Below are 54,903 nucleotides of genomic sequence, written 5' to 3'. Positions count from 1 at the left end.
ACTAAACTCTAAAAACGCAAAACCGTGGTCTACCCTATTTCTCCAAAAATAAACCATATTTTTAAAGAGCAACCTCACTGAACTCTAAAAAACGCAAAACGTGGTCTGACCCCTATTTCCCTCAGATAAATGCGCGCCTTTTCCACTTTTTTAGGCTCAGCACGCTTTTATGCCTAATCCGATAGGGTGTAAGAAACATCTCCCGAGTCGCGCCAAACTCCATTCGCAAAGCTTATCGGCCGCTGTGGATAACATACCAACACCCCTTCGACGAACTGACGAAACGACAAGTCAAGTCGCGTTATCCAACGCATATTGTCGATTTCCAACAATCGCCAGTTGTCTCCACTGTCGAAACCGAAAGCAGTCCCGGTGCTATCCCAGCCGAACAGCCACACCTCGCCCTTAGCACCCGATTCATAGGGTCCGTCTTTATAAAACCCATCATCACCAAAGTACTCTACCGCGGGACATAATGTGTGCCTGCGGAAATAGGGGTCAGACCACTATTTTCCAAACCGTGGTCTGACCCCTATTTCTCCACCATTTCTAAACGCATAATTATTGTTTAGTCTCTGGCAGTGGTTTTAATGGCGCGGACACATCCTGTGCGCTCTTAAAACTACGACTGCCAGAATGTCAGACAGACGCCATATTCATCGAGAAGATCGTCAGCAATTTCAAACTGAAATACCTTCTCTGGAAAGGCATCGGATAACGCGCGCTTCCAATATCTAGTGATCTGTTCAGCAAATAAATGACAAAGACGATAATCTTCTTCCGACAGGCCCACTTTAAATACGGGTCGGCCCGGTGCATCCTCCCACTTTGAAAAGAACTGATTTATTGAAAAAATATTTCTGTATCGTTCAACGTCTCTACGCGATGTACTTTGTTCCAACATACTAGATTCGGTCTCAACCAGCCCGTTCAAATGAAATTTTTGCGGATCGTATTGCTGAGCGTTAGGCAGCCAGAAAATGTGACCACTGACCTCAATAAAATCAGGAGAGAGCAAACCTAGAACAGAAATTGCCTGTTCTAATGAAACCAAGTGCCCTACATATGAAAAAAACTCCCCGGAGCCAATATCTGAAACAAACAGATTCAACGACTCTTTAGAAATATTACCCTGATAAACTTTCATCATTTCAACCCTAAGCTATCAAGAACCGACTGAGGAACATTTCCCTCAAAAGCTTTTGTATCACTTCCCTTCTTGGGGAAATATGTTCCATTCGGAGCTTGGTTCCAGTCGACCACCTTAATCCGAGAGCTAGACACATCATATAGCGCACGCCCCTCAGGACCTTAGACAACAACATGCCCATTTCCAAGATTCGCATAAGAATCGGGAGTTTTCCCTTGCAACGGATACTGAACACCACCACGCGTTCCCTTGACCGTCACATTCGTTTCCCTGAGTCCCTTGGTATAATCTAAATCAATAGTATTACCGGCAGAGTCCGTAATGAACCTGGGTGTATTTGGAGCGTTAGTAGTTGCTTTTGGACCGAGTAGTGAATATTAATCAATCGACTCGATCTGGAAAACCAAAGTAGAAAAGTCGACTAACTCAGTGCCGCCACTACACTCCAATTTTGTTATGCAACCCTCCTCACTTATTACAATTCCTGCGTTCCCAACCCAAGCCTGCACAATATCGTTCACACGCCATACATTCCAGACCTTTAGTTCGCAAGCTTTTTTAGACACCACTGTAAAAAAAACTGACTCCGGGCTAGTATCAGACCATAAAATTATTTCAGAGTGACGCTGGTTATTTACTTCTAGCTCGCCCTTTACCACTTTTAAACGCAGTCCAGACACCAGCTGTTTAGATGATTTCAACCTTCGAGCCAAGAATTTGCTTCGGCCTGCCCTAATCTCTTTTTGAAAAATCGGGTGCGCAAGCCCTTCAGCAACTTTAATCGGAGCCCCTCGAGTCTGCTGAAAAATTGAAGACAGTGTTTCCGTCATTTATCAATATCCTGGCTTTCGGTAAGGATCGACAGCGGCGTGATCTTGCGGCCAACGAGGAACAAAGTCGTTCCCTCATCCCGAGCAGGAATGGGTTCGTGACTTAACTCCATAGACTCAACTCCACCTTTATCCGCATTATATCGCTGCGGTGCGAGCCCTTTACTCATTCGATCAAGGTTCTCTGATCCATATGTACTCGCAGCATCGGGAGCAGATGCCTCGTTTTTCCAAAACCTAGCCCGGACAGCAGACCAAGAAGGATCCTTACCTTTAGCCGTTTGATTATAAACATCATCACCAACCTTCCATCCATTCTTCACGGGCGGACTGTCGATCTGGGCAGGTGCTTTTGCACCTTATCTCTGTGGTCTGACACTTAAAAGTAGAACCATATCAACGCTTAGCTTTAGCCGACAGATAAGAGCTCAACACATCAGACAAGCCTACCCGCTCAATATAATCAACAATATATACAGCAGAGCTCTCGTCAGCCTCACATATCGGCTCAGACATTTGCTCTTGTAGTCCTGCAGTTTTATAGGCCCTATTAGCAAAAAAACCGACCACCAACAAAATCAAAATCAAACTATTTTGCTCTACACTTTCAGATGCGAAATTTCCTTCTGCCAACGGTCCGCCCTGCATCTCATCGGAGTCTAGGTAATATGCTAACTCATCAGCACTGAGCCCTCGATCAGACAACCATTGCCAACATCTATCAACTGCCTCTTGACACTTTTCTTGCGTACCACTCGCCGAGTCAAGATTACGTAGCGCATAATCAAGCAACAAAAGAAAAATTGAGGCTTTCTTTATCCACCTCATACTGTCAATGAGATTAAGAGCTTCTTTATTGTCCATTAACTATTTTCCCACCTTTAACTAGGACTGTTAGACGATTTGGCATTGCTGCGCCTCCCTCAGCGGTAACTCTTAGCAGGAGGGTAGGATAGCGCTCGCTGAATTGTTTAACCACCCCATTCAGGTCACTATTACCAGTTAAGCCTGCGCTACACTTATTGCAGATACCACTTGCATTAGAAATTTTCACATCCACAACGCGACCATCTAACTGGACAGACGTTAATCCTTGCCTGTCAATTTTATTAGCCACGTTATTAAATAGATCTTCTTCCGCATGCCGAGTAAATAACGGATTATTATAAGGTGACTTGATCGCTCTTGCCTCTCCGTATAGTTCATCTAGGCTTGGCAGCCCAGAATTGCGACGCAGTACTGGTGAAAGGCCTTCGACAACCTCAGATTCAAACCCAGGAATATCTGTTCTAGCGACACCTATTCTGTTCCCATCTGGCAAATTATATTTTGCTCTAATTAAAGCCAAGTCATCTGCAGTAGCAAGTTCAAAAAACTTCGCTGTATCTTTTGCATCAAGAGCGCACCTTTTGCATCAAGTGAACTGCTATTCAGCCACATCAACATCTACGAAAAACGTGGTCTGTCCCCTATCGCTTATCAGGGTCGTTCCCGATTGTTCTATTTGTGCTTTAGCTGAAGAAATTTCTATAGGCTGTCTCAACCCTTACAGAAATGTCATCAGGCGTGAAAGCCAGATTCTCCAATGCAGCCACTTCAATAGATAACAAGGGATTCGCAACTGCAAGTGACTTCAACCCGCACTGTTGGCGAACCTTAAAAATTGCGAAAACCTCCAAAGGCAGCAAATCAAAAGGTGGGTTTTTGAACTCCGGGTCCCAAGCCCCGCCCTTATCTTCGGAGTTAGCTAAGTGATATTGGCATACCTCGTCCAGTACACCGGCAAGCCTTTGCTCATCTGCCCAACTGTCTATCACTTTCTTGTAAATGCCGAGATCCATAGACTCAATCAGGGCAGGTGCATTCCCACCCGAATAGACAGAATAGAGCCACAGCATGAAAGGTTCGAATCGACGCTCTTTGAGATAGCCGGGATCAACAGCTCCATCAACTGTTAACATCCCAACAAGCACATCGGCGACCGACTCCGCTAGATCATGCCTATCCGCAGCAATGAAACCTGCAAGTAAGCAACCTGCATTGCTCAACTGATTGGTCAGATTCGGGGCGTTTCTAATGCCTTGAAGAAAGCTCGTATTAGAAAAGGTCTTAGCTCTGAGCATTAGCACCCAATAGCGGTAAATCATCGCGCGGGATACTTCCTCCCAGCCAGAAATATCACCGGCACAAATAGAAACCTCTCCCTGTATACCGTGACAAACTGCAAGTATCCCCAATGAATCAGATACATTGCCCAACCCCTCCAAGGAGTCACAGGCAAGATCCTCTTCAAGGTACTCAAGCTCTTGAGCCAGCATCCCATCCGACTGAGACAGCCAGTGCCGATGCTGCTCTAGGATTTCTTCTATTTTTTTCATTCTGGTACGCCCCATCAGTCAATTACGCGCCCAAGGTGAGACCCGCAATACTTCACCCTGTAGGTCAACGCCGATCAAATTACCACTCAAATTTTCAGGGGCACGCCTGAACTCCCGAAGCATCTGCCTAGCCTGCTGCTGCTCTGCCACGCTGATGATCTTGTAACGACCTTGTCGACTAGCTGCCTGACCCAGAACATCCTCGGTTTGGATGATTTGGTGTTCGCTGAAGGAGAACGCGGGCCGTCCGACGATTTGCGCCTCCGCTTTGAGGCCGTCAGCCATATGCCCGAAGCCAAGAAATCAGTGATCAAGGCACTGCTCGACGGGATGGTTCTTAAGTACCTGGCATCAAAAATCATGGAGGCGGATAACAGCAGCCGACCACCCAGTGCGTAATCAGAAAAAAGGGCCGATCTGAAAGAGTAAACCGGCCCCCCATACTTCGCTGCTGCGTATAGCAAAAGCTATACGCCATACGTCAGTGTTTATTGAGGGGAAATAGGGGTCAGACCACTATTCTTCTATTTAAAAGAGCAACTCCACTAAACTCTAAAAACGCAAAACCGTGGTCTACCCTATTTCTCCAAAAATAAACCATATTTTTAAAGAGCAACTTCACTGAACTCAAAAAAACGCAAAACGTTGTCTGACCCCTATTTCCCTAACAACATAAATATCACCTTTTCCAGGAATGGTGCGAGGAGAAGGTAGTACAAAATAGGGGTCACAAAATAGGGTCAGGCCACTATTCTTAGTCAGCTTAGCCGCACATCAACAAGCCAACCGAATAAAATAATAACAAAAAATAAATAATATTTCTAAAGGGTAATTCTGCTGAACTTTAAAAACACAAAACCGTGGTCTGACCCCTATTCCCCAAGTGTATAGCAGCACCTAGAAGACAGAAACCGGATAACTAATTGATACATATAGAAAATACCCACCTCGCGAGAGATGCGTGTTGTGTATTGAGATTTTGCTCCTGTTAAGGAGCGAAAATTCATGCTGAAAAAGGGCGTATTGAGCAGGTAGACCGTAGGTCGTCAGGTTGGTAGACAAAAAGGAGACAAAAGGACTACAAAAAGGGTACAGCTTGAGTACAAGAAGACTACAGGATGAGTGCAGGAAGGCGGCAAAAAGGGTGCAAATAGGGTGCAAAACACCGGCGCAAGGCCGGTGTCGATAGTGCCTGATCAAGTTGGGTATATTGGAAACTACATCTGTCGAATATCAGATAAAAAATCATAAAATTCTTTTTCTGTCATCTCAAACTCTGGCCCCTCGACCATTGCCATTAGTGACAACAACGCAATGTCTAAATCTTTTGTGAGAGAAAGGTTTGGATCTTGGTAAATATCAAGTGCCTCTTTTGATATTTTAAAAATATCAAATCCATCAGCAACTACTCTTCCAAGTCTGTCAGCCACTATGTCTTCCATGCTCATTGCTGCCCCCAACTCTTTAGCTCTGCTCCGGTCGGAGGGTAGTGCTGAGCATCAACCGGCTGCCCATTAATACTTTTCGGGTGGACACGGATTACTTCTCCTGCATGGTCATAGCTTTCCATCCATTGCCTCGTACTGCCCGTTTTAGGATCAAACTCCGTGGCGAAAGAAGCACCCCGAGTAGGTCCTTCTGTCCTTGCAGGAACCTCTTGTGTGTAGTAACGAATACGGCCATCAGGCAGTGTTCTAGTGACCGCTGCTGTCTCTTGAGCTTTTTGTAGTCCTGATAGTTTCGCTCTCAATGCAGCTTGGGCATTTGCACTTGTGGCTTCAGTAGCTACAACTTCTCCCGTTGTAGCAGTAGCTTTTGAACCACCCAACTCTACTCGAGCAGCAACCTTAGCCGTAACCTTCTCCGCCAGCAAGGCGCCACCCTTCACCAGCCCACCGCCAGCTGAAAGGACCGCAGCCATATCGCTGATCAGCCTTCCAGTTTCAACCCCGGCGTTAAAGGAGCCACTGGGCCCGGCTTCTTCATACTGCGCTTGCAGTCGGTCTATGCGATCAATATACGGCTGCTTGACCGCGTCCCAAACACCACCGCTCTCCACTACAGCTTTGAGCGCCGCATAGGTCTCCTTGAGGCTGCCTGCAGTGTGCACGATACCGTCAACAGTGTCGTTCAGCCCCAGAACAGCACCAGCGGCAGCACCGACTGTAAAACTCGCATCCTGCGCGATGTCGATCGCTGTCCACTTCGTAGCTGTGCCTGTACTGCAGACCAACGTCGGACACTCCCTCATTTCCTTGTCTCTCTGAGCCTTCTGCGCCTTGCTCAGATAGTTGTTCTGGACGGCATTAGTGCCCGCTTGCGCGCCGGTCACTGCCCCACTCAGGTCACCGCCCGCAATCCCCCCAGCCAGCCCAGCGGCCAAACCGGACAGCGCAACCACCGTCTCTCTCTGCTCCTGCGTCAGATCCGCCGTTTTAGTGTTTGGGTACAGTTGATGGGCGATCAATTCGCCCGTCGCTGCCCCGGCACCGCCTGCCAGCGCCGAGTTGCCTTGGGCCTGTGCCACCACGGCACCCAATACCGCATGCGCCATGGTATTCAGCGCATCGTTGTCCCCGGTGGTTTTCTTGATCACTTGTGCCAAGTAAGGAGACGACGCCCCCGCGATAGCGGAGCCAATATCGCCCCCAACCAGCCCTTGCAATGCCGCTGTTACGGCCTGAGCTACGCGTGGGTAGTCACCGCCCACGCCGTAGTCAGCCATGACTTTTTTGTACGCATCGCTGGCAGCGATTTGTTCCGGCGTCGGCTGATCATTGCCTTTCCCGGCCAGTTCTTTGCGACCCGCCTCTTTGGCGTTGAGCTCGCCTTGTGTGTGCACAATATCGACGGTTTGAGCACCAATATCCGCAATCAACTGCACCTGCCGCAGCCGTTTCTGCTCTTTCTCCTTATCGAAGATGGGGCTGATGGCGCCGTTGGCGTGTTCAACATCGTGGCTCAGCGTTGCCACGTCCTGCTGCTGTTTGGCAGGATCGCGGATGTTGAGGGTGCCGTTGGAAATGGCCGAGGACGTAGTGCCGCTGTCGCTGTCGCCGTGGTTGAATCCGATCAAGCTGCCGCTGGGCATGTTGCTGATGAACGCGTTGGTGCCATCGCTGCCACTGCTGACGCTGGCGCTCTGCAACTGGCTTGTGTAGTCAGCCTTGTTCTTTAAAACGCTCCAGCCCAGGGTGCCGGTGTTGAGGCGGTTTTTGTCCGGCGTGGCCGTGCTGCCGATCACGCTGCCATCGAGTTGGGTATGGTTGCCCACATCGATCTGGTAGCCGCCCTTGCCGCCGAACAGGCCGGTCTGCTCCTGCACGCTCTGGTATTTGGAGTCGATCTTGCTTTTGCTGATGCTCAGGTTGGCGCTGGCGCCGCTGCCGATGATGGCGAAACTGACGCCCCCACTGACATCCGTTTGCTTGGACTTGTAGTTATCGGTGTCCTGCAGGCTTTGCAGCGTGAGGTCGCGACCCACGGTAGCGGTGATTTTGTCTGCGCTGACTTGCGCGCCTTTGAGGGCGGTGTCTCGTCCGCTGATCAGGCTGACCTGTTTGCCCGCGTCCAGCGTTGTCTCCGTCCAGGTGGTGCCGGTGCCCTTCTCGTTGCCGGTGCCCTTGTTCGCATTGGCGAAGATACTCAGGCCACTTTCTCCGGAACCCACGCCCAGACTGATGCCAATCGCTCCACCGCTGCTGCTGTTTTTCCCATCGAGCTTTTGATTGTTGGCCGCAGCCTCCAGGCGAATATCACGCTCCGCAGCCAGCGTCATTTCATTGCTGGCCTGGAGCTTGCTGCCTTGAACGCGGATATCACCGGCGTCTCCCGGCGTGCCATTCCCCTGCGCCACGATGGTGAGGTTATTGCCCGCCGTCAGGTTGCTGCCCTGGCTGAGGGTTTGTTCCTGCGTCTGTCTGGAGTCGGACTTCTGCGACCCCAGGGAGATGCTGATACCTACAAACTGCCCAGCGTTGGCGCCGGTCATGCCGCCATCCTGCTGCGCCGCTTGCCACGCCTGCACCCCCGTCAAACCCGCCTTCACACCTTGCAGCGCCGAGAGGCGGCCGTCGTCCTCGCTTTTGGCTTGCTTGGCAGTTCGGTAAGCGGAGTCCACCGCGCTACCCACGGTGCCGGAGAGTGCCAGGGTCAAACCACTGGTTTTGCTTTTGGCCGTCTGTTCGCTGCGGTTGTTGTTTTCGGACGCCAGGATGCTGACATTTTGCCCAACCAGGCTGATGTCTTTACCGGCAACCACGTCAGAGCCTTTGATGGTGAGGTCTTTGCCCGCCCGGATATCCACGCTGCCCAGCACGCTGCCGATGTTGCTGGCCCGGGTGGTTTCGGTGCTGCTGGTGAGGGTGTTTTTATTGCTGCTTGAACCCAACGTAACGCCGATGCCGCCGCTGCTCATCAAGCCCGATTTTTTGGTCGAGGACGAATGGCTTTGTTCAAAGGTTTCCGTTGCCCCATCAATCACCACATTACGCCCGGCAATCAGGCTGGTGGCGTTCGTGGACACCACGTCACTGGCGCTCGTGCCGATGTCGCGACCGGCACGCACGACCACCGTGTCGGCGCTGATGGAGGAACCCTGTTGGGTAATCTGGTTACTGCTGTCGATGCGCGTTTTCTGGCTGCTGGACAGCAACCCTTTGCTGGTTTTGGTCTTGCGGTAATAGCTGTAGTCGCTGTCTTGGGCGGCCTTCAGCGTCAGATCATTGCCCGCATAGAGGTAGGCTTCCTTGCCCGCGCTCGCGCGACTGGCGCTGACGGCGAGGTCGTTGCCTGCACTCAGGGAGAGGTTTTCGCCGGCCACCAATGAGGTGCCTACCTGCTGAACGTGATCCTCTTTGCTGGTGACCTTCTTGGAATTGAACGCCGAATGCTGTTCATTCGCCGCCGAAGCCAGGTTCACATTGCCCTTGGCCACCAACGCCAGATCACGCGTGGCATTCAACTGGCTGCCGATGGCGCTGATGTCCCGTGCCGCCACAATCTGGAAGTCCCGCCCGGCTTCTACCACCGTGCCGTACTGGGTCACGTTGCTGCTGCGTGAGTAGGTGCTGACGCTATTGGCGTTACGTTGTTCGGCAGTGACGAGGTTCACGTCACGCCCGGCCTGGATACGGGTGTCGGTACCGCTCTTGAGTACACCGCCGGTGCTGTTGATGTCGCGACCGGCTTGCAGGGTCAGGCTGTTGGCGGCTTCGATGCGCGCGGCGTTGTCGACGAAGTCGGTGCGTTCGGTGCGATAGCCGCTGCTGCTCTGGTGGCTGGTGACGGTGCGTTCGTTGAGCACATCGCCATTTACCGCAGCGGCGCTGACGTCGCGCCCGCTGATGATGCCGCCGGCGCGGTTGGTGAGGCTGTTGCCGGCCAGCAGGTCGAGACGGTTGCCCGCTGCGATCAGGCCGCTGTTGACCATGTTGCGCCCGGCGCTGGCGACCAGGTTATTGGTGGCGCGCAGGGTGCCGACGTTGGTCAGGTCTGTGCCGCTGACCAGGCTCAGGTCGCTGCCGGTGATCAACGCGCCATTGGGCGCCAGGCGGTTGTTGGCCTGGGCCAGGTAGAGCACCGGCACCAGCACTTGCTGGCCGGCGACGGTGGCGTTTTCCATCCACACGATGTCGTGGGTCAGGGCCGCGACTTGTTCGGCGGTGAGGCTTACACCGACCGACAAATTGAGCGCCTGACGGCTGCCGATGGCGTTGTCCATCAGGTACTTGAACATCGCCGTGTCGCTGGTTTGGCCGTCGATGAAGCGCTGGCCGGTGCGGGCAATGACCGCTTGCTGAATCAGGCGCTGTTCATAGAGGCCATCACCCAGGCGTTTTTGCGCCTGGTCGGGGTCGTAGCCGAGCTTGGACAGCATGTAATCGGAACTGAGGAACTGGCCGAGATTGGTCAGCTGCGGGTTGGTTTCGATCAGGTATTTCTGTGGGTTGGAGACGAACTGGCTGTCCGGCAGGCCTTGCACGCGGTTGATGGTGACACCGTCGGCCGAGGTGCCTGCGGCGGGTACCACCGGCCCGGAAGCCGGGGCTCGGTCTACGCTGCCGCCGCCCAGGCTCCAGCCTTGCGGGCCGGTACTGGCCGGCGCACTGGCGCTTTGGCCGCTGAGGCGGAACAGGCCGCCCTGGCCGCTGGGCAAGGTAAAGCCGGGCAAGCTCAGCGGGTTGATCTGCTGCTGGGCCAGGTCCGGAGGCAATTGCGCGTTGAGGGTGACGCGGGTCGAGTAACCGTTGGCGGCACTGGCGCCGGTCGCGCCGGTGGTGGTTTTTGCACCCGCCCCGATGTAGGTGTAACCCGGGCGCACCACGCTGTTGTCGATACCGGCCTGCGCCTTGACGTCCACCGCGCCGGCAGCCTGAATCACGGCAGCATAACGCTGATCATCGCTGGCGATTTTGGTGACCTTGCCGAACTGCGTGCGCTCGATCTCCATCATGCCGATGAAGTTGGCCACCGTGGCCTCAAGGCCGCCGAGGTCATTGGGGTTGTAACCGGCGCTTTTGTACCAGTATTTGTTGGTAAGTGCGGCGGCTGCATCGAACCAGCGTCCAGGGTGCTTGGTGCGCTCTGACGTGAAAAGACGATAGGTCTCGGTCTCGCCGGTTTCGATGCCGGTGTTGACCAGGTTGTTCAGGCGCGCCGTGAAGTTACCGCCGGCCGCGATCGAGCTGCTGCTGTTGAGCAGGTCGCCGCCCGCCAGGGTCATGTTGCCGCCGGCGGTGATACTCGAACCGGCACTGGCGGCGGTCACTTCCAGTTTGTCGCGGGTCAGCAACTCCCACACGTAGTTGCGCGGGGTGCCGCCTGCTTTGCAGTCACCGGCGTTGACGTACTTGATGCACGCGCCCTCGGTGGCCGAGGCGGTGTAGACACCCGCGTCGTTGACGGTCAGTACCGCACGTTCGTTTTTGATCGTGGCGGCGGTGAGGGTCAGGTCACCATCACTCTGCATGCTCGATGAGCTGTTGATAATGCTGTCGGCCAGACCGCCCTTGCCGTCGCGATCGACACTCAGGTTGCCCATGCTGTAGAGGTCGCCGTAGCTGTTGTTCAGTGACGCCACGCGCAGGCTCATGTCGGCGCCGCTAAAGATCAGGCCGTGGTCGTTGAGCAATGCGCCGGTGTTGACCGTGAGCGTTTGCCCGCTGCCGAGCGTGGCGTAGTTGTTGAGCGTGCCCGCGTTGATCAGCAGGTCGGTGGCCGAGGTCAGGCGGCCGCGGTTGTTCAGGGTGCCGCTGAGGGTGGCGCGGGTCATGCCACCGCCGGCGATGCTGGCGGTGTCACTCAAGTTGGCCTGGGCGGCGCTCAGGTTCAGTTTGCCCAGGCTGCTGATGCGCCCGCTGCTGTTCAGCGCGCCGCTCAGGCTCAGGTCAAGGTCGCCGTCGCTGGCGATAAGGCCATTGGTGGACCAGTTGCCACCGCTGCCGATAAAGCGCCGGGCGCCGAGCAATTGACCGGTCGCGGTCTGTTCGAGGCTGTTGACGTTGACGGTCAGTTGCCCGGCCTGGATCACGCTGCTGTTGGTCCAGGTGTCCTGGGCGATGGTCAGGTCGCCACGGGTGACCAGGCTGCCGCCTACATCATTGAGATTGCGCGGCGCGATGCCGAAGGTGCCGGTGCCCACATGCAGCACATTGCCGCCTAGGTTCTGCAGGCGGTCGGCGTCCAGGCTCAGGTTGGTGTTGGCTGTTTCCAGCACGCCGTCGCGGTTGTCGAACAGCCCGCCAATGGCGAACTCGGTGGTGCCGCTGTTGCCCAGTGCGCGCAGGCGGCCGGTCTGGTTGTCCAGGCTGGCGGCGCGGACCTTGAGGGTGGATTCGCTTTCGATGATGCCCAGGCGGTTATTCAACGCGCCGCTGAGGTCCAGGTCGATCTGGCGGGCGGCAATCTGGCCATCGTTGTCGCCGCTGTTATCGAAATCGTGGCCGACCACGCGCATCAGGCCTTTGGCATAGAGCCCGCCGTTGCGGTTGTCGAAGTTGCCGGTGGTGACCAGGCCGTCGCCGGCCTGGGCGGAAATACGTCCGCCGTAGTTGTCTACGCCACCGGCCTGCAGGTCCAGGGTCTGGCCCTGCATCACGCCGCCCTGACGATTGTTGGTGAGGTCATAGCCGTTGCGCAGCACACCGACCACTCGGGTCTGCAGCAAGGCCTGGAGGCTGGCGAGGGTGCCGCCCCGGTTGTCGAGGCTGGCTGCGCCGGCAGTGAGGTTGCCGGCCTGGGCGATCAGTTTGCCGCTCTGGTTATCGACCGCATCGACCACATCGAGGGTCAGGCCGCCCTGGCTTTGCACCGCGCCTCTGGCGTTGTCGAGACGGTTGGCGCTGAGCGTGAGGTCAGCGTTCTGGCTGTAGATCAAGCCGTCGTTGCCGTTCTGTACCAGACCGCTGGCGGTGATGCTCAGGCGCTCGTTGGCCGCCAGCGTGCCGCGATTGCGGTTATCCAGGCCGCCGGTCAGCAGCGTCAACAGGCCTTGGCTGGCGAGTTGCCCACCCTGGTTGTCGATCTGCGCGGCACGGCTGATCAGCAACGGGCCAGCGCTGGCCAACTTGCCGTTGGTGTTGGTCAGGGTCGCCAGCAGGTCCAGACGGGTGGCAGCGCCGCCGCTGATGGTGCCGGCAGTGTTGTCCAGGTTCTGCGCGGTCAGGTTCAAGGCCGTGCCGCTGTCGATGGCGCCGCCGTTGGCATTGTTCAGCAGCCCGGTGACGTTGAGGGTTTGCTCGGCAGCGCTGGAAAGCGCGCCTTTGTCGCTGTTATCCAGCTCGGCGGCGCTGACCGTCAGCGCTTTCTGGCTGACCAGCGCACCCGCGCCGCTGTTGAGCAGGCGGCCGGTGAGCGTGGCATTGAGGTCGCCGTAGCGGCTCGAGAGGGTGCCGCCGTTGCGGTTGTCCAGGCTTGCGGCAGTGGCGTTCAGGCCTTGCCAGCCGGACATCAGCCCGTTCTGGTTGATCAGCGTCTCGGCGTTGAGCACCAGCAGGTTATTGCTGATCAGCTTGCCCGCGCTGTTATCGAGGGTGCGACCACTGAGGGTCAGGGTCTGCGCGCTGGAGAGTTCGCCGCCCTGGTTGCTGAGGTCACGCAGGTGATTGATGCTCAGGTTGCCGGCGGTGGTGATCAGGCCACCGGTGTTGTTCAGGTCGCCGGTGGCACTGCCGAAGTCCACGGCAATCGCGCTGCCCAGCAAGGAGCCGCCCTGGTTATCCAGGCTCGCGGTATTGATGCTCAGAAGGTTGGCCGCGTTGATCAGGCCCTGGGCCTGGTTGGTCAATGGGCCGCTCACGTTGAGCAGGGTGTCGCCACGGCTGGTGAGGGTGCCGCCGCTGTTGTCCAGGCTGGCAGCGCTTGCGTCAACCGCAGCGGCGGCAATCATGCCCTTGACGTTGGCCAGGGCCTGGCCGATGCGCAGGGTCAGGGCGGCGTTGCTCAGCAGTTTGCCGCTGCTGTTATCGAGGTTGTCGGCGGTGAGTGTGAAGGCCTGGCTGCTGGAAATCTCGCCGCCCTGGTTATTAACGTCCTTGAGGTTGTTGAGCATCAAGAGCGGGCCGTTGATCAGCCCGCCCTGGTTGTTGAATTGGCCGCGATTGAGTTCAAGGGTCAGGCCGGTGGCGCTGGTCACCTGACCACCTTGCTGATTGTTCAGGTCGCGAGTGTCGATGCGCAGCGCATTACGCGCGCTGAGGGTGCCCTGCTGGCTGTTGTCGACGGCTGCGCTGGTCAAGGTCAGGGTGCCGTCCGTCACCAGGCGGCCGCCCTGGTTGTCCACCGCGTCACGGGCGGCGATGCTCAGCGGGCCGGCGCTGGAGAGCGCGCCACCACGGTTGACCAGGGTGCCCGTGGTCACGGTGAGCAGCCCTTCGCTGCTGATCAGGCCTTGGTTGCGGTTGAGCAATTGATCGACGTTCAGGTTCAGGCCAGTGCCAGCCACTACCAGGCCGCCATCGCTGTTATCCAATTGCGTGCCGTTCACCGCCACGCCCGCACGGCTGGACAGCTCGCCGTTGCGGTTGTCGATGTTGGCGACGTCGACCTGCACGCCGCCGGTGCTGGCGACCAGGCCTTTCTGACGGTTGTCGAGGCGATTACCGGTGAGGTGAAGAACGCCCTGGCTGGTGACGCGCCCGTTCTGGTTGTCGAGCGTGCCGGCGCTGAGGCTCAACGCCTTGCCCGCCGTGACCAGGCCCGCGACGTTGTCCAGGGTGGTCACCGTCAGGTTGGCAGTGTCCAGGCTGGAGATTTCGCCGCCGGTATTTTGCACCGTGCCCAGCGTGGCAGTCAGCGGCCCGTTACTGGCGATCAATCCGCCCTGGCCGTTCTGCAGCGCGCCGGCGTCGATAGCCAGCGCGGTGTTGCTGAGGACTCGTCCGTTGTTGCGGTTATCGAGGGCAGCCGCCGTGACGCGAGTGCCTTGCCGGGCGCTGAGGGTGCCGCCCTGGTTGTTCAAGGCTTGGGTATCGACGCTCAAGCTGCGGCTGGCGATCACGCTGGCGCCATTGTTGTTGACGGCCTGGCCGCGCAGGCTGACATCACCTGTGGAGTTGCGGGTGTTATCGGCGTTGACGCCGGCTTCGATGATGTCTGCGTTGGTCAGCGTGCCGCCGCTGGACAGTGCAATGCGGTCGCGTGCGGCCAGGCTTTTGCGACTGTTGAGATCGCCCTGGGTTTGCACCTCCAGCGCGGTACCGGCATACATCGGTCCCTGGGCGTCAAGGCTGGCAGCTTTGACATTGATCGCGCCGCTGGCAGCGGTCTGCGCCATGCTCAGGCGCCCGTTGGCATCGAGCTGGATATCCCCACCACTGGCGGCCAGGGTGCCGTCGAGCTTCACGCCCACGCCGGCTTCGGTGCCTACCAGTTTGATCGCGCCGGCATACATGCCACCCAGGGCCGACGAGTCGATCGCCAGCTCGGGCTTGGCGCTGCCGTCGTCGGCGCGAGCGGTGGTTTTCAGGCTTTGTGCATCGACGTCGTTGCGCCCGGCGATCACGTTGAGTTCGCGGGCGTTGATTTGTGCGTTGATCTTGGCCGAGCGGGTGATGATGTCGAAGCGGTCGACGTTGCTGGCGTTCAGGCCTTCGCCGTCGATGGTCACGGCGCCGCCCTCGACCTGGTAGCTTTTCAGCTGGCCGGTCGGGTCGATGATGGGCTTGCCGGTGGTGAGGGTGACGTTGGGGGTGTTGATGAAACCGCAACCGGCGCAGGTCACGCCGTACGGGTTGGCGACGATAACTTTGGCCGACTGCCCCGCCACTTCGGTGTAGCCGCGCAACTGGCTGGCGCTGCCGCCGTTGACTTCGTTGAGGATGACGCTGGCCGCACCGCCCTTGAGGTTGGGGTTGCCGACGATGATCCCGCCCAGTTGGGTGTTTTGCAGCGCGCCGTTGGCGTTGTTGAGGATCACGCCGTTGGGGCCGACGTTGTACTGCTGGAACTGGTTATGGGACAAGCCTGCGCCGTTGGGCGTGGCGATGTTCACCACCGGCACGCCATTGCCCGCCGCGCCCACCGTGGTACCCGGCGCACTGACCACGATGCCCTCGGCCTGGGCCAGCAGCGGTTGCCAGAACAGCGCGTTGGCGAGGATCAACGCCAGCCCGCGCTTGGGCAGGCCGAAGAAGGCGTTTCTCGGCTTCAGGGCGGCAGAGGGTTGGCGGGCCAGGAAGGCAAATTGTCGAACGTCCATTTTCAGTTTCTCGCTGCGGCGCAACGTTGAATTACAGGAACAAATCCAGGCGGAAGTAGATCGGCGCTTCGCGCTCGGTGACGACGCCGGGTCTTTCCAGCGAGTGGGCAAAGGTCACGCTGGTGCTGACGTTCTTGCCTCGGGCGAATAGCTCCAGGGAGTTGCTGGACACGCGGCCATGAACGTTGTCGTTGTAGCGATCGTTGCGGATCACGCCCTGGTCGTAGCCGACGCTGGCGCCGTACTCGAAGAAGGCCGGACGCATCCAGTCGAGGGTCACCGGGCGTGCCCAGCGCACTTCGTTGCGCCAGTAGCCGCCGCTGTCGCCGGTCAGCAACTGATCCTTGAAACCGCGTACCGAAGCCGAGCCGCCGAGGCTCATGCGCTGGGGCGAGAACAGCGGGTCTTCACTGCGTTGGCCGGTGGCCAGGCTGCTGAAGCTGAACGACTCGCCCCACAGGCTGAACGGTTGCAGGTAGCTGACGGTGGCGGTGTATTTGCGGTAGCGCGAGTTCGGCTGGCGGCGGCCGAAGGCGTCGCGCTCGTCCTGCGACTGGGCGTCGAGCAGGCCGATACCGCTTTGCATGCCCAGGTCCAGGTTGACGAAGGCCGTGCCGATACGCCGCCCGTGGTTGACGCCCAGTTGCAGTTCGCTGAGGCGGTTGCTGCTGGGCGCGGTGCGCACGTCGAGGATGTAGTTGTTGGTGCGCAGGTGCGCCAGGCCGACGTTGACCGAGGTCTTGCTCACGTCATCACGGTGGATCACTCGCTCGGCGCGCAGTTGGTGGTTCTGGTTGTCGCCGTCCTGCTTGTATTTGAAGTCGTCGGTCACGCCGAAGGTGCGGTAGTCGCTCTCGCTGTAGGTGTAGCTGAAGTTCCACCAGCCCCACGGCACGTTGTAATAGAGCATGGTGTTTTTCGAGGTTTTCTGGTGGTCGCTGATGGCGTCGTGGCCGCCGCGCAGAATCAACTGGTCGCCCAGGCCCAGCGGGCTGTCCCATTCAAGGCCGGCGCCCCATTGCTGTTCGCCGGTGCTTTTCTGGCCGTCGTTATTGCGCGACAGGCTGGCGCGCCAGGGCTTTTGCGCGGTGTTCTTGACCACCACGTCGCTGCCGCCTACCTGGCTGCCGGGGGTCAGTTCCATCTGCGCTTGTTTGGACGGCAGGCGGTTGAGCTGGTCCACCAGTTGCTCGATTTCACGCAGGTTCAGCGCTTCGCCGACCTTGCCGGGAAACGCCATGGCCAGTTCGCGTTCGGTCACGGTACTGCCTTCGGCGCTGCGCAAGGCTTCGAGCTTGCCTTCCACCACCAGCACTTGCAGGTGGCCGGTGGAGAGGTCCTGCTGCGGCAGGTAGGCGCGGCTGGTGACGCGGCCCTTGCCGAGGTAGTAGTCGGTGATGGCCTTGAGCAGGTCGTTGAGCTGGGACACGCCCAGGCATTGGCCGACGTAGGGCTTGAGCAGGCGCTCGCGCTCGGAGGCCGGCAGGCTGTCGGCGCCTTTGAGCTCGATGTCCTTGATCGGGAAGCAACGGGTGTCGGCGGGGGTGGCCGGGGCTTCAGGCTTGGCTGCTTTGCCGGGCAGGTCCTGGAGTTCCTGCAGACGCCGCTGTTGCTCTTCGAGCAGGCGGTTCTGCCGATCGCGGATCAGGTCCTGGTCCCCGGGCGTGGGGGCAGCGAATGCAGTGTTCAGGCTCAGGCAAGCGAGCAGGAAAGTGCATAGAAGAAACCGAGTCCGTGGCATTGGCAGAGGCATGTTCGATCCGTCGAAAATCAAAGGCCGGCAAGCTAACATCGAACGTTCAGCAGACCAAGACGCGGGGGCTGTCGGGTGTTCGAGCGTGCTTGCGGTCAACCTAATGATTAGTAACAAAAAATAATTATCGAACAGTTTCCGGCCTGACCACTGACACGTTTAATCCGACCGGCGGCAACTGTTTCGAGCGTGATTCGACTAACAAACCGCGATCGCCATTATTTAGCCATCAGGTGTTATCGAGTTAGGGTTAGTACCGGGGAGGGGAGGAAAGTTCGCGGCGGTTTTGTGATTTGGATCCCATTTATCGGAAATCCAATCAGTTTTTTTGAACCCGTGCGCATTCACAGCACTGGAGATCTGAATGTGAGAGGGGGCAAGCCCCCGATAGCGGTGAATCAGTCAGCCAATGTTTAGCTGACACACTGCTATCGGGGGCAAGCCCCCTCCCACATTGGGTAGTGCAGCACTGAAGATATCAGCCAAGGCCTTTGTCTTTTTCCGGGCCGGGCACCAGGGCCAGGCCAGGGCGTTCGACATCGCGGGACACGTGGGATTTCACTTCCCCCACGCCGCCCTCTTCGTCGTTGTGAATCACCAGCACGCCGGGGCGGCGCAGTTGTTCCAGGTCGCCCTCGCCCAGCTTGAAGCTTTCACTCAAGTGCTGGTCGCTCAGGGCATTCGCCTCGGCGCGACGCTGGGCGAATTTGCGCCCTTTGCGTTGCTGGTAGCGTGCCCAGGCAATCAGGATCACGGCGTTGAACAGCGCGATCCACAGGTAGGTTTGCAAGGTGTTGAGCGCGGCGAAGATCGGCGCTTCCAGGCGCGGGCCGCCGTGGGTTTCGAGCATGGCGTTCATGCCCCGGGCCAGCAGCCAGACCAGGCCGGCCCAGGCCAGCAGGGTAAGCACCACATCGATAATCCACATCACCAGGTTCTGGCGGGTTCTGACCAGTTTCATCGTCACGCCTCCTCTTGGGCAGGTTTGATACCACGGTCCGGGCTGACCCAGCGGGCGCGTTTCTGGTGCTGGTTGAACAACACCTTGGGAAAGCTGACCAGGGTGGTGAACAGGCTCACCAGCCAGAACACCATCGGGTACCACACGGTCCAGAACAGGGTTTTCCACAGGTCTTTTTCGTAGCGCCGGTCAATCAGGATGCTCACCGCGAACTGCAGCAGGCACACCATCGCCAGCACCAGTCCGGTAAACGCCGGCGGCACCAGGGAGTCGACGGTAATCGCCTGCGGCAACACCATGAATTTGCCCAGGCCCCAGAACACCACCGAGAGCAGGAAGGTGAAGGCCCAGCCGGTGGACAGGCAGTATTCGAACAGCAGCGGCCACAGGTAGCGATGGCGCCATTGCCAGATGCCACGGATATTCTTGAACAGCACTTCAGCGCCGCCCTGGGCCCAGCGCAGGCGCTGTTTCCACAGGCCGCCGACGGTTTCGGGCATGAGAATCCAGCACAGCGCACGCGGCTCGTAGAAGATCGCCCAGTGATCGAGTTGCAGCTTCCAGCTGACATCGATGTCTTCGGTGATCATGTCGGTGCTCCAGTAGTCGATGCGGTCCAGCGCCTTCTTACGGAACGCCACCACCACACCCGACACCGTGAAGATGCGCCCGAACACGCGCTGGGTTCGCTTGATCAGGCCGATGATCGAGGAAAACTCGCCCACTTGTACCCGGCCGATCAGGGTCGAGCGTGTGCGCACACGCGGGTTGCCGGTGACGGCGCCGAGGCGCGGGTTGTCGAGCATCGGCGCGACCATATAGGCCGCCGCGTTTTTGTCGAGCAACGCATCGCCGTCGATGCACACCAGGTATTCGCTGCGCGCCGCCACCGCGCCCATGCGCAGGGCCACGGCCTTGCCCTGGTTCTGCGCCAGGTGCAGCACGCGCAGGCGTGGGTGTTGCAGCGCCAGCGCGTCGAGTACTGCGGCGGTGTTGTCGCTGGAGCCATCGTTGACCGCGATCACTTCGATGTTCGTGTACACCTGGGCCAGGGCGGCCGCCATGGTGTCGGCGACGTTATCGCCTTCGTTGTAGCAAGGGATGATGATCGAGATCAGCGGGTTGCCGGCCAGGGTCGGCGCCGGCGTGTCTTCCTGCCACGGCCAGTGGCGTTCCCAGTGCAGCCAGAAGTACAGGCCGCCGGCGATCCACAGCGCGGACATGAACAGCGGGTAGAAAAACACGAAGTCCATCAGGAACTGCCCGGTGACCAGGAAGATCAGGCCCAGGGGCACGCCCAATACCAGTGCCAGCACGAATATAGCCAGGATTCTGTCGAACATGATCAAGGGTTCCACTGGTTGGAAAGGGCCGGACGTATCGTCTTCAAGTCCGGGGAGTTTTCCAGGAAGTTGTCCGGGTAATAGCCAAAGCTCTTGACCCCCTGGCGTTTGAGCACGCCCATCCATTGCGCCAGTTGCTCTGCGCTGATATCCGGTGCGGCTTTGGTGCGCCAATCTTTGGCTTGCAGCTCGAAAACGGTTTTTTCCATAGCGCCGGGGCGTGCCTTGACCGTGGCCACCAGTTTTTCCAGCCAGGCGTTGGAGTCTTTCAGCGATTGGCCTTCCATCAGCGGCATGGCCATCGGCGCGGTCCAGTCGTAGGCCTGCAGGAAGTCATCGAGGTTCTGCGCGAACCAGGCTTCGCTGGCCGGGTTGAGCATCGGTTCGGCGAAGATATTACGCGCGGTCAAGATCTGCGGGCCGCGTATGGCGCGGAACTTACCGGTCAACTCGTGGGTGAAGTCGATCAGGTAGCGGCTCTTGAAGCGGGTCCAACGCTGCATCACGGCGGGGTCGGCGCGCAGCGCGGCGATGTTGTCCGGCAGGCCCTGGGCGGCGTACGCCTTGAGGGCTGCGGGGCTGGCGTCTTCAAAGTCGCTGAGCACCGCGTCATCGTGATACAGCACGCCATCGATGCCGCTGTTGCTGGTGCGTGCGAGGTCTTCGTAAATTTCGCCGATGACCTGCCGCACTTTCGGGTCAAAGGGCGACAGGCGCTGATATTGATCGGGATCGGGCGCCACCTTGCCGGTCTGCGGGTCCCAGCGGGTAACGCGCGGCAACTTGGAGTCGAGGGCGAAACTGAGCACCGGCATCCACGCAAACACACTGGCATGGGCACGGGTATGCAGCTGCCAGGAGACGCGGTTGAACAGGTCGGCACGCATCGGCAAGTGGCGGTTGGGGAAGTACAGCGAATGCACCAGGCCGTCGCCTTTGGGGTCGGCGTAGGCTTGCAGGAATACCGTGACAGCTCCCATGTCCACCACGCGCTGAACCAATACATCCAGATTGCGCGCCTGTTGGGCCGGGTCGGGGTCGTAGACGTGATCCAGGTCCACATGCAGTACGCGCAACGGCGCCTTGGCCTGCACCGAAACCATGCTGCTGGCGAAGTGTTCGCCGTCCGGATCGGAAGCTACCAGAAAGCGCGGGCTGTTCATCAGCTTGTTCGAGTCATCCAGACCGTCGTCCAGGGTCAGCGCCATCTCATAGCCGTGCTCTCCCACCACGGCCAGGGTAGTGCCGTCGGCCGCACCATATGGCCATACCCACACACGAGGTGCCTTGCCGGTGACGGTTTTGATCTTGTTGGAGATCCCCACCACATCAGCGCGCATCCGCGCCTTGAACTGGGCTTCGGTTTCATAGCGCTGGGTCGCCGGGTCAAAGCGACGCGTGGTGGCGGCCGGCTCGAGATTGCCTTGAGGGTTGGCGAGTATGCCTTTGTGATTGGCGTCGGTATGGGCGGCGATTTCCACCAGTCCCGACTGGGACACTTCACGAATCTGCTGCCAGGTCAGGAAGTCTCCCCGCGGACGCGGCGTACCGGCAAAGTCCACCGGCTGGTTCAGCGGGGTGTCGATCCAACTGCCGACCGGCGCCAGCACAGCCGGCCAATTGTAAGCCCGCAGAATCGGCATCACGCGGGTGTAGAAGCTTGCGTAGCCGTCGTCGAAGCTGAGCATCACGGCTTTGGGTGGCAGTGTCGGCCCACCTCGGCGTGCGGCGAGGACCTGGTTCACGCTGACCGCCTGGTAACCGTTCTCGCGCAGCCACGCCAACTGCTCGACCAAACGTTCGGTACGCACTGCCACCACCGCCTGGTCGGGATCGTTGTCCGAGACATCGTGGTAGGCAATGCCCAGGAAGTGGTTCTTCGGCCACGGCGCTTCGCTGGCCAGGGTCGGCCGCTCGGCAGGTGGGACGAATGGCGCGGGTTGCTGGGCACAGGCGGCAGCCAGCATTACACCCAGAACCAAAAAACAACGGCTGAGGAAGGTCATGGTCAGGCTCTTTTAGAAACGGTAAGTGAGGTCGAGGAGCAGGCGCAGGTCGCGCTCGCGCTCTGCGTCATAAGGTCGGCTGACCAGACTCAGGTTGGCGCCGGCTTCCAGTACGTCATTCCAGCGAAAGCGCTGGCCATAGCCGATCAAACCGACACCGCCAGTGGAGTAATCCTTCTGGCTGTAGGTACCCGCACCCAGCTGGAACTGCTGACTCCACTGGGTTTCGTAGCGGTGATAGAGCACATGGTTGACGGTAACGGTGGGCAACACGCTGAAGTCGGACTTGGGGTTGAAGTAGATCGTGTCTTCCTTGCTGTTGCGGCTGGCGCCGACTTCCAGGCCCAGCTCCACTTGTACTTTCGGCGAGCTGTAGATGCCTTCGCGGCCGGTGAGCATGGCCTCGACGCGGTCGTTACCGTCGCTGAAGTGGGAGGGGCTGACGGCCAGTTTCCACTCGCGGCTTTCGTTGGCGCGCCAGCGGATAAAGCCGCTGCCGCCGTTGGCGGTGACGCCTTCATTCAACGCCCGCAGCGGCGTGGTGCTCAGGAGATAGCCAAGGCTGGCGCCGTACTGCCAATGATCGTTGATATCACGGGCAATCGACACGCTTGCGCCTTGTTTTGCGCCATCGCCATAAGAATGGTTGGACACTTCGGCTTCGATGGTCATGTCGCGGGTACGCCGCTCCACGCCCACGCGCTGCCAGCGGTGATGGCCGGTGCCTTCGGCAAAATCGGCAGTGCCGTAGCCAACCCCGGCGAACAGGCGCCAGTCTTCGTCGATGGGCGGGGTGTAGACCACGGTTTCCAAGCCCCAGTCACGGCTGCCCGAAACCGCACCGGCCTCCTGGTTATCGCCGCCGCCGAAGCTTTTACCGGTGTAGGCTTCCACGCGGACTTCGGCCATGTCGTGCACGTCGCGCAGGCGTTTGAGGCGCTGTACCTGGCGGTTGTCCGGGGCACGCGCGACGACGTCATCGGTGAGCAGATCAAGTTGCCGCCATTCCTGCAGGTCCAGCGCGGTAAAGCCCTGGGACATTTCCACACCGATGTCACGGGGGCTCTGGTTTTCAGTCTCCTTGAGGGACTCTTCAGCGCGTCTTGGCCAGTCCCGGGCGCGGTACATCTCGGCCTGCGCCAAACGCACGCCGATACTCCCAGGTGCTTTGCTGCCCAGGGCTTCCAAGGTGGCTTCGCTGGCGTTCAGGTCGGCGCCATAAGTACCGGCCTGGGCCGCCAGTTGCTGGGCGTCCATCCATTCATCGTTGGGGTTGCCGATGGGCAAGCCCTTGAGTTCCACCCGAGGTTTCTCGGTGTTTGCCAGTTGAGTGGCAACGGCGCGCGCCTCCTCCACCTGGTCGTTTTCCAACAAGGCGTAGAACAAGGCGGTGCTGTCTTTTACATGATCGCCGACGTCGGCGTCCGCCGCGTCAAGTGCCTGGCGGTACAGCGGCGCGGCCTTTTCCGGTTGGCGCAGGTCCAGATAAGACGCTGCCACCCAGCGCACGGCGTAGGTCGGCAACTGTACACGTTGGGCCGTGAGGGCTTCGTATTCGCGGATCACTTCTGCGGTGCGCGCACGGGCCTTGAGCGCGCCCAGGCGGTCAATGCGCCAGCGCACTACGTCATCGTGGGCAGTGGCGTCGGGGGTCCAGCGGCTGATCAGTTTGTCGTAATCCTGCAGGGCCCGATCGGCGATGACGTAGCGCTCTTTTTCGGTGCGCGTGGCGAATTCGGCCATGCGTACACGCTCGGCGGCCAGGTCGCCTTCCAGGCGGCGCTGGGTGACCGCGTCCACCAGGCCCGGACGCCTGGCCGACAGGCGCAGCGCGGCTTCCGGCAGGCGGGCTTTTTGCAGCGCGACGATGTATTCACGCGCCACGTCGGGCTTGTCGCCGGCACGGATAAAGGCCTGGTCGAACTCGAACAGCGCGTCATAGTTCTGGCCGGCGCGGGTCAGCGCGTAGCCCAGGGCCATGCGGCGGTTGGGGTCATTCGGTTGCGCCGCCACCAGCGCGCGCAAGCGTTGCACCGCCTCATTGGCCTTGCCGCCATCGGCCTGGGTGAGCGCCAGGCCCAGTTGCAGGTCGATATTCTTCGGTTCGCGCAGCAACGCCTGGCGATAGACCGCTTCGGCCTGGGCCCACTGCTTTTGATTGCGATAGGTGCGCGCCACCGTGGCCAGTGACTGGGTGGTCAGGTTGCGATGCTTGCCCTGTGCCTCGTACACCTTCAACACTTCGGCGTCTTGCCCGGCCCAGCCGGCAATCACCAGGTGATCGCTGACCTGGCCTGGGGTCTGGCGCTCGGCGGACAGCTGGCGCAGCTGGGTCAGTGCCGGCGTGAAGTGACCGTTGCGGGCCTGGATGATCAGGGCGTCATAGGCGGGATCGGCCACGGCATAGGCGGGCATCAGCAATTGGCTGCACAGGGCTGCTGCGATGAGCAGCCGCAACCGGCCTGAAGCGCTGAGTGGAGGGATTGGCAACATGTCGTCGGCTTCCTTACAAGGAAAGCTGCAACGATGGGTGATCCTGAGCGATGTGCATCAGGGTGTCGGCGTCTCGGGACCCGACCTAGCTTTCCTGGGGGGAACTATCCCTTAGCCAGGCAGGGGCAAGGGCAATTCGGAACAATTGTTCAGAATTGGCTGACACAGACTCTTTGCCAGGCACAAAACAACTGTGGGAGGGGGCTTGCCCCCGATGGCAGAGTGTCAGTCAGTACATTTTTGACTGACCCACCGCCATCGGGGGCAAGCCCCCTCCCACATTTTCAACTGCATTTCAGGGGTACTGCACGCCGCTCATGGCACCGGCTTTGGACATCACGAAGCTGAGGCCACACCGCTGTCCGGCTGACAGGGACTTTGCCAGGCACAAAACAAAATGTGGGAGGGGGCTTGCCCCCGATTACGGCGGGCCAGCCACAGATAAGTTGACTGACCCACCGCTATCGGGAGCAAGCCCCCTCCCACATTTTCAACTGTATTTCAGGGTTATTGCGCGCCGCCCATTGCGCCGGCTTTGGACATTACGAAGCTGATGAACTGCTCGACGGTCATCTTCTGGCCATTGAAGGTCACTTCGTTGTTGGCGTAGTGCAGCTTGGACACCACGTCGGTGCCCACCAGGGTTGCCAGTTGAGTGCCCACGGCCACACCGCTGACCATCTCGGCCGCCATTTGCGATTGCTGTTCGATGGCTTTCGGGTCGGTTACGCCGCCAACCTGGGCTTGCAGCGCGGCCACGTCGCTGATCATCGGCTTGGACAGGGTGAGGTTGGTGTCCAGCAGCGAAATCATCTGCTTGCCCAGCTCAACCGGTGGCAGTTCCATGGAGGCCGGCTTGGCCAGGTCCAGTACAAGGTTGAACTTGCTCTCGCCATGGGTGGTTTTCAGCGACAGGTTTTCCACGGCCAGTTGCGGCTTGGCGGCCAGCACCTGGTTGACGTTGGCTTCGGCCAGGGTCTGTTCGGCTTCGGTCAGTTGCAGCTCGGGCGCAGGTTGGCCGGCAGCGGCGGCGGCTTGCACCGGCTGCATCTTGTCCTGGTAGAGCTTGGTCAGCACCAGCATTGCCGGGATGTCGACGTTTTTCATGCTGACGGCCATGGCGGCCGAGCCCACAGGCTTACCCTGGTAACCGATCTCGTCGACCTTGTAGTCGACGCGGCCGGCCAGGTTGTTGTCCTTGGTCTCGCTGGAATCTTTCTGCTCGAAGCCCTTGAGGGTCAGCACAGACTTCTGCGGGCCGAAGGTGACCTTGGTGTCGGTCAGTTCGATGGTGTTCTGGCCGGTGTAGAAACCGAACGTGGATTTGGCCAGGTTGCTGGCAACGGTGAGGCCGGCCAGTTCGGCTTCGAACGCGTCGCCATTGGCATCGACGGCCGCGACCTTGAGGCTGTTCATGTAGCCGTCGGCCTTGACCTTCTGGCCTTCGGCGCTGCTGTCGAAGTCCAGGTTGGCGCCGGAGAAGCTCACCGAGGACTTGTCGTCCTTGAATTCCAGGGGCAGCAGTTCGACGTTGCCGTTGACCGAACGGCTGTAACCGATATTGGCCACGCCTTTGAGCGGCGACACGTCTTTGGCGGCAGCGAACCATTGTTCGGTGGTGGCGTTCTTTTCCAGTTCGTAGTGACTGGTGGCCATTACTGGCAACCATTTCAGGGTGACCAGACGCGAGAACGGCAGCGGGCCGTGTTCGATATGGTCGACGAACAGCAGCTCGGGGTTCGGGTTTTGCTCACCGAACACACTGCCCTGGCCTTTGAGGCGGTAATGGGCGGTGCTGCTGAACACGCCACGGTCCAGGGAGACCAGCTCCAGGGACACGGTACCGTCCACGCCGGCCATGGAGGTCTGCAGTTCCTTGTTGGCGTTCTGGATCGCGGTTTGCAGAACCGGCTCCAGTTGTTTACCGGTGTACCAGGCGCCGCCTGCACTGACGACGCCAACGGCGACAACGAAACCCAAAAGAACGACTGCTGGCTTATTCATGAAGTGACCTGATCAAATCCTGTGAGAAGTGGGCTGTCTTCCTTGAACCCCGGAGGGGTCCTTGTAGGAGCGAGCTTGCTCGCGAAGAACTCATAGGCACCGCGCTTATTCAGAATGCACGCGTTATCGTTGACGTTTTTCGCGAGCAAGCTCGCTCCTACAGTAGTGGCCCGTGTGGCCGAAAGGCTGGGGAAGATTAGCACTGGCGGGCGCAAACGGCCCAGCCTTTCAGAGGGATCAGTTCATCAGGAGTTCAGGAGTACTCCAGCTCTATTTCATCCAACTGGTGGTCGAAACTCTTCAGGCGCGCCGTCCAGGTGTAGACCAACACCTCAAACTCACGGTGTATCACCGCGTTGCCGGGGGTGTCGGTCTTGGGGTCGCAGAAGTCCAGCTGGTAGCGCTCACGGGCCATTTGCGTGGCGACATCGGACAATTCCCGCGCGTTATTCAGCCAGTGCCTGCCGTCAGCGACCTGCCGATCCAGCGCGACACATTGCGTCTTCAGCACGTCGAGGCTTTTTTCCAGGGGCGTGCCGGTGAGGTCGCCCATGACTTCCTGGAACGTGCGACCGGGTTGCCAGTAGCTGCCCCAGAAATAGCGGTCGAACACGGTTTCGACACGGCGCAGGGCCACCTTGGTGTCCCAGATTGCGACGCGGGTCTTGCCTTGCTCCAGCAACTTGCGCTTCACGCGTTGGTTTTGATAGGAGGCCCAGGCCACCACGCCGATGGACAGGGTGCCGATCACCAGGCAGGCACTGTCGAGAAAGACCATGGCCTTGTCGAGTTGGTGGGCGAGCATGACCCCGTAGAAATACGCGGCCGATAACAGCACCAGTGCGAAGAGTACGCACCAGAAAGCGGGAGCATAAGGGTTTTTCATTATTGGAATCCCCATGAGCAAACGCGAGCAGTGTCGAGTGAGGCTTCACGACGCCTCACCTGACAAAGCATAGCTATCACCTCACGGTTTGCCGGGTTTTACCCCTTGCGTTCGTCCGCTTTCCCAACCGCCGCCCAGGGCCAGGAACAGGTCGATCTGGCTCATCGCAACCTGGGTGTTGGCCGCCGCCAATTGCGCGCGCATGGCGGTGTAGGTGCGCGTGGCTTGCAGGTCGGCAAGAAACGACTCGCGCCCGGCCTGGAAGAAGCGGTGGGTCTGGTCCGCCGCCTCGTGGGCCGAGCGCTCGGCATCGGCCAGCGCTTCACGGCGCTGCAGCATGGCGGTGTACTGCGCCAGGCCGGTCTGGGTTTCGCGGATAGCGTTGAGTACCACCCCGTCGAAATGCGCCAGGGCGCCCTGGGTCGCGGCTTCGGCTTCGTGAATGCGCGCGCGGGCACCGTTGGTCGGCACCGTCCAGCTGATCATCGGGCCAAAGCCCCAGCGATTGGTCGCAGGCTGGCCGAGGTTGTCGAGCAGGCCCACCGTGCCTACCGTGGCACCAATGGCGATGTCCGGGTACAAGGCGCCGGTGGCCACGCCGATGCGCGCGGTCGCAGCGGCCAGCTGGCGTTCGGCCTGGCGCACATCCGGGCGACGCTTGAGCAACGCCGCACCGTCGCCCACCGGCAACAGCTGAGCGATGTGCGGCAACTCGGCGCAACTGGCCGTGCCGGCCGGCAATTGATCGAGGGGCTTGGCCAGCAGCATCGACAGACGGAACAACCCGGCCTGACGCGCCGCTTCGTAGCGCGGCATGTCGGCGCGCAGGGATTTGTATTGGGTTTGCGAGCGCGTGACCTGGGTTTCATCGCCACGGCCGGCGTCGCGCAGGCGTTGGGTCAGCTGGGTGCTTTGGGCTTGCAGGTCGAGGGACTCGTTGGCGATGGCCAGTTCTTCGTTGGCGGCGCAGACCTGGGTATAGGAGCGCACCACATCGGCCACCAGGGTAATGCGCGCGATATCGGCGGCCGCCTGGGCCGCATCCGCGCTGGCCTGGGCGCTTTCGATGCCGCGTTGCAAGGTGCCGAACAGATCGAATTGGTACGAGGTGGTGATGCCCACGCTGCCGATGTTGCCCACCGGGACTTTGTCTGCCAGCAGGAAGGCTTCGCCGGACTCCTGCAACCGCTGCGCTTCGGCCTTGGCCCCGGCACTCCAGCCGCCGGCGGATTCGGCCTGCTGGGTCTGGTAGCGCGCGCGTTGCAAGTTGGCGGCGGCCACGCGCAGGTCGGTGTTGGAGGCCATGGCCTGGCGCACCAGTTCATCCAGGCGCGGGTCTTTGTACAGCTTCCACCAGTCGGTCGGCACGGGCGCCGACACCACGTTATTGCCCTCCCCCGCGATGGCCCCTTGCAAGTCGTCACGGTTGACGGCAGCCGTGTCCGGCAATTGGTAGTCCGGGCCTACCGCCTGGCAGGCCGACAGCAACACCCCCAGGGCAGCGGTGGCCAGCAGTTGCTTCATGGCGGGTCTCCGGCGTTGGCCTTGTCATCGATGATCGACACGGTCGCCGTACGCCCGGCGATCATGCGGAAGTCCGCCGGCACGTCATCGAAGGCAATGCGTACCGGAATCCGCTGGGCCAGGCGCACCCAGCTGAACGCCGGGTTGACGTTGGGCAGCAGGTTGGAACCGCTGCTGCGGTCGCGGTCCTCGATACCGGCGACGATGCTCTGCACATGCCCATGCAGGCGGGCGTTGTCGCCGATCACGCGGATATCCACGCCCATGCCGACGCGAATGCCGTCCAGTTTGGTTTCTTCGAAATAGCCGTCGATATGGAAGGAGTTGCTGTCCACCACCGACAGCACCGGCCGCCCGGCGGTGACGAATTCCTGGGCACGCGGCGCGCGGTCGTTGACGTAGCCGTCCACCGGGCTGCGGATCACCGAGCGGTCGAGATTGAGCTGGGCGGAATCCACCGTCACTTGTGCCTCGGCCAGGGCCGATTGGGCACGGGCCACGCGGGACTGGCTTTCTTCCAGTTGCTCGCTGGGCACCAGGTTGCCCAGGCCACGGTTACGCTTGTACTCGCGCTGGGCCTGGGCCAGGGTTTCCTGGCGGTCGGCCACGGCGGCCTGGGCCTGGCGCAGGGCCAGCTTGAAACGATCCTGGTCGACAGCAAACAGCATCTGGCCTTTGGTCACCAGCTGGTTGTCGTGCACATCGACGCGCTGGATCAGCCCGGACACGTCCGGGGCGATCTGCACGATGTCGGCGCGGATGTGGCCGTCACGGGTCCAGGGCGCAAACATGTAGTACATGACCATGCGCCACACCACGACGACCGCGAAGCTCACGATCAACAGCGTCAGGACGACACGGCCGATAGTCAAAAAAGGTTTTTTCATGTCATCAGATATCGACTGAGTGAGTCCACCGCGCCCAGCAACAGCGCGTACAGCCCCACATTGAACAATGCCCGGTGCCAGACCAGGCGATAGAAGTGCATGCGCGTCAACAGCCCGTGCACCACCAGAAACAACACATAGGTAATGCCCATCAGCACCAGCAGCGTGGGCAGGAAGACGCCGCTGATATCCAGGTCACCGATCATAAAGGCGCTCCATCAGGTAACGGCGCTTCGATTTCCGTGCCGCCGATGAACTCCACGCCGGGCAACAGCGCCAGGCGCAGGCCGGCCAGGGCATGCAGCAGGTGCAGGCGCGTGTCATCGGCGTCTTGCAGGCCCTGGCCGTTGAGGGCGCGGCGCGTGCGGTCCAGGGTCATCAGCAGACCGCTGGGCGCGGGCAAGCGTTCACCGGCCTTGAGGCAGGCCTTGAAATAACCGCCCACGCCTTCCACCACCTGGTTGAGCAACACGCGCGGCACGCCAAGGATACGCGGCGAATACGCGAGCAGATCGAGCAGGTTCAGCGCCACGCGCAGGTCGCGCAGGGCGGTGCCAGTGTCCTGGCCAGTGAGGGCCAGGCGCGGCAGGTGCTGCATGAGGCGATCAAGCATCTGTGCGGCCATGTGCCGGTGTTCGGCCAGGGTGGCCGGCTCGGTGAGGCTGACGATGTCGCGCCAGCTGAAACGGGTCAGGCGCTTGGCCGCCAGTTCGGCACCGAAGGGCCGGGCGATCAGGGTCCATACAAAGGCAAACAGCAGGCCCACGGGCCCGGCCAGATTGACGTTGGCGAAGTTGAGAAAATCCGCGTCGTAGGCGCCCTGGATGCTGATGAACGACGAGGTGTTGACCAGCGTCAGCAACATGCCCAGGTAGAACCGTGGCTGCACGGTCAGGGTGCCGATGCAGATGAACGGCACGGCGAACGCCAGCACCAGCATCGGGAAATCGTGCAGGTTGGGCAGCACCAGGAACAAGTACAGGCTGGCGAACAGCACCGACATGGCGGTCCAGAAAAAGAACCGGTAGATCTGCGGCGCGGGGTCGTCCATCGAGGCGAAAAAGCTGCACGCCACCGCCGCCAGGATCACCGCACTGCCGCCGTCGGTCCAGCCCAGCAAAATCCACAACACCGAGGCGACGATGATCGCGGTGACGGTGGAAAACGCCGAGTAGAACATCAGGCCACGATCAAGGAACGGCGTGAGCCGGCCCAGGCGCCAGTGGCGGTAGACGGCGCGCCAGGTGTCCTGGCTTTCGCATTCAATGGCGGCTTGCAGGCTGCGGCAGTCCTGCCACAGATCGACCCACTCGCCCAGGCGGTACAGGGCGTTGGAGAACAGCAGCGTGTGGCGCTCGTCCAGCGCTTCTCCCTGGGGTTGCGCGGCGTCGATCTTGTCACGCAGCACGCGCCAGCGTTCCAGGGGGGCGGCTTCGGTGGTGCTTTGCAGCCAGGCGTTGGCCTCCTCCAGCAACGGCGTGAGCTGATCGAGAAATTGCGGCGCGCGATGTTCGATGGCGTACACCGCATCGTCCAGGGCATCGATCACCGGCAGCAGGTGAATCATGCGCCCGCGCAATTCCTTGGTGTTGCGCACCGTCTGCGGCCGCGCGCCTTCGTGGGGCAATTGGCCGATCATCAACTCGAGGGTGTTGAAGGTGGCGACCATGCCACCGCGCAGGCCGCTGATGGCTTCAGGCTCCACATCGCGGGTGAGAAAGCGCTGGCTGTAGACCTGGGCGTCGGTAAACCACTTGGCCACCGAGCCATCGAACACCGGCATCAGGCGACGCGGCCAGAACATGGCACCCACCACGGCAGCCACGGCAATGCCGAGGAAGATTTCCTCGGTACGCGCCTCGGCCACATCCCACACCGCCAGCGGGTTGTCCACCACTGGCAGGGCAATCAGCGGCAAGGTGTAGCCGGCCAGCATCAGGGCGTAGCTGTTGGCGGTGCGCAGATGCAGGGAAAGGAACAGCAAGGTGCCCGTCCACAGGGCGATCACCACCACCAGAATGTAGGGTGACTGCACGAACATCGGCACAAAGAACACCGCCGCCGCCGCGCCCATCAAGGTGCCGATAGCGCGGTACAACGCTTTGGAACTGGTGGGGCCGACAAACGGGCTGGAGACGATATACACCGTGGCCATGGCCCAATACGGACGCGGCATTTGCATGAGCATGGCGATGTACAGCGCGATCATCGACGCGGCGAAGGTACGCACCCCGTAGAACCAGTCGCGAGCAGGCGGAAAACCGGTAAAGAATCCGTTCAAGGCGCTACCGCCTCGGCCGCCTCGAAGGCGCGCAGCACGCGCAGCGCGGCTTCCAGATCGGTGGCGGCGATGTCCACCAGGACTTCCTTGCGCAGGCGCACCAGTTGCGCTTCCACCGCCTGCACCAGCTCACGGCCGCGCGCGGTGAGGCTCAAGGCCTTGGCGCGACGGTCATGGATGTCTTCGGTGCGGCACACATAGCCGTCATTGCAGAGACGGTCGAGCAGGCGCACCAGCGACGGGCTTTCCATACCCGAAGCCTGGGCCACTTTGACCTGATGCACACCGTCGCCCAGGCGGCCGATCATCAACAGCGGCACGGCGCAGGCTTCGGAGATGCCATAGCTCACCAGCGTGGCCTGGCAGATTTTGCGCCAGTTACGGGCGCCCACCACCATGCTGCTGCTGAGGTTCATTTGGAGTTGTTCGAGGGATTGGGACACTGGATAGTTCGCATACAGTTAGTTTGCTAACTATTAATATGGTGGAGGGATGAGTTGTCGTCAAGTTTTGAAACAATTTCTCGATGGGTGGAGCGATTCAGCGGCGGCACTGCAGGGCGAATGTGGGAGGGGGCTTGCCCGATGGCGATGGGTCAGCCACTGATGCATTTACTGACACACCCTCATCGGGAGCAAGCCCCCTCCCACATTTGGATCAGCGTCGGATGCCCGGGCTATTTTTCAGCCTGACCATCCAGGCGACGCTGGATCTCGCCCAGCATGTCCAGGCCATCGCGCAGTGAGACCAATGCGGCAGTGACCAAGTGATGGAGGTTTGGGTTGTCGCTTGATGAGGCGAGGGTCGCCAACAGCTCAGTACCGATACGCACGCGACTGCGAGCTGTTTCGTGGAGCAAATGCGAGGGGGCAAAGGTGTTGAAAGCCAGGACGGGAACGCTGGTGGGGTTGGTTTGAAGCGGCTTGTATTGGTCCATCGATAAACCTCACAGATAAGGATTTGAACCACCTTCTCCCGTCGCCAAACGAATAAGGGTGGCAGCTGTACGCAGGTTGGCGAACCGGTTATCTGTGAAACCCGGCAGATCCGAAGATCTCCCGCGCACAGCCGCCATAGAACCCAATGCCTTCATCCAAGGAAAAACGCACGGGGTAGGAACGCTGTAACGCGTCACAGAATTTCGGATCGCCAAATCCGATCGCCGATGTGCGGCGACGGGGCGAACTATAGGGGGATGGTTGAGGCTGTGCAACCAACATATTGATCTCTACCGTCAGTCGTCTCAGCTTTTTCCAAACGCCATTCGGTAATGATGATGTATATACTTTGTGCATACCATTCCGGAGGAATCGCTGATGTCCAAATTAGCCGTTTTTACAATGAAGCTTGAACCAGAGCTTCGCGACCAGTTCATGGCTGAATGCGAAGCCTCTCATCGTCCTGCATCGCAAATCGTCCGCGAAATGATGCGTGAATTCGTTCAGGCCCAGCAGCACTCGCGAGAGTACGATGAGTTTTTGCAACGCAAAGTTGATGCTTCTCGTGCATCCATTCGCGCAGGCCGAGAGGTTTCCAATGAAGATTTGGAAGCTGAATTCGCAGCCAGGCGCGCTCAAGTAGATAGTCAGGGATGAGGGTCGCGTGGACGCCCGAGGCAGGGCAGGATCGTAGAGATATCTGGGATTTTCTGTTTGAGAAAAACCCACAAGCCGCAGCCGACATGGACCGGCGCTTCAGCATGGCAGCACTTGGATTAGCACATAACCCCGAAATTGGCCCAATAGGCCGGATTGCGGGAACACGCGAAATCATTCCGCACCCGAGCTACCGCCTTGTTTATCAAGTTGAGCCCGACGTAGTGAGGATTGTGGCTCTGGTGCATACAGCTCGCCACTGGCCACCAGAAAGTTACATCCCACATTGATGCCTCAGATGGGCGAGGGCTGATTGCCACATTCCTCAATCACCCGCCCCACCTCCTCCTCAATAAACCCAAACACCTCCTCCGCCACGCTGTACTGAAACTGCTTGCGCCGATGCTTGGAAAGCTTGCCCTCGTTATCCAGGCACATCATCACCAGCTTCGACAAATCACTGCCACGCACGTCGTAGCGTTGATTCACTGCCTTGATCACACGGTCGTAGCGGTCGAGGAATTCGGTTTCTTCGCGCAGTTCGACTTCCAGTGCGCGGCGGGCCATTTGCAGGGTGAATTCGACGCAGCGGGTGGCGTCCCAGTAGCGGTAGATCGAGGGGTGACCGATGAAGTCGAACGCCATGTGGTCGGCGTCCAACCAAGTAACGTTCCAGAATTCCCGCGTCGGCTGGGAGAAGGTCTTGAGTGCCTCCAGATAGGCTTGCTCTTCGTGCTTCATGGCGACGGAGACCGGTAGCAACAAGCCATTTCCCAGTGCGCCATAGTGGCAAAGCGTCTGGTGGATCAGGAAGCGAGACAGGCGGCCATTACCGTCCATGAACGGGTGCAGGAACACGAAGCCGAAAGCGGTGACCGCCGCCGCAACCAAAGGATCGACGTCTCGCACGGGCTGGTTGGCGAAGGCCATCAGCTCTTCCATCAATTCCTGGCAAAGCGCGGGGGCTGGCGGTACGTAGCTCACACCGGCTGCGCCGCGCAGCCCGTTGTGCAGGTGGTTCTGTTCGTGGCGAAACGCGACGGCTTTGTCGAAGGGGTTGGAGACGGTGCTGTTTTGCAGCTCGACCAAGTAGTCCTCGGTGAGCAAACGGCCTTCGTGAGCCTGGCGCAGGAGTTGAACGAAGCGACGGGATTTTTCTTCGCTGGGTTGTTCTTTTTCGATGGCAAATGAATCGCGGGTTTCGTGCAGGTACGCCCACTGGATGGCGCGGTCCATCATTTCGGGTGGGAGGGTGGCCATGAAGGATTTGGCGCGGCCCAGTATGTCGAGACTCAATAAGGCGTCAATTTCAGACGTACGCTCGACTGTCGCGCAATAGGCCAATGAGCCCAAACCGTTGAAGTCGATACGCCAGCGGGAATTGCGTGTAGACGGCCCCGTTACGTAGCGTTGCGGATCAAACAGGGGAGAAACTCGGCTGTTGATAGGCTTGCTGTAATCGAGCCGTTGCAGCGTCAGGCCTTCCCACAAATAGCAGGCCTTGCGGATGAATACGCCGTTAGGTGCTTTATCCAGCTCTTGCAGCAATTGATCTGCGCTGACCGAGTCAAGTGCCTGAGCGAGAATTGCGAGATTTATACCTTCGTGCTTGAGGGCAAAAAGAATATGGTCGAGCACCGAATCGGCTGCAGGCGCAACCGTTTGGGGAACAGCAAGGCAATCGCCAATCAACGAGATGCGAGTAACGGGCTTGACCATCGCTGAACGAGCAGGCGCAATGGCTTTCAACCCGAGGAGTTGGTGAAGATGGGCATAGCCGACCAAAGACATCGCGCAACCTCATAAAAAGTTCACTTGCGCGATTAAAGCCTAGATTTTTTCAAGCCTCATCACTTTTTTTCAAGTTTTGGCCTTTCTGCTCAGTTTTTTACACCCCTCGCCCACCCCGCAACATCACATTCAATTCATCCACCACCACCGCCCAATCCGCATCCTCCAGTATCTCCTCACGCAAAAACGCCTTCTGACCCTCGCTCCAGAAAAACGCATCCGCCAGTTTCAGCTCAGGCTTGAGCGGTGAATGCACGGCGACGAATTTCTCGATGCTGACCGGGTCATCTGCCAGGCCAAGCTGTTTGAACAAGGCCGGCAGGTTGTGCACTGGCGATTCCATGTGGGTTCCTCATAGGCGTGTTCAAGACAGTCTAGCGGCAACCCTCGGGTTGTGGCGCCGGCACATTGCACAGCACGAACAGACGCGCTCGTGCACCGCCGCCGTCCTGACGGCTGAGTTCGCGCCAGCCTTCGGGCAACGGGGCAAAGTCCTCGGGTGCTTCGTTGCTGCTGATCAGCCACACGCGACGGGTGGTGGCCGGCAATGCGGATAGACGTTCGAGGTAGATGCGTCCGCCATCCTGATCCACCAGCGTACCGAAACCGTAGGCATTCGGTCGCGTCGGGGTGCCGTCGGGTTTGGGCGGTGTGTAGAGTTGAAGTTGAGCGTCGGTCTGGTCGTAATACACGTAGCTGAGGTACCACATCATGTCGCTGAGGACGATACGGTCATCCTCCTGGTAATTGCGATTGACGAACTCTACCGGCACATTGAATTGATCCTGCTCATCCACCTCGAAGTTGTTCTTCAGGCCCAGCAATTCCATGCCGACAAACAGCACTAACAGCGCTGCGCCCAACCATGACAGGCGTGACGGCAAGCGGTCGATGGCAAGCGCAAGGGTGATTGGCAAACCCAGGGCATACACCGTGAGGTAGCGCTCGATAAAGACCGGCGAGATAAACGACACGCCGTACACCAACAGCAATGGCAGCAAGAAAAACAATGCAGGCAAATGGGCCCCGGGGTTGCGCCACGCTGTCACCAGGACCACCGCGACCAACAACAGCGGAAAGATCCAGAACAGCGGCGCCCAGAAATCGACGCCTTCATCCTGCAACACGAACTGCCAGATCATCGAGGGCAGGGACAGCAGGTTGACCGGCTCTTCCCAACCAATGTCCCCGCCTACCTTGAGCTGTTCGACGTGCTGCACCAGATCCAGAAGGTTCGGCAGCCAGGGCAGGTACAACAGGACAATCGTGGCGTTGGCCACCCACCACGCCGGGCGCGTGATCAGACGCTGGCCTGGCGGCTGCAGCCCCAGGTACGCCCAGTGCACCAGCACACACAACGCGGTGAAGTAATGGGTGTAGAAACCGGCGCTCATCAACAGCACATAAGCGGCCAGGTAACGTGTGCGCGCGGGTTGGCGCATCCAGTAGACCAGCGCCAGCGTAGCCCCCAACAGCCATACGCCGAGCAGCGAATACATGCGCACTTCCTGGCTGTAGCGCACCGCCGTCGGCAGCAGTGCCAGCAGGATGCCGGCCAGCAGTGCGGCGCGACGGGTGGACAGTTGCCGCGTCAGCCAGATCCCCAGGCCCACCACGACGGCACCGGGGATGGCGCTCATGCTCCTGATCGACCAGATGCTGTCGCCAAACACTTCGATCCAGCCGCGCAGCAGCACAAAATACAGCGGCGGATGCACATCGTGGCCGGCGTGAAACCACAGGTCGGTCACCGCATATTCGCTGAGCAAGAGGCTCGAGCCTTCGTCACCCCAGATCGCCGCCGACGTCAGGTGGTAGAACCGCAGGGCCATGGCCAGCGCCAGGATCGGCACCCACCAGAGGCGGCTGAGCCAGCCGGCGCCCTCCCGGGTCAGGCGATTGAACGCAGGCAAGGCCGGGACTTTTTCATTTTGCTCTACCGCAGACCGACGCATATCGACTCCGTTACGACTGCCCTCTACAGGACAAACACTGCGCATGCGCAAACACCGCCACTTTAGGCCAAAAGCCTAGGGCCCGTTGCTGGAATCAGACAAATCAACAATTTGCGTAGGCCTTCACCGAAGCACTCGTAGGATCAGGCTATGATTGCCCTCCTCCACGGACTCAGGATCAAGGAAACGTTATGCGCATCGGTTTGCTGTCACCTCTGGCTCTGGCCCTGCTGGCCGGTATTCCCCTGGCGGCCCAGGCCAGTTCCGACGACTCGTGCTACCCCGACTGGCGGGTCTCGCGTGACAGTCTCGAACCCTGCAGCAACCAACCCTTTCTCAGCCCGGGCAACGATAGCCGGGTCAACCTGCGCCTGTTGCTGGCCGACAAAAAAGCCGCACCGCTGACGCCCAATGCCTTGGGCGAAGACGATTTGGCCCAAGGCTTCGGCCCGGTGCCGTTTCCGGTGTATCGCCTGGTGCCGATTCCAGCCGCGAGCGATGAGCCGGATAATCAGGCGGACGATTCACGCACTGCCGAGCTCGACACCCTGCTCCAGCCGCTGGGCGTCAAGCGCGAGGAATACAAGACCGCCGGCGAAGCCTTCCTCAACGGTGAAGGCAGCCGTTGCCGCAGCAACGATGACGACAGCGCCACGGCGTTTATCAGCCAGGTGATCAAAGCCGATATGCCGCCGGCTGAGCGCGACGTATTGGTCAAAGCACGTTTGCAGCTGCTGACAACCTGTGACTGGGACGGCCAGGTGGTGGACGCGCAGTTGACGCCCTCGGCCAACGCCCAACGGTTTCGCACTTATTTGCAGGCCGCCGCTGACTTCTACAGTGGCCGCTTCGGTGACGCCGAGCGCGGTTTCGCCGCCGCCGCGAGCAGCGATGCGCCCTGGCTGAAGGAAACTGCGCTGTACATGACCGCGCGCACCTCGCTGAACCAGGCCCAGGCCCAAGCCTTCGACGAATACGGCATGCCGCAGCGCGAGCATGTGGACAAGCCCGCGTTGAACGACGCCGAACAAGGCTTTCTCGCTTACCTGAAAACTTATCCACAAGGCGATTACGTTGCTTCCGCCCGTGGCCTGCTGCGCCGTGTGCACTGGCTGGCAAACGACGATGCCCGGCTTGCCGAAGACTTCACCTGGCAACTGACCGAGGCCACCGACGCCCAGCGCAATGTGAGCGTGGACGAATTGGTCGAAGAAGCCGACCTCAAGTTACTGATGGCCGGCAACACGTCGACGAACAGCCCGATGCTGCAAGTGGTCAGCGACCTGATGGCGATGCGTGCCCACACCCCGCCCCTGTTGAGCCGCGCAGACCTCGACAAGCAAAAGAGCACCTTCGTCAACGAGCCGGCGTTGTTCGACTACCTGCAAGCGGCGTATGCGCTGTATGTCGAGCATCAACCCGACACTGCCCTCAAGCATCTGCCGGCGGACGTGCCGTCAACCCTGGACTATTTCGCCTTCAGCCAGCAAACCCTGCGCGCCCTGGCCCTGGAAGCCAAACAAGACTGGGCAGGTGCGCAAGCCCTGTGGCTGCAATTGCTGCCGCTGGCCACGCAACCGCTGCAACGCGACCAGCTGGAGCTGGCCCTGGCGATGAACTACGAGCGCAGCGGCCAACTGGCCAAGGTATTTGCCGCCGACTCGCCGATCAGCGCCAAACAGGTGCGCTACATCCTGCTGCGCAACGTCGCCGGCCCCGACCTGTTGCGCCAGCAGATCGCCAACGCCAGCGACCCGACGGAACGCCAGAGCGCGCAATTCGTGCTGCTCTACAAAGACCTGCTGCACAACCAGTTCGCGACCTTTGCCGACGACCTCAAGCAAGCCTCGTTGTCCGAAGACAAGCTCGGCACCAGCCTGGGCTACACCTACACCAGCGGCCAGACCTTGAAGCTGTTCCAGTGGAACGGTGATAAGGCCGAATCCGGCTACGCCTGCCCAGGCATCGCGCAAACCGCCGCGACCCTGCAGCAGGATGCAAAAAACCCGCACGCCCTGAACTGTTTCGGTGAGTTCATCCTGCGCAACGGCCTGGACGGCATGCCGCTGGAACACCCCCGCGCCGCCGGCAGCCTGGGCAGCACCGCCTCGGACTTCAAGGGTGAGACCTTCTCGCGCCTGGACGGCTACAAGCAGGTGATCGCCAACGCCAAGGCACCGAAAACCGACAAGGCCTACGCACTGTTTCGCGCCATCAACTGCTACGCGCCGGCCGGCTACAACAGTTGCGGCGGTGAAGACGTGGCGCCGGCCGTGCGCAAAGGCTGGTTCCGCCAGCTCAAGAGCGGTTACGCCGACACGCAGTGGGGCAAATCGCTGCAGTACTACTGGTGAAGTCGCTGTGGCTGGGCGTGCTGTTGCTGGCGAGCCCGGCCTTCGGCGCCGTCGACGCCCGTGACTACGACGCCTTCTGGTTGTGGAGCGGCGTCACGCCCCAGCCGGTGATCAAGCAGGCCAAAACCCTGTACATCCTCCAGGGCCAGATCAACTCCACGCGCCGCGCACCGCAACGTGGCGTGCAACTGATCGCCCAGGGCATGAGCGTGCCGCGCATCACCCAGGGCACTATCTGGGTGGTCTACCGCGCCCACACCTTGCACTGGCCGGAGCCGGTCTACACCCAACTGCTCGGCCAGGTGCAACGCTGGCGTGACGCGGGCAACCCGGTGATCGGCATTCAGATCGACTTCGACGCCCGCACCCAGTACCTGCACGAATACGCCGCCTTCCTGCGCGATCTGCGCCAGCGTTTGCCGGCCGACCTGCGCTTGAGCATCACCGGCCTGATGGACTGGAGCAGCAACGCCGACCCGGCCGCCATCGCCCAGCTCAAGGGCGTGGTGGATGAAGTGGTGGTGCAGACGTATCAGGGACGCCACAGCATCCCCGACTACGCGGCCTATCTGCCACGGATGAACCGGATGGGCGTGCCGTTCAAGGTCGGCTTGATTCAGGGTGGAGAGTGGGAGGCGCCGGGGTATTTGCAGGAAAGTGAGTGGTTTCGGGGGTATGTGGTGTTTTTGCAGAATCGTTGAGTGTTCCGGCTCGATAAAACCAGTGTTGAGCCGGATTGATGGCATAGCTACCCGAAGATGATATAAGTTACTCTAACGCCATTAATGGGTGATATATCATGCAAAGCACTGGCAGACCCAACCCTCACAAAGGGTACCTCTCAGAAAGAAGCGACGAGCTGATAAAAGGTATCGGAAACGGTATCGAAATAGCCCGCCTTCGTCGTCGCCTGAAAATTTCCACAATATGCAGTCGTGCGGGCATCACAAGGCAGACGTATCAGCGGCTGAGACAGGGCGAGGCAGGCGTATCCCTCGGTGTGCTGATGAATGTGCTTAGCGCGATGGACCTGGAGGAAGGTATGGCGAGCATCGCGTCGCCGGAACTCGACCAGGTTGGGATGACCATGAGCCTCGCCCGTGAGCCTGAGCGAGTTCGCACTGAAGGAGACCCTGATGTCCTGGAAGCCGATTGGTAATGCCTTTGTTTTTTCAGCTCACTCAGTCGGTGATCCCGTCCCTGTGGGCGAAGTGGCCATGCACGCCAGTGGGTTCGTTTTTCGCTACGCCAATAGTTGGCTCGCGCGGCCCGACGCATTCGCGATTGACCCGCTGAACGTGCCCCTGACCCGTAATCAGTATTCCTCGACGCGCATGTTCGGGGTGCTTGACGACGCAACGCCGGACAATTGGGGGCGGCGTGTTCTGCTGGCGACCCACAAACAGCATCCACAAAACGAAGTTGAATGGCTGCTTGCCTCGCGGGGTGCGGGAGTGGGTTGCCTGCTGTTCAGTGCTTCAAGAAATCTGTTGCCGACCCTGCACCAGCCACCGCAATTCGAAGATCTTGAGAAAATCATGGTAGGCCTTGATCGAGTCGAGAAGGGTGATGTGGACCTGCCCGTGGAAATCGCACGGCTATTTGAGTTTGGCAGCTCCATGGGCGGCGCCAGGCCAAAGGTCACGGTGACTCATGAAGGCAAGGAATGGATTGCCAAACTCGGCCGTAGCGATGATGTTTTCGATCAGCCACGTGCGGAATTTGCCAGCCTTCAAATGGCGGATGCGGCGGGGCTGCCCGCAGCCGGGCACAAGTTGGTAGAGGTCGCCGGCAAACCGGTTTTGATGGTCGAGCGTTTTGACCGGCATGAAGGCGCTGGTCGCGAACACTATGTCAGCTGCAATTCTTTGGTAAGTACCGAGAAGCCGAGAATGCGAGTTGACGCGGTTGACGGTGCCGCTTCCTATTCCAGAATCGCCGACGTTTTGAAGAAGGTCAGCGACGATGCAACGTTGGACATGCGTGAGCTTTACAGGCGTATGGCGTTCAATGTGCTCATCGGCAATAGCGACGACCACCTGAAACAAACCGGACTGCTGTTGACCAGCGCTTCGGGCTATTCCCTCGCACCGGTATTCGACATATTGCCGCACCCCACGCAGCTAGGCTTGCAGGCGCTCATCATCGGGAATGAGGGCAGGGTATCGTCGGTCAGCAATTTGCTCAGTACGCCCGAGCGTTTTGGGTTGGGAATGGATGAAGCAAGATCCATCGTCACTGACGTCTATGCGGTCGTACGGGAGGCTTCCGGTTTTTTTGAAGCGGCGGGCTGTAGCGGTGCCGATGTGCGCATGCTGTCCAATGTATGCACCCGGTTTGAATCGCAACTGATGGCAGCACCACACGCCGGCAACAGAGCGCACCCTTGACGGGTGCGCAACTGAAAACGACGTCACGTTCAAGGCTCGCTCGACTTCCCACCGTCATCAGTGAAGCGCTTGCAACGGATACACCGACTCCCACCCTCCTCCCAACGCCTTGTACAAGCCAACCATGGCCAAGGAAACGCCCGTAGAGCTTTCGACCCATTGTTCCTGCGTCGCCAGCAGCGCGCTTTGTACGGTGAGCACATTGACGAAATCGGCCACGCCTTCGACGTATTGGTGTTGCGCGGTGGCGAGCGCGATCTGGTTCTGGTGCACGGCTTCGGCCAGGCTGTCGCGGCGCAGTTGGCTGGCGTTGTAGCGGGTCAGTTGGTCGTCGATTTCATGCCAGGCGCGCAGCACGGTTTGCTGGTAGGAAATCGCCGCTTCCTGTTGCTGGGCTTCACGCAAATCCACCATGCCTTGCAGACGCCCGCCGTTGAACAGCGGCAGGCTCAATTGCGGGCCGAAGGCGAAGGCGCGCGAGCCCCAGGAGCCGAAGTCCGAGAGTTGCATGGCCTGGGAGCCTAGGCTGCCGGATAGGGTGATGCGCGGGTAGAAATCACCCTTGGCCACGCCGATGCTGGCAGTGGCGGCGTGCAAACGGGCTTCGGCCTGGCGGATGTCCGGGCGGCGCTCGGCCAGTTCCGACGGCAGGCCGATGGCGACCTGGCGCTGGGTCTGCGGCACGGCGGCGTCCTTGGACAGTTGCGCGTGCAGGGCTTGCGGCGGCTCGCCCATCAGCAGGCTCAGGGCGTTGATCAATTGATCCTGGCGCTGCTGCAGATCAGGCAGGCGCGCTTCGATGGCGGCGACCTGGGCGGCGGCTTCGGCCACGTCCAGGTCGGTCGCCACGCCGTCGGCCAGGCGCAGTTGCGAGAGCTTGAGGCTGTGGCGGGCGACGTCGAGGTTTTGCTCGGTAACAGCGCGGGTGTTCTGTACGCCGCGCAGTTGGATGTAATCCTGTGCGGTCTCGGCCAGTACCGACAGCAGCACGGCGCGGCGGTCGTTTTCGGCGACGTCCAGGGTGGCGTCGGCGGCTTCGGTCTCGCGCTTGACCCGGCCCCAGAAGTCCAACTCCCAGGCAGCGGAAAAGCCCATGTCCCATTGGCTGAAGGCCGAGCGGCCGTTCTCGCCGGAGGGGTCGTTCAAACCTTTGGCGCTGTTGCGCTTGCGCTGGTAACCGCCGCCCGCATCGACGCCGGGGTAACGTTCGGCGGTAGTCACCTGACGCACGGCGCGGCTTTGTTGCAGGCGGCTGCTGGCCAGTTTCAGGTCGAGGTTATCGCTGAGGGCACGACGTGTGAGCGCTGACAACTGTTCGTCGTGGAACACGTCCCACCAGCGCTCCTGCAACGGGTCGCTGCTGGCACGACTGGCCGCCTGACGCCCCTGGGGCTCACTCCATTGGGCGACTTGCGGGCCTTGCGGCCGTTGGAAATCCGGGCCGACGGTGCAGGCACTCAGGCTGATGAGGCTCAAGGTGAGCCAGGCGACATGTTTCATTGCTGGGCCACCTCATGGTGTGGCGCGACCGCCTGTGTGTCGACGCTGGCCTCCACCGACATACCGACGCGCAGGCGCTCGGTCAGCGGCTGATTGGGCTCCAGCACAATCTTCACCGGAATTCGCTGCACCACCTTGGTGAAGTTGCCGGTGGCGTTGTCCGGCTTGACCGAGGCGAAGGTCACCCCGGTGGCCGGCGCCAGGCTCTCCAGGTGACCGTTGAGCAACTCGCCATCGAGGCTGTCGACACGCACTTGCACGGCTTGGCCGGCATGCATGTGCGACAGTTGCGTCTCCTGGAAATTGGCCACGACATAGGCCTCGGCCAGCGGCACGACCGCGAGGATCTTGCTGCCCGGTGTCACATAGGCGCCGACCCGTACCGCCCGCTCACCGACCATGCCGTCCACCGGCGCGACGATGCGCGTGTAGGACAGCTGATAGCTGGCCATTTCCAGCGCGGCCTGGGCGCGCTTGAGCCCGCCGTCGGCGGCATCGCGCTGGGCCGTGAGGATTTCCACTTGCTTGCGTTCGGCGGCCAGCACCGCTGTGGACTTGGCCAGGCGCGCGGTGGCCTGGTCGATGCGGGTCTTGGCTTGTTGGGCGTTCTGCACGGTGCCTGCGCCGACGCCGGCGAGGTGGTTGTAGCGGTTCAGCTCGTGTTCGGCAAACGCCACTTCGGCGCGGTCCGCCGCCACGGTGGCCTGGGCCTGGGCGATCACCGAGCTTTGGCGCTCCAGGGTCGCGGTGGCGTTTTTCAGTTGGGCCTGGGCGACCAACGTGTCGGCGTCGGCGGCCTGGGCGGCGGCGCGAAAATCCCGGTCGTCGATCAGCGCCAACAGCTGGCCGGCTTTGACGCGCTGGTTGTCTTCTACCAACACTTCCTTGATGAACCCGGCCACGCGGGGGGCGACCAGGGTGAAATCGGCGGCGACGAAGGCGTCGTTGGTGGTCTGGCTCCGGCTGCTCAGAAGGCCTGGCGCAACCAGGTACACCAGCACGCCGACGGCAAACACAGCGATAACGGAGACGGCTATTTTGTCTTTGCGTTTCATAAGAAATCCTTGGGTTCAGGTCGGTGCGCGAGGCGGAAAAATCCGCGTTGGCATCCAGAAAATCAGCAGGATCAACGCCACCGCGACACCGGCCATGACGGCATACAGATCCGAAGAGGTGAGCACCACGACCTGCTCGTGCAGGCGGTGCGCCAGGCCCGGCGCGTCGCCGTCGGCCAGGGGCGAGTTGCCCAGGCGGTCCACCAGCATGGTCGAGTGAAAATGCCCGCGCTGGGTGGTCAGCGTATCCAGCACAGCGGTGGCGATCACGGCGGACAGGCCCTTGACGGTGTTGAACCACGCCGAGGCGAACGGCCCTTCGATGGGCTGGATACTGCCGGTGGACAGCATCAGCAGCGGCAACACGGCCATCGGCTGGCCGAAAATCTGCAGCAGGTACCAGCCATAAAAATCATCGCGGATCCACGCCGAGGTGAGGTGCGAACTGCCGATACAGCACAGCACCAACATGCCGAGACCGATGCCCAGCACCCAGCGGCAATCGACCCAGCGCAGGTTGCACAGCGCGGCCACCAGCGGCAGCGCGATCAGCTGCGGCACGGCCATCAGCAGCATCACCGGCGCGGTTTGCAGGGGGCGGTAACCCTGGACCTGAGCGAGAAAACTCGACGGGATGATGATGACCGAGGTCAACACCATCAACACGCCGGCCAGCACGATCAACGCAAACGACAGGTTGCGCAGGCCAAGCATCTGCAACTTGAAGAATGGCAGCGGCTGCGACCATTCATTGAGCATGAACAACACCATGAGCACCGTGCCGCCACTGAGCAGGAAGGTGATCAGGCCCGACTCGAACCAGTCCAGGCGGTTGCCTTGCAACAGACCGATCACCAGCATGCAGATCGCCGGGAAGCCCAACAGCAGACCGCGCCAATTGAACTGTTTGAACCGCTCCAGGCGCAACGGATCCTGCGGCAAGCCGTAGGCCACGGCGGCCATCGCCAACAGGCAGGGCCCGACGATCTGCCAGAACGCCCATTGCCAGCCGACGTATTCGGTCCACAGCGCCGCCAGCGGCGTACCCAGGCTCGGGCCGAAGGTGGCCGTCAGGGCATACCCGGCCAAGCCGTATAACTTGACGTTGGCTGGCAGGAACCGCAGCGCCACGGTCATCAGCATCGGCGGCAACGCGCCACCAGCCAAGCCTTGCACCGTGCGCAGGAGCAGCAGGCTTTCGTAGTTCGGTGCGAACGGGCAGAGGATGCCGAGCAGGGTAAACAAGCCGATGGCACACAGGGTAAAACGGCGCAGCGAGAGCGTCACCGCACACCACGGTGCGAACGCCATCGCGGCCACGGAAGTGGCGGTGTAGGCCGCGACCAGCCAGGTGCCTTCGTCAAAACCGATGTACAGCGCACCACGGATATCAGCGAGGGCGACCTTGGTGACCATCTCGTTGAGGCCGGACACCAGCACCGCCAGCAACACGCCGACCAGGCCGATAATAATGCGCGGACCGAACACCGGTGGGCTGGGCGCAGTGGGTTTGGCTGCGGCCTCGAGGGCGGAGGCAGCGAGGGAAGTCATGGACAGGTAACTCGGAATGGGAAATACCCGAGCAGTTTAATCAGGCTCTACCATGACAAAAAGTTACTTGTTGTCAGCTTATAAGTGCGTCAGACGCAATCCACATAATACCGCAGGGCTTAAAATGTGGGAGGGGGCTTGCCCCCGATAGCGGTGTATCAGGTTCATATGGGGTAGCTGTCATACCGCAATCGGGGGCAAGCCCCCTCCCACATTTGACCCGGCATGGCTTGGGATTTCAGCTGGGCTGGGCTTCGAGCCACGTGGCGTGGCAGCTTTCGCGCATGGTTTCGCGCAGCCATTTGTGCGCCGGGTCTTTGTCGAAACGTGGGTGCCAGGATTGGGCCAACACCAGCGTCGGCAATGAGATTGGCAGGGGGAATGCGCGCAGCGGCAGATTCAGGCGCCTGGCGCTGAGGAGCGCTTCCTTGGGCACCGGCAGCAGCAGGTCGGAGTCGGGCAGCATGAACATTGCACCGTGGAAGCCTGGGGCGATCATAGCCACGCGGCGCTCCAGGCCCTGGGCATTCAACGCGGTATCGATGGGCCCACGGGCGATGCCGCGCCGCGAGATACTGATGTGGGAATAGCTGGCAAACCGCGCGGCGGTGATCTCTGCGTCGAACAGCGGATGATCTTCCCGCGCCAGGCCGACGAAGGTGGTGGAGAACAGGTTCTGCACCTTCGCTTCGGGGCTCGCCGGCAGGGTATTGCTCACCCGCAAGTCCAACCGCCCTTCGCGCAGCGCTTCGTCGTCGGTATCGCCTTCGGGCACGAAGCGCAGCTCGCAGAGCGGCGCCACTCTTTGCATGGTGTCGAACAGTCGCCCGCCATACACGCCGATGAAAAAGTCATTGGCGCGCACGCTGAAGCGGCGGCGCAAGGTGCTCAAGTCCACCTGGTCGGCCGAGCGAAACAGCAACGCCGCCTGCTCCACCACGTTGCGCACCTGGCCTTGCAGCTCAAGCGCCTTGGGCGTCGGCACCAGGCCGCGGCCGGCGCGGACCAGGATCGGATCGCCGACCGCATCGCGGATCCGCGTGAGGGTGCGGCTCATGGCCGCCGGGCTCAGGTTCATCCGCCGCGCCGCGCCCACCACGCTGCCTTCATCGAGCAAGGCGTCGAGGGCGACCAGCAGGTTCATGTCCGGTAGTTGCATGCCAAGCACTCGTGGTTGATGGGGAGTGAACTGGGCGCAATCCTAGCAGGCTTCACCGTTTCAGAAAGGCGCATCGCCCTGAATGGTGGTGCGCAACAATTTGCGGCGCAGATGGCTCGGGCAACCGGCGGCCAGGTGAATCAGCGATCGGTTGTCCCAGAACACCAGGTCGTGGGGCTGCCACTGATGACGGTAGATGTTTTCCGGCAGCACGCTGTGGGCGTAGAGCTGGGCCAGCAGGTCGCGGCTTTCGTCATCCGGCAGGCCGACGATGCGGGTGGTGAAGCCTTCGCTGACGAACAGCGCCTTGCGGCTGTTTTCCGGGTGGGTGCGCACGATGGGGTGCACCACTTCGGCCACCTGGGCGAGTTGTTCCGGGGTCAGGGTCGGGCGCCAGTTGCCTTCGAATTTGGTTTCGCTGTAACGCGCAGTGTAGGAATGCGCGGCGCGGCGCCCTTCGACGGCGTTGCGCAGGTGCTCGGGCAGTTGCTCCCAGGCTTTGTGCATGTCGGCAAACAGGGTGTCGCCGCCTTCGGACGGCAGTTCCTGGGCATGCAGCATCGAGCCCAGGCTGGGCAGTTCCTTGTACGACAGGTCCGAGTGCCAGAACTTGCCCGCATCGCCCAGGCCGATGGACTGGCCGTTTTCGATGATGTTGGAGACGATCAGGATTTCCGGGTGGTTGGCCAGCAGGAACTGCTTGAGCACGTGGATTTGCAGCACGCCGAAGCGCCGGCTGAAGGTGATCTGTTGTTCAGGGGTGATGCGCTGGTCGCGAAACACGATGACGTGGTGGTCCAGGTGCGCGCGGTGGATGCGGGCGAAGTCCTGGTCGTTGATAGGTTGGGATAGATCCAGGCCGATGATTTCGGCGCCGACACTGCCGGGGAAGGGGCGGATGTCGAAGGGTTGGGGGGTGGCGGACATTGGGTTCACTTCCGGCGGACAAGGGAGTGAATTTATAGGCCTGGGAATGGAAGTTTAAATACTGTTAGGGCATATCCATATGCATGAGGTGATGCTGATGGCCCTATCGGGGGCAAGTCGAATCGTCGCACCGCCCCTCCCACACTTGATTTGTGAACACATTCAAATGTGGGAGGGGCGGTGCGACGATTCGACTTGCCCCCGATGAGGCCCGAGCAGCCTATAGAGATTACCGCTCGTGCAACGCCTCCGCCCGCGCCTTGATGATCGGCTTGAGCAGGTAGCTGAGGATGCTTTTCTTGCCGGTGATGATGTCTACCGAGGCGACCATGCCGGGGATGATCAGCAGCGGCTTTTCATCGGTGCCCAGGTGGCTGCGGTCGGTGCGCAGGGTGATCATGTAGTAAGTGGTTTTCTTGTCTTCATCGGTGATGGTGTCGGCGCCGATGCGTTCGAGCTTGGCCTTCAGGCCACCGTAGATGGTGTAGTCATAGGCGGTGAATTTGACCACCGCTTCTTGCCCAGGGTGCAGGAAGGCGATGTCTTGCGGGCGGATCTTGGCCTCCACCAGCAGGGTGTCGTCCAGCGGCACGATTTCGACCATGTCGCTGCCCGGCTGGATCACACCGCCGACGGTGTTGACCAGCAGTTGCTTGACGATGCCGCGCACCGGCGAGGTGACCAGGGTGCGGCTGACGCGGTCTTCCAGGGCGCGGCCGGTGGATTCGGCCTTGTTCAGTTCGGTGCGCGCTTCGTTGAGTTGGGTCAGGGCTTCGCTGCGGAACTTGCCGCGGGTTTCGTCGATCTTGCGCTGCACTTCCTTGATCGCCGATTCGGCGCGGGGGATCGCCAGGGTGGTGGCGTCCAGCTGGCCTCGGGTTTCCATTTCAGCGCGCTTGAGGCGCAGCACTTCCACCGGCGACACCGCGCCCTGGGCCACCAGCGGCTCGGACATGTTGATTTCCTGGCGTTGCAGGGACAACTGGCTGCGGTACTGGCTTTGTTTGGAGGTGAACTCACGCAACTCCTGCTGGCGCTGCACCAGTTGCTCCTGCAAACCGCCAACTTCGTCTTTCAACTGCTGGCGGCGGCTTTCGTACAGTGAGCGCTCGTTGGCGGCCTGGCTGGGCGCGGCCTTGAGTACATCGTCGGGAATATTCAGCGGGCGGTCGTCCACCTGCGCACTCAGACGCTCGACGCGCAGTTGCATGGCCAGGCGCAGCGCTTCGGTTTCCCCGGCGTTGGACACGAACCGCGTATCGTCCAGGCGAATCAACGGCGCACCGGCCTCGACGATCTGACCTTCCTTGACGTACAACTCGGCGACGATACCGCCTTCCAGGTTCTGGATTTTCTGCAGCTTGGACGACGGAATCGCCTTGCCGTCGCCTCGGGTCACTTCGTCGATTTCGGAGAAACCTGCCCACACCACCAGGAATACAAAGAACGCGATGATGGCCCAGATGGTCAGGCGGATGACCCGCGGCGCATCTTCGATCAGCGCTTTGTTGACCTCGGGCAGCGGCTGGCCCTGCAGCGAGTCGGAACCTTTGAAGTAGCGCCCGACCGCGCTCTTGATGGCGTTAAGCGACACTGATCTGCCCCTTCTTCAACGCTTCCATGACCACGGCTTTCGGGCCGTCCGCGAGGATCTGCCCACGGTCGACCACCAGCAGGCGGTCCACCAGGGACAGCAGCGAGGCACGGTGCGTCACCAGGACGACGGTCTTGTTTTGCACCACGGCATGCAGGAGTTGTTTCAAGCGTTCTTCACCGGTGTTGTCCATGGCGCTGGTGGGTTCGTCCAGCAGCAGGATGGGCGGGTTGAGCAGCAGCGCACGGGCCAGGGCGACGTTCTGTCGCTGGCCACCGGACAGGTTCTGCCCACGCTCGCCGACCTGCAGTTCATAGCCTTGCGGATGCAGGCGGGCGAATTCGTGCACACCGGCCAGTTCGGCGGCTTGCAGGACCATCTCATCTTCGACGTAGCGCGCACCGCTGACCAGGTTGTCACGCAGGGTGCCGGCCAGCAGTTGGATGTCCTGGGCGACGTAGCCGATGTTATGGCGCAGTTCGCTGACGTCGATCTGGCGTACGTCCACGCCGTCCACCAGCAACGCGCCGGAGTCGGGTTGATACAGGCCGACGATCAATTTGGCCAGGGAGCTTTTGCCCGAGCCGCTGCGACCGATGATGCCGATCTTTTCCCCTGGCTTGATCACCAGGTTGATGTTTTTCAGCGCCGGATTCTGTTGGTTCGGGTAGGTGAAATTCAGGCCCCGGCACTCGATGGCGCCTTGCAGGGTGCGACGGCTCATGGGGCGCTCTTCGAAATTGCGCTCCTGGGGCAGTTCCATCATCTGGTCGACCGAGGTCATGGTGACCTTGGCTTGCTGGTAGCGCGTGAGCAGGCCCGACAGCGAGGCCAGCGGGCTCAAGGCACGGCCGCTGAGCATGTAGCAGGCAATCAGGCCGCCCATGCTCAGGTTGCCGTCGATGATCTGGTACACGCCGAACACAATCATGATCACGCCGGCCAGTTGCTGGATCAGCAGGGTCATGTTCATCGACAGGCCCGACAGCAGCTTCACCCGCAGCTCGAGCCGGCTCAAGGTGCCGATGGTCTGTTCCCAGCCGTACTGGCGTTCGCTCTCGGCATTGTTGACCTTGACCGCATCCAGCCCGGCGAGGGTTTCGATCAGGCTCGACTGGCGTTCGGCGGCGAGGGCCATGGTGCGTTCCATGGTCGCGACCAAAGGTTTTTGCAAGGCGTAGCCGATCCCCAGGGCAATCGGGAACGCCAGCACCGGAATCCACACCAGATGGCCACCAAGCAGGGCGATCACCAGGAAGATCAGCAGCGTGAACGGCAGGTCGATCAGGCTGGTGAGGGTCAGCGACGCGAGGAAGTCGCGCAGGCTCTGGAACTCATGGATGTTCTGCGCAAAGCTGCCGACGCGCGCCGGGCGGTACTTCATCGACATGCCGACGATGCGCTCGAACAAGGTGGCGGAGATGATCAGGTCGGTTTTTTTACCGGCCAGGTCCAGGCACAGACTGCGCAGGCTCTTGAGCACCAGGTCGAACAGATACGCACCGCAGATGCCCACGGCCAGCACCCACAGCGTAGAAGTGGCCTGGTTCGGCACCACGCGGTCGTACACGTTCATCACGAACAGCGGCGCGGCCATGGCGATGATGTTGATCAGGAAACTGGCGGCGATGGCATCGGTATACAGCCAGCGCGAACGCTTGAGCGTGTCACGAAACCAGGATCGCGCTCGGGGAATCAAGGTGCCGTGATTGACGTCGAACTTGTGCTGCGGCTGGGCAAAGAAGACCTTGCCGGTGTAGTCGTCGACCAGCAACTCGCGCTTGATCAGCACTTCACCGCCATCGCTTTCGCTGAGCAGCACCCGCGCCTGATCGTCGCCCTCCCAGCCGACCAGCACGGTACTGCGCCCGTCCTTGAGCAGCAGCAGCGCCGGTAACGCGATGGTCGGGATCTGTTCGAGCCTGCGTTGCAGCAGCCGTCCCTGCAGCCCGGCGCGCGCCGCTGCACGTGGCAGCAACTCGGCACTCAGGCGCTGCGAAGGCAGCGGCAGGCCGGTGGTGAGCATGGCCGCGCTGGCCGGTTTCTGATGCAGGGCGCAGAGTGCCAACAACCCGTCGAGTAACGGGTCGTCGTGCAGCGTGCGTGGATCATGACTGAGATGAACTCGACTGACTTCGGATTCCACGCGGTGCACTCTCGACTAACAGATGGGGCTATGGGGTGACTCAGTTCATTCCAGGCAGTTGGACTTTGGGCTTCACATCGTTTTGCACGATGGAGGCCATGGGAGCGACGACGCCTTGGCTTTTGAGCAATTCGCCCATGGTCGCCTTGATTCGGTACTGAGTAAATAACTGAATGTTCTTGATCTCTTCCAGGCGACGCGAAGCGGTGAACAATTCGTTCTCGCTGTCGAGCAAGTCCAGCAGGGTACGTTGGCCCAGGCTGAACTGTTGCTGGTAGGACGTGCGCACGCGGGTGCTGTGGTCCACGTACTGCTGGGCCACCGGCAGTTGCGCGTTGGCGTTGTTCAAGGCGTTCCAGGCCAGGCCCAGTTCTTCATTGAGCTGGCGCAAGGCGTTGTTGCGGATGTCCAGGGCCTGGTTGGCCTGGTACGACTTCGATTGCAGGTCGGCCTTGTTGCTGCCACCGGCGAACAGGTTGAAGCGCATGCGCACCATGGCTTCCCAACCGTTGCTGTGGTTGGCGTCGCCGGAGACATTGTTGTCGGCATTGGTGCCAAGCTCGGCGTCAAAGCGTGGATAGAAGCTGGATTTGGCGGCCGCGTATTGCTGCTCGGCGGCGGAGATGTCCGACTCCGCCGAGCGCAGCACCGGGCTGTTGTCGAGCATCTGGCGCCGCGCTTCATTCAGGTCGGCCGGGAGCATGGCCATGAACGGCGCCGGGCGCTCGAGCTGGTCGGGCATCTGGCCAACGGCGCTGAGGTAGTTGGTTTGCGCATCCGCCAGGTTGGTCTGCTCGGTGATCAGGTTGTTGCGGGCCTGGGCCAGACGCGCTTCGGCCTGGTCCTGGTCGGCGCCGTTACCGACGCCGCGCTGGGTGCGCAACTTGATCTGATCGTAAATGCGTTCGTGGTTGCGCAGGTTTTCTTCGGCCAGGCGCACGAACTCGCGGCGGGTCAGCACTTCCAGGTAGACCTGGGCAACGGTCAGCGCGGTGCGCTCGGACGTACCGAGCAGCGAGTAGGCGCGGGAGTTGACGTTGGCCTGTTGACGCCCGACTTCGCTGGAAGTGGCGAAACCGTCAAAGATCATTTGCTGCAGGCGCAGGCTGGACTCGCCGCGATTGAGGGTTTCCCAGTGGTTGCCGCCCGTGCCATTGGTGGCGCGGGTGGACGCGTTGTCGGTGCCTGCACGGCCATAGCCGGCATTCAAATCGACACGCGGCAGATACCCACCCTGCGCCGCACGCAATTGGTAATCGGCGGCGATGCGACTGTTTACACCCGCCTGAATTTCAGGATGCACATCCAGTGCCTGCTGCATGGCTTGGGGCAGCGTCTGGGCTTGTACAAAGCTGGCGGCGAGAACGAACGGTATTGCCTTGAACAGGTGCAGACGCATTAAAAAATTCCCCAGGACTTCTTGTCTCAAATCACAGCGATTGGCGCCGCCGCGTCGGATAATGGCTAGCGTAATGACCGTACGTCGGAAAGTTCAAAAAGCGGAACTGCTTCACACATGTAGGACGGTTCGCCGCATAAATATCAATGTGACATTACGGGGGCGATTGTTTAGGATGGCGACCATAAGGTCAATAGTTTGGCATAAACTAGATAGCTAAAAATTCTAGCCAATAATTTGACGCCAGTAAGTATTCAGACTACGCCCCCTCCTGTTTGGCCCTCCCTCTTGAGCGGCCACATGGAATCATCAGAAACGGATCGCCGGAGAAATATTTAATGAGCAATGTTGTTGCCATCGTCAAAAGCATTGTTGGTCAAGTGTTCGTTATTTCTCCGGAAGGGACACGCCGTGTTCTGGTTGAGGGTGATCGCCTGTTCGCGGGCGACCAGATTGATACAGGCCTGTCGGGCGCAGTGAGCCTGGAACTGGCGGATGGGCGCACGCTGGACCTGGGTCGCGACACCCAGTGGAGCGCCGACATGCCGGACTCCACTGCCGACCTGGCCGCCGCCACCGAACAGGCCGCGCCGTCGGTGGCCGAGCTGCAGCAAGCCATCGCCGCCGGCGCCGACCCGACCACCGAACTGGAAGCCACTGCCGCCGGCGCAACCGCTGCCGGTAATGGCGCGGCGGGCGGCGGCCACAGCTTTGTAGTGCTGGACGCGACCGCCGGGCGTGTCGATCCGACCATCGGCTTTCCCACCGCCCCTATCGGCCAGGGCACAGCAACGCTGAATACCTTTAATGGTGCTCAAGCTTCTGCAGGTAACGGCAACCTGGCGCTGCAGCCTTCGACCCTGAGCCTGAGCGCCACCCCGAGCATCACCGAAGCCGGGGGCGTACTGACTTACACCGCCACCGTGACCCAGGCCTCGACCAGCGACTTGACCGTCACCTTGTCCAACGGCGCGGTCATTACCATCCCGTCCGGCCAACTGACCGGTACCGTCAACGTGCCCCTGGCGCCTAACGACAGCCCGTACCTCGACGCCAGCCAGATCAGCGTCAACGTCACCGGCACCGCCGGCGGCAACAACCTGGTGCTGACCCTCGACCCTAACCCGGCCGTGACGCAGATTACCGACACCATCGACACCACCACCGTGACCTTGACGGCTGGTTCGAACGTGACTGAAGGCGGTCAGATCACCTACACCGCGACCCTGACCAACCCGGCGCAAACCCCGGTAAACGTCACCTTGAGCAATGGCTCGGTGATTACCATCAAGG

At 60.5% G+C, this 54,903-nt stretch carries 40 protein-coding genes; 8 read left to right on the top strand and 32 right to left on the bottom strand.

The genetic code is table 11. From position 1 onward, the window contains the following. Positions 1 to 622: 622 nt before the first annotated feature. From CIB54_RS20645 to CIB54_RS20625, 6 genes are all read right to left on the bottom strand, one after another. On the bottom strand, positions 623 to 1,147 hold the full coding sequence (locus CIB54_RS20645; RefSeq protein WP_024673397.1) for a hypothetical protein: 525 nt from the start codon (positions 1,145 to 1,147) through the stop codon (positions 623 to 625). 380 nt (positions 1,148 to 1,527) lie between these two features. Next, positions 1,528 to 1,980 carry a hypothetical protein gene (locus CIB54_RS20635; protein ID WP_101220798.1) on the bottom strand — a complete coding sequence of 151 codons (453 nt, stop codon included), beginning with the start codon at positions 1,978 to 1,980 and terminating at the stop codon, positions 1,528 to 1,530. Further along, positions 1,977 to 2,303 (bottom strand): hypothetical protein, encoded by a 327-nt coding sequence (locus CIB54_RS27385; RefSeq protein WP_157829748.1) that lies wholly within the window; start codon positions 2,301 to 2,303, stop codon positions 1,977 to 1,979. The genes CIB54_RS20635 and CIB54_RS27385 overlap by 4 nt, the downstream gene beginning before the upstream one ends. Positions 2,304 to 2,376: 73 nt before the next feature. Continuing rightward, the gene (locus tag CIB54_RS20630; RefSeq protein WP_101220797.1) at positions 2,377 to 2,844 is read right to left on the bottom strand and encodes an Imm6 family immunity protein; all 468 of its coding nucleotides are present in this window, start codon (positions 2,842 to 2,844) and stop codon (positions 2,377 to 2,379) included. After that, on the bottom strand, positions 2,834 to 3,328 hold the full coding sequence (locus tag CIB54_RS27380; RefSeq protein ID WP_157829747.1) for a hypothetical protein: 495 nt from the start codon (positions 3,326 to 3,328) through the stop codon (positions 2,834 to 2,836). Before CIB54_RS27380 ends, CIB54_RS20630 begins: the two co-directional genes overlap by 11 nt. 163 nt (positions 3,329 to 3,491) lie before the next feature. Continuing rightward, positions 3,492 to 4,358: a hypothetical protein gene (locus tag CIB54_RS20625; RefSeq protein WP_232790584.1), complete on the bottom strand. Its 867-nt coding sequence runs from the start codon at positions 4,356 to 4,358 to the stop codon at positions 3,492 to 3,494. A gap of 171 nt (positions 4,359 to 4,529) precedes the next feature. On the opposite strand from CIB54_RS20625, the gene CIB54_RS27375 reads away from it, so the two are divergent. Further along, entirely contained in the window at positions 4,530 to 4,757 is a 228-nt protein-coding gene (locus CIB54_RS27375) for a hypothetical protein (RefSeq protein WP_137199865.1), read from the top strand. Positions 4,758 to 5,575: 818 nt separating this feature from the next. Here CIB54_RS27375 and CIB54_RS20615 read toward each other — a convergent pair. From CIB54_RS20615 to CIB54_RS20545, 15 genes are all read right to left on the bottom strand, one after another. Beyond that, entirely contained in the window at positions 5,576 to 5,806 is a 231-nt protein-coding gene (locus CIB54_RS20615) for a hypothetical protein (RefSeq protein WP_055002011.1), read from the bottom strand. After that, positions 5,803 to 16,056, bottom strand: coding sequence for a hemagglutinin repeat-containing protein (locus tag CIB54_RS20610; RefSeq protein ID WP_157829746.1), 10,254 nt, complete (start codon positions 16,054 to 16,056; stop codon positions 5,803 to 5,805). Before CIB54_RS20610 ends, CIB54_RS20615 begins: the two co-directional genes overlap by 4 nt. A 31-nt stretch (positions 16,057 to 16,087) precedes the next feature. Beyond that, positions 16,088 to 17,809: a ShlB/FhaC/HecB family hemolysin secretion/activation protein gene (locus CIB54_RS20605; RefSeq protein ID WP_101220793.1), complete on the bottom strand. Its 1,722-nt coding sequence runs from the start codon at positions 17,807 to 17,809 to the stop codon at positions 16,088 to 16,090. A gap of 478 nt (positions 17,810 to 18,287) precedes the next feature. Further along, on the bottom strand, positions 18,288 to 18,770 hold the full coding sequence (gene pgaD / locus CIB54_RS20600) for a poly-beta-1,6-N-acetyl-D-glucosamine biosynthesis protein PgaD (protein ID WP_065949932.1): 483 nt from the start codon (positions 18,768 to 18,770) through the stop codon (positions 18,288 to 18,290). A gap of 2 nt (positions 18,771 to 18,772) precedes the next feature. Further along, on the bottom strand, positions 18,773 to 20,113 hold the full coding sequence (gene pgaC / locus CIB54_RS20595) for a poly-beta-1,6-N-acetyl-D-glucosamine synthase (RefSeq protein ID WP_065949931.1): 1,341 nt from the start codon (positions 20,111 to 20,113) through the stop codon (positions 18,773 to 18,775). Positions 20,114 to 20,115: 2 nt separating this feature from the next. Further along, positions 20,116 to 22,119 carry a poly-beta-1,6-N-acetyl-D-glucosamine N-deacetylase PgaB gene (gene pgaB, locus CIB54_RS20590; protein WP_065949930.1) on the bottom strand — a complete coding sequence of 668 codons (2,004 nt, stop codon included), beginning with the start codon at positions 22,117 to 22,119 and terminating at the stop codon, positions 20,116 to 20,118. A 12-nt stretch (positions 22,120 to 22,131) separates the two neighbouring features. After that, complete coding sequence (gene pgaA, locus CIB54_RS20585) at positions 22,132 to 24,612, bottom strand: poly-beta-1,6 N-acetyl-D-glucosamine export porin PgaA (protein WP_101220792.1); 2,481 nt, start codon at positions 24,610 to 24,612, stop codon at positions 22,132 to 22,134. A gap of 507 nt (positions 24,613 to 25,119) precedes the next feature. Further along, the gene (locus tag CIB54_RS20580; protein WP_065949928.1) at positions 25,120 to 26,616 is read right to left on the bottom strand and encodes a YdgA family protein; all 1,497 of its coding nucleotides are present in this window, start codon (positions 26,614 to 26,616) and stop codon (positions 25,120 to 25,122) included. A 253-nt stretch (positions 26,617 to 26,869) separates the two neighbouring features. Next, positions 26,870 to 27,502 carry an NADH:ubiquinone oxidoreductase subunit N gene (locus CIB54_RS20575; RefSeq protein ID WP_101220791.1) on the bottom strand — a complete coding sequence of 211 codons (633 nt, stop codon included), beginning with the start codon at positions 27,500 to 27,502 and terminating at the stop codon, positions 26,870 to 26,872. Positions 27,503 to 27,583: 81 nt separating this feature from the next. Further along, positions 27,584 to 29,026 (bottom strand): efflux transporter outer membrane subunit, encoded by a 1,443-nt coding sequence (locus CIB54_RS20570; RefSeq protein ID WP_101220790.1) that lies wholly within the window; start codon positions 29,024 to 29,026, stop codon positions 27,584 to 27,586. Then, positions 29,023 to 29,913, bottom strand: coding sequence for an efflux RND transporter periplasmic adaptor subunit (locus tag CIB54_RS20565; protein ID WP_101220789.1), 891 nt, complete (start codon positions 29,911 to 29,913; stop codon positions 29,023 to 29,025). Before CIB54_RS20565 ends, CIB54_RS20570 begins: the two co-directional genes overlap by 4 nt. Beyond that, positions 29,910 to 30,119, bottom strand: a complete 210-nt coding sequence (locus tag CIB54_RS20560) for a DUF1656 domain-containing protein (RefSeq protein WP_003187469.1) — start codon at positions 30,117 to 30,119, stop codon at positions 29,910 to 29,912. The genes CIB54_RS20565 and CIB54_RS20560 overlap by 4 nt, the downstream gene beginning before the upstream one ends. Next, positions 30,116 to 32,194 carry an FUSC family protein gene (locus CIB54_RS20555; protein WP_065949924.1) on the bottom strand — a complete coding sequence of 693 codons (2,079 nt, stop codon included), beginning with the start codon at positions 32,192 to 32,194 and terminating at the stop codon, positions 30,116 to 30,118. Before CIB54_RS20555 ends, CIB54_RS20560 begins: the two co-directional genes overlap by 4 nt. Further along, positions 32,191 to 32,610, bottom strand: a complete 420-nt coding sequence (locus tag CIB54_RS20550) for a MarR family winged helix-turn-helix transcriptional regulator (RefSeq protein ID WP_065949923.1) — start codon at positions 32,608 to 32,610, stop codon at positions 32,191 to 32,193. The genes CIB54_RS20555 and CIB54_RS20550 overlap by 4 nt, the downstream gene beginning before the upstream one ends. Positions 32,611 to 32,870: 260 nt before the next feature. Then, the gene (locus CIB54_RS20545; protein WP_065949922.1) at positions 32,871 to 33,131 is read right to left on the bottom strand and encodes a hypothetical protein; all 261 of its coding nucleotides are present in this window, start codon (positions 33,129 to 33,131) and stop codon (positions 32,871 to 32,873) included. Between the two features lie 379 nt (positions 33,132 to 33,510). Between CIB54_RS20545 and CIB54_RS20540 the strand changes: the two genes are divergently transcribed. Then, positions 33,511 to 33,789, top strand: coding sequence for an antitoxin (locus CIB54_RS20540; protein WP_032878500.1), 279 nt, complete (start codon positions 33,511 to 33,513; stop codon positions 33,787 to 33,789). Then, positions 33,786 to 34,079: a type II toxin-antitoxin system RelE/ParE family toxin gene (locus CIB54_RS20535; RefSeq protein WP_083217921.1), complete on the top strand. Its 294-nt coding sequence runs from the start codon at positions 33,786 to 33,788 to the stop codon at positions 34,077 to 34,079. Before CIB54_RS20540 ends, CIB54_RS20535 begins: the two co-directional genes overlap by 4 nt. 4 nt (positions 34,080 to 34,083) lie before the next feature. Here CIB54_RS20535 and CIB54_RS20530 read toward each other — a convergent pair whose 3' ends face one another. From CIB54_RS20530 to CIB54_RS20520, 3 genes are all read right to left on the bottom strand, one after another. Next, positions 34,084 to 35,580: a Fic family protein gene (locus tag CIB54_RS20530; RefSeq protein ID WP_101220788.1), complete on the bottom strand. Its 1,497-nt coding sequence runs from the start codon at positions 35,578 to 35,580 to the stop codon at positions 34,084 to 34,086. 97 nt (positions 35,581 to 35,677) lie between these two features. Beyond that, a complete protein-coding gene (locus CIB54_RS20525) occupies positions 35,678 to 35,923 on the bottom strand; it encodes a DUF2789 domain-containing protein (protein WP_065949920.1) in 246 nt (81 codons plus the stop codon). A 31-nt stretch (positions 35,924 to 35,954) separates the two neighbouring features. Beyond that, positions 35,955 to 37,535 (bottom strand): glycosyltransferase family 39 protein, encoded by a 1,581-nt coding sequence (locus CIB54_RS20520; RefSeq protein WP_101220787.1) that lies wholly within the window; start codon positions 37,533 to 37,535, stop codon positions 35,955 to 35,957. A 191-nt stretch (positions 37,536 to 37,726) separates the two neighbouring features. On the opposite strand from CIB54_RS20520, the gene CIB54_RS20515 reads away from it, so the two are divergent. The 4 genes from CIB54_RS20515 (at position 37,727) to CIB54_RS20500 (ending at position 42,279) form a co-directional block, all read left to right on the top strand. After that, a complete protein-coding gene (locus CIB54_RS20515; RefSeq protein WP_101220786.1) occupies positions 37,727 to 39,889 on the top strand; it encodes a PA5441 family protein in 2,163 nt (720 codons plus the stop codon). Then, positions 39,886 to 40,590, top strand: a complete 705-nt coding sequence (locus CIB54_RS20510) for a DUF3142 domain-containing protein (protein ID WP_065949917.1) — start codon at positions 39,886 to 39,888, stop codon at positions 40,588 to 40,590. The genes CIB54_RS20515 and CIB54_RS20510 overlap by 4 nt, the downstream gene beginning before the upstream one ends. 98 nt (positions 40,591 to 40,688) lie before the next feature. Next, entirely contained in the window at positions 40,689 to 41,048 is a 360-nt protein-coding gene (locus tag CIB54_RS27905) for a helix-turn-helix domain-containing protein (protein WP_101220785.1), read from the top strand. Next, positions 41,026 to 42,279 (top strand): type II toxin-antitoxin system HipA family toxin, encoded by a 1,254-nt coding sequence (locus CIB54_RS20500; protein WP_101220784.1) that lies wholly within the window; start codon positions 41,026 to 41,028, stop codon positions 42,277 to 42,279. The genes CIB54_RS27905 and CIB54_RS20500 overlap by 23 nt, the downstream gene beginning before the upstream one ends. 57 nt (positions 42,280 to 42,336) lie before the next feature. On the opposite strand, the gene CIB54_RS20495 is transcribed toward CIB54_RS20500, so the two are convergent. From CIB54_RS20495 to CIB54_RS20460, 8 genes are all read right to left on the bottom strand, one after another. After that, the gene (locus CIB54_RS20495; RefSeq protein WP_065949915.1) at positions 42,337 to 43,779 is read right to left on the bottom strand and encodes an efflux transporter outer membrane subunit; all 1,443 of its coding nucleotides are present in this window, start codon (positions 43,777 to 43,779) and stop codon (positions 42,337 to 42,339) included. Continuing rightward, on the bottom strand, positions 43,776 to 44,834 hold the full coding sequence (locus tag CIB54_RS20490; protein WP_101220783.1) for an HlyD family secretion protein: 1,059 nt from the start codon (positions 44,832 to 44,834) through the stop codon (positions 43,776 to 43,778). Before CIB54_RS20490 ends, CIB54_RS20495 begins: the two co-directional genes overlap by 4 nt. 15 nt (positions 44,835 to 44,849) lie before the next feature. Next, complete coding sequence (locus tag CIB54_RS20485) at positions 44,850 to 46,385, bottom strand: MFS transporter (protein ID WP_101220782.1); 1,536 nt, start codon at positions 46,383 to 46,385, stop codon at positions 44,850 to 44,852. Positions 46,386 to 46,623: 238 nt separating this feature from the next. After that, the gene (locus CIB54_RS20480) at positions 46,624 to 47,544 is read right to left on the bottom strand and encodes a LysR family transcriptional regulator (RefSeq protein ID WP_065949912.1); all 921 of its coding nucleotides are present in this window, start codon (positions 47,542 to 47,544) and stop codon (positions 46,624 to 46,626) included. 60 nt (positions 47,545 to 47,604) lie between these two features. Next, positions 47,605 to 48,471 (bottom strand): TauD/TfdA dioxygenase family protein, encoded by an 867-nt coding sequence (locus CIB54_RS20475; protein WP_101220781.1) that lies wholly within the window; start codon positions 48,469 to 48,471, stop codon positions 47,605 to 47,607. A 229-nt stretch (positions 48,472 to 48,700) separates the two neighbouring features. Next, complete coding sequence (locus tag CIB54_RS20470; RefSeq protein ID WP_065949910.1) at positions 48,701 to 50,065, bottom strand: HlyD family type I secretion periplasmic adaptor subunit; 1,365 nt, start codon at positions 50,063 to 50,065, stop codon at positions 48,701 to 48,703. Then, positions 50,055 to 52,211 (bottom strand): type I secretion system permease/ATPase, encoded by a 2,157-nt coding sequence (locus tag CIB54_RS20465; protein ID WP_101220780.1) that lies wholly within the window; start codon positions 52,209 to 52,211, stop codon positions 50,055 to 50,057. Before CIB54_RS20465 ends, CIB54_RS20470 begins: the two co-directional genes overlap by 11 nt. A 40-nt stretch (positions 52,212 to 52,251) precedes the next feature. Beyond that, complete coding sequence (locus tag CIB54_RS20460) at positions 52,252 to 53,610, bottom strand: TolC family outer membrane protein (RefSeq protein WP_101220779.1); 1,359 nt, start codon at positions 53,608 to 53,610, stop codon at positions 52,252 to 52,254. A gap of 338 nt (positions 53,611 to 53,948) precedes the next feature. Between CIB54_RS20460 and CIB54_RS20455 the strand changes: the two genes are divergently transcribed. Continuing rightward, the coding region (locus CIB54_RS20455) for a retention module-containing protein (RefSeq protein ID WP_101220778.1) at positions 53,949 to 54,903 on the top strand (955 nt) is incomplete at its 3' end.

Origin of the sequence: Pseudomonas fluorescens, from assembly GCF_002837185.1 — a bacterium.
GTDB classification, from domain to species: domain Bacteria; phylum Pseudomonadota; class Gammaproteobacteria; order Pseudomonadales; family Pseudomonadaceae; genus Aquipseudomonas; species Aquipseudomonas fluorescens_AM.
This window is presented reverse-complemented; position numbering and strand designations above follow the sequence as displayed.

What these genes read in the sequence shown, in the direction of transcription:
- CIB54_RS20495 (WP_065949915.1), bottom strand. Translation starts at nt 43,779, where the DNA reads ATGAAACATGTCGCCTGGCTCACCTTGAGCCTCATCAGCCTGAGTGCC.
- CIB54_RS20480 (WP_065949912.1), bottom strand. Translation starts at nt 47,544, where the DNA reads ATGCAACTACCGGACATGAACCTGCTGGTCGCCCTCGACGCCTTGCTC.
- CIB54_RS20525 (WP_065949920.1), bottom strand. Translation starts at nt 35,923, where the DNA reads ATGGAATCGCCAGTGCACAACCTGCCGGCCTTGTTCAAACAGCTTGGC.
- CIB54_RS20630 (WP_101220797.1), bottom strand. Translation starts at nt 2,844, where the DNA reads ATGGACAATAAAGAAGCTCTTAATCTCATTGACAGTATGAGGTGGATA.
- CIB54_RS20575 (WP_101220791.1), bottom strand. Translation starts at nt 27,502, where the DNA reads ATGAAAAACCCTTATGCTCCCGCTTTCTGGTGCGTACTCTTCGCACTG.
- CIB54_RS20570 (WP_101220790.1), bottom strand. Translation starts at nt 29,026, where the DNA reads ATGAAGCAACTGCTGGCCACCGCTGCCCTGGGGGTGTTGCTGTCGGCC.
- pgaB (WP_065949930.1), bottom strand. Translation starts at nt 22,119, where the DNA reads ATGACCTTCCTCAGCCGTTGTTTTTTGGTTCTGGGTGTAATGCTGGCT.
- CIB54_RS20500 (WP_101220784.1), top strand. Translation starts at nt 41,026, where the DNA reads ATGTCCTGGAAGCCGATTGGTAATGCCTTTGTTTTTTCAGCTCACTCA.
- CIB54_RS20560 (WP_003187469.1), bottom strand. Translation starts at nt 30,119, where the DNA reads ATGATCGGTGACCTGGATATCAGCGGCGTCTTCCTGCCCACGCTGCTG.
- CIB54_RS20535 (WP_083217921.1), top strand. Translation starts at nt 33,786, where the DNA reads ATGAGGGTCGCGTGGACGCCCGAGGCAGGGCAGGATCGTAGAGATATC.
- CIB54_RS20515 (WP_101220786.1), top strand. Translation starts at nt 37,727, where the DNA reads ATGCGCATCGGTTTGCTGTCACCTCTGGCTCTGGCCCTGCTGGCCGGT.
- CIB54_RS20625 (WP_232790584.1), bottom strand. Translation starts at nt 4,358, where the DNA reads ATGAAAAAAATAGAAGAAATCCTAGAGCAGCATCGGCACTGGCTGTCT.
- CIB54_RS20565 (WP_101220789.1), bottom strand. Translation starts at nt 29,913, where the DNA reads ATGAAAAAACCTTTTTTGACTATCGGCCGTGTCGTCCTGACGCTGTTG.
- CIB54_RS20545 (WP_065949922.1), bottom strand. Translation starts at nt 33,131, where the DNA reads ATGGACCAATACAAGCCGCTTCAAACCAACCCCACCAGCGTTCCCGTC.
- CIB54_RS20645 (WP_024673397.1), bottom strand. Translation starts at nt 1,147, where the DNA reads ATGAAAGTTTATCAGGGTAATATTTCTAAAGAGTCGTTGAATCTGTTT.
- CIB54_RS20610 (WP_157829746.1), bottom strand. Translation starts at nt 16,056, where the DNA reads ATGGACGTTCGACAATTTGCCTTCCTGGCCCGCCAACCCTCTGCCGCC.
- CIB54_RS20635 (WP_101220798.1), bottom strand. Translation starts at nt 1,980, where the DNA reads ATGACGGAAACACTGTCTTCAATTTTTCAGCAGACTCGAGGGGCTCCG.
- CIB54_RS20550 (WP_065949923.1), bottom strand. Translation starts at nt 32,610, where the DNA reads ATGAACCTCAGCAGCAGCATGGTGGTGGGCGCCCGTAACTGGCGCAAA.
- pgaD (WP_065949932.1), bottom strand. Translation starts at nt 18,770, where the DNA reads ATGAAACTGGTCAGAACCCGCCAGAACCTGGTGATGTGGATTATCGAT.
- CIB54_RS20580 (WP_065949928.1), bottom strand. Translation starts at nt 26,616, where the DNA reads ATGAATAAGCCAGCAGTCGTTCTTTTGGGTTTCGTTGTCGCCGTTGGC.
- CIB54_RS20540 (WP_032878500.1), top strand. Translation starts at nt 33,511, where the DNA reads ATGTCCAAATTAGCCGTTTTTACAATGAAGCTTGAACCAGAGCTTCGC.
- CIB54_RS20605 (WP_101220793.1), bottom strand. Translation starts at nt 17,809, where the DNA reads ATGCCTCTGCCAATGCCACGGACTCGGTTTCTTCTATGCACTTTCCTG.
- pgaC (WP_065949931.1), bottom strand. Translation starts at nt 20,113, where the DNA reads ATGTTCGACAGAATCCTGGCTATATTCGTGCTGGCACTGGTATTGGGC.
- CIB54_RS20490 (WP_101220783.1), bottom strand. Translation starts at nt 44,834, where the DNA reads ATGAAACGCAAAGACAAAATAGCCGTCTCCGTTATCGCTGTGTTTGCC.
- CIB54_RS20615 (WP_055002011.1), bottom strand. Translation starts at nt 5,806, where the DNA reads ATGAGCATGGAAGACATAGTGGCTGACAGACTTGGAAGAGTAGTTGCT.
- CIB54_RS20460 (WP_101220779.1), bottom strand. Translation starts at nt 53,610, where the DNA reads ATGCGTCTGCACCTGTTCAAGGCAATACCGTTCGTTCTCGCCGCCAGC.
- CIB54_RS20520 (WP_101220787.1), bottom strand. Translation starts at nt 37,535, where the DNA reads ATGCGTCGGTCTGCGGTAGAGCAAAATGAAAAAGTCCCGGCCTTGCCT.
- CIB54_RS20530 (WP_101220788.1), bottom strand. Translation starts at nt 35,580, where the DNA reads ATGTCTTTGGTCGGCTATGCCCATCTTCACCAACTCCTCGGGTTGAAA.
- CIB54_RS20475 (WP_101220781.1), bottom strand. Translation starts at nt 48,471, where the DNA reads ATGTCCGCCACCCCCCAACCCTTCGACATCCGCCCCTTCCCCGGCAGT.
- CIB54_RS20485 (WP_101220782.1), bottom strand. Translation starts at nt 46,385, where the DNA reads ATGACTTCCCTCGCTGCCTCCGCCCTCGAGGCCGCAGCCAAACCCACT.
- pgaA (WP_101220792.1), bottom strand. Translation starts at nt 24,612, where the DNA reads ATGTTGCCAATCCCTCCACTCAGCGCTTCAGGCCGGTTGCGGCTGCTC.
- CIB54_RS27905 (WP_101220785.1), top strand. Translation starts at nt 40,689, where the DNA reads ATGCAAAGCACTGGCAGACCCAACCCTCACAAAGGGTACCTCTCAGAA.